Source organism: Pseudomonas sp. Pmew2 (assembly GCF_058129885.1).
Genome location: NZ_CM176702.1, coordinates 5414692 through 5472362, shown reverse-complemented (window position 1 = coordinate 5472362; position 57671 = coordinate 5414692). Strand labels below are relative to the sequence as shown.

Genomic DNA, 57671 nt, shown 5'->3' with positions numbered 1-57671 from the left:
TGCATTGGATTCGAAGGTCGCCACGGTACGATCGTATTCATGGTTAGGCAGGAACTGCGCAAGAAAGTGAGCGCGGATCAACTCATAGACCCTGCGCTCCTTCTCAGACATTGCTGAAAGGTTCGCGGGTTCCAGGGTCGGGATGATTCCATGGTGGGGCCCCGTGATTTTTTTGTCATTCCACGCCCGTGAGCGCTGCTCCGGGTCGATCAGCAGGAGTGCCTTTCCAATAGTGGGATCAGTTCGGTTGATGGCATCAAGAACCATGGGGACTTCATCCAGCATGCTCTCTGGCAGATAACCGCAGTCAGTCCTGGGATAGGTTGTCGCTTTGTGGGTCTCATAAAGCGCCTGGGCGACGTCCAGCGTCTCTTGAACCCCCAGCCCGAATTTCGCCGAGCAGACCTCTTGCAGCGTACTCAGATCGAACGGCAGCGGAGCACTATCACGGGCACGCTCAGTCTCCACAGAGATGGCTGTAGCCATCTGGCTATTTTGCAGCGCATTGAGCGCGGCAGTTGCTGCGCTCTGATCAAGGCAGCGGCCTTCGTCATCGGTGACTGATTCATCGGCGACCCATTTAGCCAGGAACGAGTGCCCGGCAGTGCAGAGCTGAACGTCGAGGTTCCAGAACGGTTTGGGGATGAAGTTTGCAATTTCCCGGTCCCGGTCGACCACCAGGCGAAGGGTCGGTGTTTGAACACGGCCGACGGACAGCACGCCGGTGTACCCGGCCTGTCGTCCGAGCAGGGTAAACAGCCGTGAAAAGTTCATGCCGATCAGCCAGTCCGCCCTGGAGCGTGCGAGCGCTGATAGGTATAGCGGATAGGTTTCCGCACCCTGTTTGACGCTGCTGAGTGCCTGACGGATGGATGCTTCGTTCAGCGCGGACAACCACAATCTCTGAATGGGGCCGCGATACCCACAATACTCGATCAGCTCGCGCGCGATCATCTCACCTTCGCGGTCGGCATCGGTCGCGATCACCAGTTCTGTTGCTTCTTTGAGCAACTGCTTCACGACCTTGAACTGGCTGGCGGTCTTCGGTTTGACGATGACTTTCCACTGTGCAGGTAGAATGGGAAGCGTATCCAGGCTCCAGTTTTTCAGGTGATCGCCATAGGCACCCGGCGGGGCTGTTTCCAGCAAGTGGCCAATTCCCCAGGTGACGACCACCCCCGGCCCTCTGAGGCAGCCGTCGCCCCGGGTTTTTGCTCCGAGCACGGCGGCAATGTCCTTACCCTGGCTGGGCTTTTCGCACAGATACAAACGCATAAAGACTCCAATGAGATTTCTCCCGCCCTCAGATCCTGCTGTCTGGGGTAGGAGTGAGAAGGTAGCCGGGGGATGCAGTGCCGATGGCCAATGCCCAACGGCCACGGCTGATAAGGTGCTGTTTACCGGGTTTTTTCAGTGTTGGACGGTGGGTCAGTTTGAACCGGTGCTGTGGGCTTTGGTGTATCCGGAAGTTGGTAACCAGGCCGCAGTACGAAACAGACATCGCGCGTAACCTCATTGACTTTGACCTGCCATGCGGGACCTGCGAGCACCTGCAGGGTGTTGCGCAGGCTCATGGGGCCGAGCTTGTATTGCGTGGAAGGAAGGGGGCGCGTGAACAGGATGTTTAGGTGATCCGTGGTCGGTGGGCACAAGGCATAGCCCGAGCGGCTGATAACATATTGCATCGCATCCTGGACGGACGGGTGCATGTTGGGAGGAATGCTGACATCGATGATCTGGGCCATCAGGTCGCGTTGTTCGGCTTCTGGAGCGGTATTGACCAGGGCGTATCGACCGTAACGAACCGTGGGCTCCTGACCGGGCTTCGCGCCATTTGAATACAGGTCTGGCGAGAGCAGCTCAGGATTCTGGCTGGTGTCGAAAGCTGGTCCAACCGGTTTGTCTGCTACAGACGTGCATCCGGCGAATATCGCGAGTATGGAAAGTGTGGAAAGCTGCCTGATCATGTGTGCCTTGACCCCATTTCTTGATGGTGGCCAAGGTGCCAGCGCTTCAATTACAAAGCACTGCTAAACCCTAAACGGATCAATTCAGGTTATTCGAGGTGGCATGGCGACGCAGGGGGGCCGGGAGGGCTATCCCTCCGATGGATTAGCCGATCTGTCACCGCCGCTGACAAAATGCATTGAGGTAAAACGAAAAAACCCGCCGTTAGGCGGGTTTTTTCTAGGCGTTAAACGCACTAGGTGCAGCAAAGGGCTCAAAGGCCAGTGATGAAATAATAATAGCGACGCAGTGATTATGTCAATAGACCAGCTGCTGCAATCGTCTTGATGACGGCCTTTTGAATCAGTGTCACTTTGTCCCTTGGGAGGAAGGTCGGAATCGGTACCCCTTTCTCTTTGATCTGGTTCAAGCGATCTTTAGACACATGCGTGATGCATTCGGCTAGCGCCCATCGATCTCGTCTGTCGTAAAAACCAGTGATAGAGAACAAGGGCGGCTCCAAATATACATGTATGCCCCTGTGGACAGCATTTGGGTTGCCGCTAGAAGATATCGGCACAACCATCACGCAGCCGTTGGGAAGACGACCATTCAACACAACTACCATCCTGCGTTTGCGTATCTCCGGGAGCATGAGTCCGTTGTAGCGTGGTGTCGGAGGTGGCCGCATGAAGTCGCCGAACTCGCATTCCACTACCTCGCCGACCTTCGGTGTATACGTCAACGCCATGCAGATTGTCCTTGGAAGTTCTCGTTAATGGTCTGACCCCTATCTTGGCTTCGATCTTAATGGGACAGCCCAAAAATGCGGCCGGTCGTGAAACGGGTTGGCAACTGGACCGACACGATTACTGGCTGCAAGCCCGCAGCAATCATAACTTCTTTGGCACCGCTCGTGCTGGGACTTCGGCCCTTTTAGACCGTTATGCAACAGTGCACAAACATCCCTTCAGCCACAACCGATCAAAGGATCTCAGCAAGCGCTTTCTTGCTTGACTCCTCCGCTTCCGGATCGATCAGATCACTTGCCAAAGCGCGCTTATCCATGAGCATCTGCCACAGCTGCTGATCTATGGTGTCTTCAGCTAGAGGAATTTTGACGACGACCAAGCGCAGTTGCCCATTGCGATACGCTCGATCCTCCGCTTGGTCCTGCAGCCCCGGTGTCCATGGCAGCCCCAGGAAAAAGACATAGTTGGCCGCAGTGAGGTTGTACCCTGTGCCGGCGGCCGACCGGGTCCCGATGAATACCCTGCAGTCCTGATCCTGCTGGAAAGCATCAATCGCCTTCTGCCGCTTCTTGGGCGAGTCGCTGCCCACCAACGTCACGCACCCGACGCCCCTTGCAAGACAGTGCTCACGCAAACTGGCCACCGATTCCTGATACTCGCAGAAGAGGATCACCTTGTCGTCGACGTCCAGCTCGGCCATCAGGTCCGCCACGATCCGGACCTTCACGCGCTCGAGCAGTTGACGCAGTGCGCCCAGTCGCGCAAAACGATGCGTATCGCTGCGCATGATCTGATTGTACTCGTCACGCTCAACCTGGCTCAGGATCACGGGTACCGTCTGCCGCTGTTTGCCTTTCAGGTTGGGCAGCACGTCCTTACGGCGGCGAAGCATCCAGTCAGCAATCTCGGCACGAAGCGTCTTGCGAAACTCAGGACTGCCGGCGAATCGCTCGCAGAATTCATTGAGGGGCAGTTGACCGATTGGGTGGCCCGAAAGCCTGAGCAGTGTGTGCAGCTCGGCTTCGCGATTGAGCACAGGCGTGCCCGTCAACAGGTAGCGGTTTTGTACCTGCGCGGCTATATCGAAACCGTGGCGTGTCCATGCAGCAGTGGGTTCCTTGAGCCGGTGAGCCTCATCGATGACCATCACTGCAAACGAGCTTGCGTGTTTGACGAAGTCGCCCAGACGTTCGTAGTTGACGATGATCCAGCCTGCCTGCGCATCGAATGTTTGCAGGGCAATCTGAGCCTCTGGAAACACCATCAGGATTTCGCGCTGCCAGTTGATGATCAGGCTGTTGAGCACAATCACCAGAACCGGTTTGCCTTGAGCACGGATACCGGCGGCAATCACCGCCTGGCGAGTTTTCCCCAGCCCCATGTCATCGGCCAGCAGTGCGCTGGTGCGCTGTAGCAAATGACGAATACCACCAGGCTGGTGATCCATGAGAGAAAAAGACTCGAGCGCCTTGTCGATCTCTGCATTCGTGAGTTCGGTGTTTTTGATCGAGGGCACCGACGCCAAATAGATACCTGAATCTGAAACCTCCTCCTCGGACTTCGTCGGCTCAGGGGAGTACCCCCCCAAACTGATGCTGGTGACTTCACGCACCGGAGAAACAGACCCGTCGGCAAGCAGTTCTTGCAAGGTATCCAGAATCTCGAACTGATCCTCAGCCAGGCCCAGCTCCAGGATAAGGTTGCTTCGGACCAACTCCGCGGTGCCTTGGACCCGCCAGGCTTTGCCCGCCGAGAGGTATACTCCGCGCATGCGCTTGGCGATGGCGACAGCACCCGGATGAAAATCCCCTGACAGGATCACGCCACCTTCCGCCAACGGCGCGAGCCGAAGCTTCATCCCCCAAGTGAATGCGTCACGGTGCAGGTCGGACTGGGCAGAGGTGATCCTGTCCCGGAAGGCTTGCCAGCTTTCGATGTGTTTCCCATTCGCGAGCTCCGCCAGTTCCCGATACAGCACATCGAGGTCATCGAGCAGCTTGACCTTGGGCACTCGCCAGAACTGATTTAGCGGGTGATCAGACCGGCGTATGAAAAAACCACCCCGGCGCAACAACAGCTTGTTGGCACCTTCGAGATAACTCAGGGATAGTCCGAAGTCATAGCCGTCGTAAATGGCTTTGCGCAGCAGCACTGGACGCTTGTTCATCAATCGCGGCGCGGCCATGATCAGAGTCCCCTGTCCATGAAGCGCTCAGCCCACCCGATAACCTCTTCTGCGAAACGGATGTTGTAGATTGAGGTCTTGTCGGCATAGCGATCCATTTTCGCTACCAGGTTGGGCCAGTCCAGGTTCACCGGAAGACGACCGTTCCTGACTTCTGCGATGAACCTCTCGAACGCTTTCATCACCGGCGAGCCAGTGTCCGGGGTTTCGTTGTGGCGGTCTCTGATTTGAACGACGTGCAGATGCCTGGGAGTCCATTTACCCGATTGCCCCGTCTTGTGTTCATGACCATGGGCTCTGAGTGCGAGCTCGACCGACGCCAGCGGGATTGCTCCAGAGCGGATCGACAGGAGTCGGCAGTTACCTAAAAATGCGTGATAGTCGTAGGTGTCGATGCAGTGACCCAGAGCACGGTGCTCCCGGTCCAGGTCGTCAGCGCAGCGTAATTCGACGATGTGTAGGCCTGTTTCACAGCAGGTGATGGTGTCGGTGTTGAGCATCAGCCCCGGCCAGCGAGTGAAGGCATCTGATGGCTCAGGGGGGATAGCCTTCTCCAGCCTGGCCCTGATCGCTTCGAGTTCGCCGTGGAACGCATCGGTCAGATTTGATATCTGACGAAAGCTCAAGCCGCCCACAAACGCGTTCAGACGGTTCTTGGTGTTTAACGCCGCGCGACTGCCAGCCCTGTCGAGGCTGGAGAACAGCTCTCTGAGATCGACCAGCTTGGTCGTGATGTTCGACCAGGCAGGGTCCGCCCAGTCGGTTGGGCAACCCGCCAAAAGAGCGTTCATGTCAGGCAATGCTCGAAGCAATGACCACGGGATTGCCGACCTAAATGTATAGAACGAGCGCCATTGAGCTTTGGTGCTCGGGCGACGGTTACCTAAACGGGCACCTGCAATCAAATCGCCCCATCCGGCTTCGAGCCCCTCAGCATTCAAGCGGCTCAACGCACTGCCGGTGTCGTACACCCGCTGCTGACCCAGATAGCGGATCGCGGAGATGGGGGTGGAAAACAGCCACGCCAGCACCTTGTTCAAAGGCAGGCCGGTATCGGCTGCGTGCCCCACCAAGCCTGCTCCATCTCTGGTGCAATCATCATCCCAAGAGCCGCAGTACTCCTGCAGGTCTTTCCATGGGCACTGTTCAAGAATGCCGCTGTCTGCAAGGTGTGGCCAAGGAAGTGCATGGCCAATGACCAGCACTGGAATGAGGACGGGTTGCGCTTTCAAGGCCTGGAGCCGACGCGTACGATCCCCCCGAGCCAGCCAGTTATACAGTTGAGCAGACGGGCACTGTACCGAACGTACGGCGTGTAAAAGCTCTTGATCCAGGCTCTGACAAAACCTCTTCAGCGTGGCACCGATGCAGGTAAGGTAAAATCGGTTACGTGGACCGTAAAAGCGCTTGTTTCGGCCTTCTTCGCTGGCCGCCAAGAAATCCAGTTTCATGAGCGGTTTGATACTGAGCTGCGACTCGTGCAGTGCCAGGTCCCGTGCGTGTTTGCTGAACGACGTCAGAAGTGCTTGCGCACCCCCATGAATAATCAACTGATGAGCCAGCTTCAAAGCTCGACTGGCTGTGGGTGCGTGGACTGGGACTTTTCGCTTTTCATCAAAGCGCACAGCGGAAATCAGCTGGCCATCGAAGTATTGGAGCTGTCTGCCGAATCGCGCCACAGTTGGCCGTGCGACCTGGTCGTCGTTATGGAGTGAAACGCACCAGCACCGTGTCGACGAAGTGTGAGTCAGGTAGTGCAGCATGAACTCGTCATGTCGCTCCGGCGGTACGCCGAAATGATCAGCCCACGTGTTGGCAACAGCACGATGACGCTCTGGGAATTTCGCAATATCGAGAAGAGTCTGGACGAAAGTTGTTTCGCAAGTAGGCTCGGCAGTCATGACTCAATGAGCTCAAAGTGACTTGAGCCAGCACTGTCCTCGACCTGGACGGCACTCACCACGTTAAAACGTAAACGCGGTAGGAGTGGTTTAATCGCTCAGAGTCAGAAATCCAAGCGTTGCTGTTGCTCCTGGGCAAAACCCTTTAGCCACGATGCGCGCATGGCGGGATGCCGGTAGGGGCATGCGTGGAGAGGGATGCCGCTGCGCGCCGCGTCAGCACCGGCGCGCATCACGGCATGGTGAGGGTTGTTGAAACGACGCCGATCCGAAGTCTCATGCGTCGCTGTAGGGGCTGTTCTCAGAACTGAGGATTCCCGTGGTGGAGATCGAAGACATCCAGGACTTCACGAACGAGGCGATTTTTCGGGTATCCGGATTTAGCTGTGGGCAACCGCAGAAGCGCAAATCGGGTGCCGTTCCAAAATGGGGGCAATCTGCATCAAAACTTTCTTGGCGTCGGAAAGTGCTTTCTCCCAACGCTCCAGATCGTGCACCGTCACAGCAGTAGACCCGCTACATAGCTTGCGGCTAATGCTATCCCGCCGTGCCTGCGCTCCCTCGCAATCGAAAAGCGCGGCCCTGACGTCAGGCGCTTGTAGGGCAACCTCGTACTGCAGTTCGACGATGCTTGGCAACGTTTCAGTTTTCACGATTTCATTTGTCATTGTTCATTTATCCAGAAAACGGATTTAGTTTGTGGGCATCATTCAATTTGGCAGTCAGAGCGGTTCTTGATGCGGTGTTGTCTGGCATGCGGATGACATAGGTTACAAAGTGTCTGAGACTCATGAGATTCGACCCGTAAGAGATTCATCGTGGCGTGGGTTCGCCGATGTGCAGATTTCTTTCACCAGCTGATCCACGTAAAGGGCGTTTTTTTGCTCTGGCGAATAAATAGTTCAGAAAGAGCTGCCTGCTGGTGAAGAACGACGCTGAGCAGCTTCATTTCCACCAGCAGCCTCACGCAGAAGGCGCGGTTTTTCACTCCGGTCATCTACACGGGAATATCGTCGTCGAAATCCGGAGCTGCATTGTTTTGAGTTGAACTCTGATCGGTATGCTGTTGATCGCTCTGCGGCTGGTTGTATGACTGGGAAGGTGCCAATTGCACTGCTTCAACCCGGTGAGGAAGGATTGCGACCCGCGATGCCTGCACTTTCAACGCAGAGAACTCCTTCCCGTCCTTGGTCCAGTTATCAATGATCGCTCGCCCTTGGATCAACACCCTCATGCCTTTCTGATAAAGGTTGGCATAGTGCTCTGCGTCTTTATGCCAAAACTCGACATTGGCCCAGAACCCTCCACGGTCCTCAAAGCCTGTGCCATCGCTTTTAGGGATTGAGTTGTCGAAGTAGACGTTCAGCCGTAGCAAGCGGCGCGGATCCTTGTTGCCATTGGCAAACTCCTTGATGTATAGGAATTTCAATAATTCCTATACATGGTAATCCGCCAAAAAAGGTCCCCTCGGCGTGATGCCAACGTGGCGTCGATGGCGGCAAAAAGCTTTTTTTACCCATCACCCACGCCGAAAAATGGATTGAAAGCGACTTTTCTTTACCTTTTCCAGATTTTGGACGCACCTCTCCCGTATCAGGCCGGCACGTACCTCAATTGCGCGATGCTGTGGGCATTGTTGACCAGGCCCTGCACGGTCAGGCCGGCGATGGCTGCGGTGTACACCATCCGCGCTCCGCACAGCACGCAGCTGAACGGATCCCGATGCAAGAACGCTTTACTCATCTGCGCAAAATACAGTTTTGGCGCTTTGCCACGCCTTTCCATGCGTAGCGCCTCATACACCCGGGGTAGCTGTCGGCCACAGACGCGGTTGGCCAGAAATCCAAAATACCGGATCATCCGAAAGTGCTTCTCCGGGATGTGCTGCACCACCCGGCGCAGCATGTCGGTCTGGCTCAGCGTTTCCTGCTGATAGGTCTTGGTGCGGTGATCCAGGTAGGTAAAACTCAAGGTCGCGCTGTTGGTGTAATGGGCCAATCGGCTGCCCGAGATGGGCGGTTTTTTCAGGTAGCGGCCCAGGTAATTGACGGTCTTTCGGCCGTTTTTCGTCTTCTTCGACAAGTGGATGTGCCAGTGCTGGCCACCAGCGGTCAGTATCAGACGGCGCCAGTCGCTTTCACAGTGGATGTGGGCCAGCTGCGGCGGCATCGTCAATTGCGAAAGCGGCTGTCCCAGCAGGTAATCGCGCACCAGCCACATCCAGCGCCGCCGCAGGGCCTCTTTGTGGAACGACAGATTTTTCCAGACGCCCTGCTCATCCAGGCCGCCCGCGGTCACCGACAGGTGGACGTGGGGATGCCAGTTGAGCCGCCGGCCATAGGTGTGCAGCGCACCGAAAATCCCGACGCGCAAACCGCGCCGCTTGGCGGTGTAGATCAGGTTATCGGCCGCCAGACGAAACAGCGCATCGAGCAGCCAGCGGTTGTAGAAGAACAGGGACCACAGCGTGTCGGGCAGCGTGAACACCAGATGCTGCCAGGGGCAGTCGGGCAGACGGTTGTTTTGCACGGCGATCCACTGGTCGGTGGCCTTTTTGCCGCAGGAAGGACAGGCCCGGCAATGGCAGGTGTTGCACAGGTATTTGACGTGCGGGCAATGCTCATTGGCACAGGTGTAGTGTTTGACGCCCAGTATCGAGGTGCCGCAGGCGAGCATTTTGCTGATCGACTCCACTTCGATTTGGCGCAGACCGCCGGCTTCCAGCAAATCTGCCCAGCAGCCGTTGGCCGTGAAGAGGTTTTTGAGCGGTCGAGGTTTGTAAGCAGGCGGTGCAGAGGCCACGTCAGCAGGGCGGCTCCTCATCGTGGTGAATGACGGCGGTGATGGCGAATCCGCCTGGCCCTTCTCTCATCTAAACGCTTACGCAAGAAGCGTCGGGAAACATGTCGTTCAGATACGTTGTCTGGCAGCAACTACAAAGATCGACATCACCGAAAGGATCGATATCGAAGGAAAAGTCGGTATCGGGCACGAAGGTAGTATGCCCGGCGCGTTGGAGACGGGTCTGCTTTGCCTTGGCTTTTGCCCGGCTCGCCCGTTTACGTTTTTTGGTCTCTGACGCCATGTGTAAGCCTGTGCTGAGGAGGGATCGACTCGATTTCGGCTATGATAACCGATTTCAAAATCCCACAATTTGCAGCCGCAGGCTGCCCAGTTCCACTACAGCCAAGATCCGTCGTGCAACATACCTTCGACCTGGTCAATTCAAAAACCTCATAAGAGTGGCTTCGATGACAGGCCGCATGCCGGAGCGGACGTGCTGCTGCTTTGGCTCACTCACACAGCTGGCCTGCGCGTCACAGAGCTGGCCCAGCTTGAAACGTCGCCTTTACCGCCAAGCGGGTAGACGCAATCAATCCCGGTCGAAAAACGCGATGGTCGCAGGTCGAGGCCATTTCGATTGCAGGCCGTTACAGCTAACCTGGGCCGGGCGACCAACGTTGCTGCAGATCGCGACGTATGACTTCGATCACCCATATCCATAGCAAGTGTCCAAAGGTTTCAGATGCCCATTCCGCTGGAGGAAGCTCCCAGAGCGGAGGAGCCCAGTGAAACATCGGTAAAAGTACCCCGTGAAAAGCCAGGGTGACAAGCATGCCAAAGCCAAAACCTTGCCATACGGCAACACGCGGATACCTAAGCGCAGTCATGCAATAGAAGATGGCGAAAAAAATGGAAAAGCTTTGGTGAATCAAGGCACTGCCATAATTCACCATGTGCTCGGAGTACACGTAGGTAAGCTGATTAGCGTTGATACCGAGCGACTCAAGCATCTCTAAAGGCGGGATTGGACGATCTGGTGTGCGAGGCGGAAATGGGATTTCCGTCCCCCACTTGACAAAGCTAGAAACGTTACCTCCAATTAGGCCGGCCGCTGCCGAGACATAATATTCACGAGTTTTCAAGTCAACATCCTTTCCTTCGATAGACCAAGCTTGAGAGATCCAGATCCACGCCCAGAGCGTTTCCTCAAAATAGAAGTACCAGACGGCTATTCGTATATCTATGGTTTTAATAGGTAAATTATAAATATCGAAGCGATTTTATTCTGAGACTGCACACGATCATACAAATTTTTCCGCTTTCTTTATGGGGGGTGTAACCCGGATTAACCCCCCCCCAGAAAATATAGCGAGCTAAACCTATGAAGTGAGTACACCTATCGGCGCAGGCGCTCCAGTAGTACAGTGCTGGCGTAACCGTCGGGTGGCAAATGCTGATCTTTCTGGTAAGCCCGGATGGCCGCCCGGGTCATCGCCCCTATCACACCGTCAGCAGCACCCAGGGAGTAGCCCTTAGCAGTCAGCAGTTTCTGCAAATCGGTTACCTGCGCAATGCTGCCCAAGGGAGGATTATCAGTCGGCCACGGGTGAGACACGCCGGTCCCGCCAGCATAACTGTCGGCTAGTAGCCCGATCGTTAGCGCATAGGCAGTGGAGTTGTTATAGCGCAGGATGCTACGGAAATTACTTAGGACCATAAATGCTGGCCCGCGATAACCTGCGGGCAGCAGGACCGATGCTTGCTCCTGTGCGAGCTCGCCCGGAATCGCTTGCTTCGTTCCCATCACCCCGAGCCGTTGCCATTCGGCAACGGGCTTCTTGATCGAAATGTCAGCCTGAGCGTAATCGAAATTCTCGGGCAACTGCACCTCCTGTCCCCAAGAGACGCGCGAGTTCCAAGCGCTGCGTTGTAAATAAGAGGCAGTGGAGGCCAGCGCATCGGCCCGGGAACTCCAAACGTCGCGCCGATTGTCGTGGTTAAAATCAACTGCATAGTCGAGATAGGTCGTCGGGATGAATTGCGTCTGCCCCATCGCGCCAGCCCACGAGCCAATCAATTGCGCACGGGCGATGTCTTTGTTTTGCACGATATGAAGGGCGGCCATCAACTGTGTAGCCCCGTAATCCATCCGCCGGCCCTTGTAAGCAAGCGTGGCCAAGGAACGAATCACATCGCGACTACCAATATCCTTACCGTAGCCGCTTTCAATACACCAGATAGCCGCGATAATCTTCGCATCCACACCGTAGTGACGCTCTACCTCGTTCAGAACTGGCTCTTTTTGCAGAAGCTCCTGCCCTTGCTGGATATTCTTCGGAGTCAGACGTTCAGACAAATAATCCCAGATGGCCGTCGTGAACTCTGGTTGCGCCATGTCCAACTGGTGCACAGTAGGGTCAAGCGTGATGTTTTGGAAAGCAAGATCGAGTGTGGCTGTGTCGATGCCCTTAGTAGTTGCATTGCTGCGGAAAGTAGCCAGCCATTGCTGAAAATCCGCCTCCGACGTGCTCTCGTTCGACACGCTGGGAGTCATGTCTGCGGAGAAGCAAGCTGGAGCGGCTGATGCACATGAGAGCATAATGACTACCAGCGATGTAGTTATAACCCTGGAACGCATAGCTTTTGCTCTCCTGTAAAAATTCCAATACGGCGCTCGTTCAGTGAAAGTGGATTATGTGGTGCTTCTAACTTGGGCGAGGTATTAGAGGTATTCTGCTCCAGCCTTATCACTGAAGAGAGGTAGGTGTTCCTGATTTGCATAATCTACATACCCTATGCGCTGAGCCATGTGTTCATATAACAGAACTATACGTGGTCATCACCAAGCGCTGAATTCCATTGAAAATTTCTATCAGAAATGTAGGCACTGCACTATCACGCTATGTCGACAACGGGGAGCCCGCCGCATTCGGGGACAAACCGTACGGCCAGCACTTCCTTTAGGAAACAGGCCCTCTTACTGCTCTTATTTCGCTGCACCTCCACTGCTTGGTAGTCACTCCGTCATGTCTGTCGACTGAGCCGGTGACGGAGCATCTGCTTTTTCTGGCTGCCGTCTCAATCTCGATGTGCAGGATTTTAGTTTCCTACACACGAACCTTTGCCGTCTTATCCTCCTTGCCGTTTGGTAAGTTCAAATCCCTGCGCATAAACAAGGTTGAACGTGTCTACCACATGCATTATTTCTTCGTCAGGCAGGCTGGCGGGAACTGTCAGTACCGGTTCGCCACCCGCACCTCGCACTGTAGCAGTATGTGGACTCGACTCCCGATCAATCCGAATATCATTGGGGGTTACGAGGTAAAGAAATTTAGTCATGTGCTTCTTCCATGATTGCTGATAGAGTTTGAAAATCGAACGGTGACGCTGCGGAAAAGATGATTTCTATACAAATTCCGCACCGAATATCCAGAAGCGTTTAAGCATAAGTCTGTTTGTTTCAGTTTTCGCGAACTGTTATCTCTGGCGTTTCCGAACGCACGTGCTGTGGGTGGGGCCCGTATTCCTGTTTGCAGCAAGATCTCGGCCAAGGCGTTCCTCTTGTGTAATAAAGTAGCGATGGTTGTGATGCTCCGGTGGCGCCATGTTTTCATGTCTGAACTGGGAAAGTCGTAACAAAGTGAGGAAGCACCGCAGTAAAGTTTTGCGTTTCTTGGAGTATCCTGTAGGCATCCAGATTGCCGTTCCAATTATTAGCCCTTTTAATTGATCTTCTCCTTAAATAAAAAGTGTTAGTGATCCGCTAAGGTTAAGTCATTGCATTCCATTGAGGATCACAAAGCACTGTAACTGGATTACGGTCTTCTGTAAACCCACCATCTACAAATCGTCTCTTTTTCGCAATTTTTCCGTAACACAGGCCTTGGTTAGCGTAGCCAGCGATTTGGTTCCATCAGCAATAGGTCCAGAGGGTCTTTATTGATCTGGATCAAAAAAAACATGAAATTTGAGGCTCGAGGGTACCAATGACATTGCTTATCAGCGATAACGACCGAACGTAAAGTCGCACTGTTGCTGCATCGTGTTTTGCTGCGTGCTTTAATCGGAATGCTACATCCACCGCTGTTGAGGGCGATGACCCGTTCATGCATTTTGGTATTAGGTTTACGCCCAGCGTATCGACCGGCACCCTTTGTCAGGTCGGTGCCTTGGTACAGCTGCCATGATTTTGTTCGTCAGTTGGGCGAGGTCTATCGTCTGACTTGAACATCCTGGCAGCGGTGGTGGCTGTCCTTTGGTTGCTCGATACAGCGTTGGTGTATGCCAGAGGCAGAGCGCTGATCCAGTTTTCTAGGTAAAGAGGAAAATCGTATGCTCCTTCTGACTCGCCGCGAAGGTGAAAATATTATAATTGGCGATGGAATTCAGATCCAAGTCCTAAGCGTTTCAGAGGATAGTGGGGATGTACGTATCCAGATTGAAGCCCCAGATGTCGTCGAGGCGCAGCGCAGAACCGTTGGGAACGAAGTGACCGATCACAAGCCTGGCCCTGTTATTACTCATAAGCGGCGGTGGCGTTCGTTGGTCACTCAGTAGGAAGTTTGGATGACCAACCAGACCAGGAGCACAAGATGGCATTGATGAGTGTCGAGCAACTGCTGAATCAAGCAGAGGACGAGTACATGAGCGTAGACCAGCTGGTCTTTTTCAAAGATAGGTTGGAGGTCAAAGCCGCAGAGCTTCGTGATCGCTTGCTCAGCGGTCAGGCCAGTTGCGAAATCGAGCGTCACCCGGACGAAGCCGACTTCGCTTCCGATGAGGAAAACAGAGCGGTGGCAGCAAGCATGATAGAAAGGGACAGACAGACGTTGAGCCATGTGCTTAAGGCCCTGGAAATTCTCGCTCTGGGTGACTACGGTTTTTGCCAGGAAACTGGCGAGGCCATAGGCATAAAACGCCTGCTACTGGTCCCCGAGTCGTTGTACTCGGTCGAATCGATGCGGGCGCTGGAGGCCAAGGGGATGCACCAGCGCCAAGTGGCCCAGTAAAGTCGCCGCAGCGAAGTGATCCGGGAAAATTGCGATGACTACAAAAAGTGTCGAGCGCGATGTGGCTATCTCAGAGCTTGCCGACCATTTGGAGAGCGATCTGATGCCTTGTCCAGCAGGACGTACCGCACTGTTGACGTGGATAGAAAAAAATCTTGAAATAGCGCTCAATCCTGTAACCACAGCAGCTGATGCAACGTGGTTGATCGAAAGTGCTTATATCCAATGGGCCGCTGCACAGCCAAAGTGCTAAGGGACATTCTATGAACGCGATTTCTACCCCTGTCATGGGGTTCATAGCGTTTACCGTGCCGCTTAAGGCCAAAGGCGATGGGTATGACTATCCTATCCTGGTTCGGATCGAATTCAGCGACAGTCAGATGATTCAGTCCAATTGTTTCCCGTGGAGGGCACACAGGAACCCTTGATCACAAATGCTAGAAGGGTGAACATCTCAAACAACGAGCCGGACAACCGCCCGTATGGCCCCCTTGATGGCATCGTCCTGAGCCGGTGGGCTTTTTCAAAAGCGGGCTGGGTGCTTCGCGACGATGAGTAGGTCAGTGTCTATTGGCCTTAACCGACTATTGCTCCCCAACCCCGAACACGCATCCTGCGGCGGTTCGATGGAAAGCGCTGTGCAAACAGTCCTGCGTTGTTGGGCAACATGGTTTGCAGAGTTGTTTAGTGTAGGTTCAGCGGTTGACATCGGTAGAGTTCAAAGCGGAATACCGTCGCCGGCGCCGGGTCAGTAGAAAAACACCTCTTTTGCACCGAAAAGGCACTGGGAACGTCGTATGAAATTAGCATTGGCTCAAATATTTGCGGTTTTAATTTCAATAGGTCTTGAGGCGGCAGGGCAGTGCACAGCAGATCTGGCGTACACCGAGGCCGGTATGTTTGCTCTTCTATTTGGAGTGGTTCTGATGATGCCAATCTTTGGACTCGAGATATTTGAATGGCTACGTGAAAAGACTCTGACCTGATAGGCAGAGATGCCTATTTAGCGTGTCTGGGCCGTTCTTGACTGTGTAGAATGCAACATCAGAGCATCTTCAGAGCTGAGTAGGTCGAGGTCTTGCCACCATAGTTGATTGATGTCGCCATGGTGGAGACATGTGAAAAGACTGAGTACCGCTTGGCGCATCTGTTTGACGACACTGAGGCGCACTGATTAGTCTGCGACATGCGCGCCTTGCGCATCGAGCAATGGTCTGACTTCACCCTGGTGGTGAAGTCGTAGCAATAGGAGTGAGTCATCATGAAAAACGAAAGTAAGCCGCCGATGTTCGGTCCCTCGGGAATCTTCGATACCACGACCTACAGGCCGCGCTCATTCAAAACCTTCTGGATGCCTTTGAAAGACGGGATATTTAAGATGAAAGCTGGCCAAGCTGAAATAGCTTGTGCCTAAGTAGAAATTTCGCTGTACCGCCCAAGCTCTGCCATGTGCTATTAGGCTCATTAGGCTCATTAGGCTCATTAGGCTCGAACGGTAGTGAACCTTCAAATACTGCGAAATGTGGATACTTAAAATGATTAAAGTTCAAATTTTAGACAAGTTTTTAACTTTTATTGTCTCTCTGCTTGTTACTTATCCAATCATCTGCTTGGTACTCGCCGCAACGATTTACAGCTTTGTGCCGGATAACAACCATGGCATCAAAACTATCCCCCTTGCGGTGTATGGCTGGATTGAAGGGCAGAAGCACAAAGACTCAGCAGATGGATATTTGAGCTTCAAAAAATGCCTTGACGCGCCAGATTTCCAAGGTACGAGCCCTAAAGAAATTAAGGACTGTCAAAGTTGGGGCAGCGACCAGGTATCAGTTGATGATGCTGCTAACATGGTAGTTAATGTCGTCTTCCTCTTTTACGTTGCGTTCGTGGGGTGTGGCGCCTTTCTGATGTTTGCGGTGAAGGTTTCGACTGATGGTCTGAAGAGCATGCTCCTGCCAACGTATAATCTCTTTAAAGAGCTTTTTGTTACGCTTTATGGACTGATCAGAAAGAAACGTTATTAATGCCAACGAAGTTCCTGGACCTTGCCGACTTCAAGGTTCAGCAGGTTAAGGATTCTCGGCCAGCCAGTCGATTGCGGAAAGCAGCACGTTACCGTCAGGTGCTCCCTGCAGTTTGATCGAGCGCCCGGAGTGCTTGTCCTTGATGACCAACGTCGGTGTGGCGGTGATGCCGCCTAGGCTGGCCTTGTGTGCCTGGCTAACAACAGCCTGTCGGGCAGTCGGGTTGCTCGACGCGCAGTTATCGATGAAGTGCTGGCGATCCTCAAGCCCCGGGATCTGCGGGTTGCCATCAGTTCCAGCACCGTTTGACCGAGTACGTTGATAAATGAGCTCGACGGCGAGCCAGAACACGTCATTGCCTCGCTCGATCCCTGCGCACTCAGCCCAGCGAGCTTCATAGCTGGCTGCAGGCTCATGCATCGGCAGGGGCAAATGGTGCCACTGAAGATTCACGTCTGGATGCTGATCAACCCATGCTTTGAGCTGTGGGAAGTAATCCTTGCAGTACGGGCATTCCAGATCTGCATATTCGACAATGGTGAAACGGGCACCACGGCTGCCGTAAATCCATCCGCCACTTGGCCTCTGTTGACTCTCTGCTGACGCCTGGGTGCCACCTGTGACTCCAAGCGTGTTCTGCCTCAGTTCTGTCAGCAGAAAAGCCAGGATTGCCAAGGCGACCGCACCGATGCCGTACAGCATCTGGCGATGTGTGGGGCGCTTCATGCGGAGGCCTCTTTATCGAGAAATTGTTTGGCCAGCAACTCCTGATCCAGCAACGTCAGAAGAGCCTTCTGCGCGCTTTCAGGCTGTGGGTGATGCTCAAGCCACTGGTCCAGCGCTTTGTGCAGTTGGGACTGGATCTCTCGACGATCAACCGCTACATGTTTCACGACTTCCAGGTGTTCGATCAGGACCGGTGCGCAAATTTTCAAGGCCAGCAGAGCATCTTCCTGTGGGTTTTTGAGCAGTTGAGTCAGGCTGTCGATCAGATTTTGAGTCAGGGCATCCATGGCTCTCATGCCAGGTTCTCCAAGGGTGAAGAGGGGAATGTAATGGTTGTCGGTTCAATCCCGCGAATGCGGTCGAGGTCGTGTGCGATCGCCATTGCGGCTCCCAGCTCGTCTACCCCTAACGACTGCATTAGATCGTACCGCTGTTTTTTTTCCTCCGGCTCAGTCATGGCCAATGCCAGGAGCAGGCTTGGGGGCACGGCTCGAAACAAAACCTCCATAGATTTGGAAAGCACAACCCCTTCAGTATATTTTCCGCTTTCTTTACGGGCTGACAGCATCAGTGACTTTTGCGCGGGCGTCAGCTTACGGAACGTGGTGATTTTCTCCACTTCATCCGGTGGCATGTTCAGGCAGATCCACCACTCGATCATGTTAAGCATCGGTGCTGCTGCTGACGGAAGGTCGTCGATGTTCTGAGTGGCAAGCCAGAACCAGGCACCGAGTTTTCGCCACATCTTGGTGATCTTGATGACGTAGGGCGAGAGAAGGGGGTTTTTCGTAATGATGTGACCCTCGTCAGTGAAGTTGACGATCGGACGCCCCTTGAATTGGTCCCGTTCTGCAATGTTGTTCACGGTGTTGATCAGCGAGATGTAGGCGACCGACAGTTGGGCGTTATACCCCTCGCGGGCGTAGGTGGCCAAGTCCAGGATTGTGATGTCGGCTTCAGGCCAAGGCGTACCCTCCCGGTTGAACATCTCACCGTCAGCCCCCATGCAGAACATGTCCATGGCTTCAGCCATCTCGAACATGCGTTCTCGGCGCTTTTCCGGAAGGGTGGTGTCCTTGCCAGCGTCACTCAGCGCATCACGCACATCCTCCGTCTTGACTGCTCGTTCAGCGTCAAAGCATGTTCTGGCTGCCGTCAGAATGCAGTGCCTAATGGCGCTGCGGTCTGCGCGAGTGAGTCGAGCCTCTTCTCTCTCTTCGCCGCCGGTGATCATGAGCCTGGCCACGATCTCCATTTCGCCCAAAACATCACGCTCCTCTTCGCCCTGTTCAGGCATTGTTTGCAGATGCTCATCGGATCCTTCAATGTCATCGGCATCCAAGATCGTGACTTTGTCAGGTGTTGACACCAGGCGAATGGCATCAGTGAAGGGGGCCAGACTCACGCCCGACCCTGGCGCCAACTTGAGCCGGTTGACCGTCAGCCCAAGCTTTTGGGCAAAATCTCCCAGTAGGCCGAAACTATTACCGGCTTCAATGATGAACAGGCGCGGCCTGTAAATGGCGATTAACTGCATCAGCAAATTGTTGGCCGTGGCTGACTTACCTGAACCTGTCGGTGTTGGCGCTGATTGAAAACTGACCCACCCTGCCGATTGAAAATTGACCCAGGACGGATTGCTGATTTTTGCCCCAGCAATTGTGGATAAGCTTAGCAGCAGTGTTCCGATTGAAGACGCATCAAGCCCCACCGCATGCAGCAGGGCATTTATGGTGCGGATCAAAATGGCTCATCGTCCTCGATATCATTTCCGTCCTTTCGCTTTCGTTCGCGTGTTTTGATCTTTGTCTGGGCAGCCAATGTGCTGTGTTGTAGGCGGTAGGACTCGTTGCCCGTTTCGACGATGTGGCAGTGGTGTGTCAGCCGATCCAGCAACGCGGTGGTCATCTTGGCGTCGCCAAACACACTCGACCATTCCGAGAAGCTCAGGTTGGTGGTGATGACCACGCTGGTGTGTTCGTACAGTTTGGACAGCAGGTGAAATAACAGGGCGCCACCGCTTTGGCTGAAGGGCAAATATCCGAGTTCATCCAGTATCACCAGGTCTGTGCGCAGCAGTGCCTGGGCGATTCGCCCTGCCTTGCCATCGTACTTCTCACGCTCCAGCAGATTCACCAGATCCACCGTGGAAAAGAAGCGCACGCGTTTGTTGTAGGCCGTGATTCCGGATACAGCCAAGGCACTGGCCAGGTGTGTTTTCCCGGTGCCAGGGCCGCCGATGAACACGACATTCTGCGCGGTTTCAGTGAACGCCAAGCTGGATAGATCGCTGACCAGCCGGGCATCAGCGCTGGAAGCGCTGAAGTCAAAGCCAGCTAAGTCACGGTGCATGGGGAGTTTTGCCATGTTCATCTGATGATTCACCGAGCGCACCGCGCGATCCGCATGTTCCTGCTGAAGCAGATGTTCCAGCAGCCATTTCGATGAAGCCGTCGACGCTGTTCCTTGAGAGACCAGTTCTTCCCAAGCACTGGCCATGCCGTGCAGGCGCAGTTCTTTGAGTTCAGTCATTAGGTCACGCATTGCGATTCTCCTCATCGGTCGTACGGAGCCGGTCGTAGCGTGCTGTATTGGCAACCGGCGCCACTTTGAGTTGCAGGCTGGTTTCTACACAGGGAGGTGGTGCGGTGGAGGTCAGGCGGGCAACGACATTGAGGATGTGATCGGCGCTCAGACTTCCCGATTCAAGTACCAGCTCCACCGCCACCAGCACTGGTTCGAGACCGGCGATGGGCACAGCAGCCAGTGCCTGCATCATGATTCGATCACCGTTGGTGTGACGCCTCAGTCCGCGTTTAAGAAGCTGTAACGGTTTTGGCAGATCAGCAAATGGAGCGCCATTGCGCAGTGCACCAGGCTTGCGTTCGATGAGTGGGATGTAGTGCTGCCAGTCAAAACCGATCTGATCTCGATCAAAGAGGCGCTCGTGACTGGCGATCACCGTTTCGTCGGCAATGACCACGATTCGCGAAGGGTACAAACGGCTGCTGACCCATTGACCCACACGCTCGCAAGGCACCGAATAACGATTGCGCGCCACGCTGATCAGGCAGGTGCTAGAGACACGGACGGTGCGTTCCACGTAGCCATCAAAGGCCGTCGGCATTGGCATCATTTCAGCCTGCTCCAGCTCCAGGACTTCTGCCACCGTCAAACCGTTGTACTGCGGATGTACAAGTTCAGCCCAGAGCGTACGACAGCGTTGGCCGAGCCAGACGTTCAGCTCCTCGAAGGTATGGAACATGCAATTTTGAGCATCGAGCCAGATTCGCCTCCGGCTGTCTTGCACGTTCTTTTCGACGATGCCTTTCTCCCAGCCAGAGGCCACGTTGCAGAAGTCCGGATCGAACAGATAGTGCGCGCACATCACGGAAAACCGGGCATTGACCGTGCGGCCTTTGCCTTTGTTAACCTTGTCGACAGCCGTTTTCATGTTGTCGTAGATGCCGCGACGTGGCACGCCACCCAACGCTCCAAACGAACGTGTATGGGCATCAAACAGCATCTCGTGGCCTTGACTGGGGTACGCAACCAACCAGAACGCGCGACTTGCGCACAGCTTCATATGGGAGACCTGGATACGTCGAAACAGGCCACCGATCAGCAGGCCTTCTTCGCTCCAGTCAAACTGAAAGGCCTCACCGAGGGCAAAAGTCAGCGGTACAAAAGCGCGTACAGACTTGCCTTGCTCGCACCGCCAAGAGCGGACAAACGCCGTGAGCTGGCTGTAACCGCCGTCATAACCCTCGGCCTTGATCTGCTCAAAAAGTGCCTTGGCGCTCCTACGGTTGTGTTTTGGCCGGAACGAATCAGCCTTGAGCGCCTGCTCTAAGGTCTCGTGAAAAGGGTTGAGCTTATTGAAGGATGCGCACCGTTGGTACGCTGGTTGATTGGCTTCGGGCGCTCTGACCCATTTTCGGATGGTGTTTCTCGACAGCCCGGTACGCTTGGCTATCTGATGCAGCGAGAGCTTGTCGCGGAAGTACATCCGCCGGATTTTTCCCAACATTTCCATGCTGATCACCCTGTGTTCTCCTGCTCAAAAAGTGAGCAGAAGCAGTTGAGCACCTGGGTCAGTTTTCAGTCGGCAGAACAGCCTCTACTGGGTCAGTTTTCGGTCAGCGGCAACAGGCGAAGCAACTGTCGTATCCTACTGATCCACTTTGCCCATCAGAAAGCTTCAGTCGCGCGCGATGAGTACCAAACGCCATCATTATTGACGGGAATAGCGCCTTTGCATTGGGCTCATTCCGGCGCTAACAACTCCACCATGGCCTGTATTTTTCGAGATATGGGGGAATAACGGAACCCATCAGCACAAGCGCACCACGAACGTAACACTTAAAGCGCCCAGATCACCGCTCCCTTTATTGCGCATTAAGAAATTACCCGGTGGAAACGTATTTTATGGCTTTATCGAACCGTCCGGAAATCATCGATACCGCTGATGGCCATTCCCTTTCCAACTCAGACAACAGCGATCTTGAGAGCAATTGGCAGGTGCGTTTCTGGATGATTTTCACCGGTCAGACTCTTTCCCTGATCGGCTCCGGGCTGACCCAGTTCGTTCTCCTTTGGTGGATTACAGACACAACGGGTAGCCTGGCAGCGCTGGCAACCGCTGGGGTCGTAGCGCTCTTGCCACAGGCGCTGATCAGCCCTCTGGGAGGCATATTTGCTGACCGCTACAGTCGCCGCGTGTTGATGATTGCCACTGATATGATCAGCGCGCTGTGCATGTCGATATTGATTGTACTGTTTCTTACCGAGCGTGTTGAACTGTGGCACGTTTACTGGATGATGTTCGTACGCAGCGCGATGCAAGCGTTCCAGACGCCGGCCGCATCGGCCAGCGTGGCTATGCTTGTGCCACGCAGTTTTTTACCCCGTGCAGCGGGCCTGAGTCAGGCCATGCAGGGGATAACTCTGGTTGCTGCCGCACCGCTAGGCGCGCTCGCTATCAGCATGATCCCGCTGGGATGGGCACTGTCCATCGATGTGGTTACAGCACTATTGGGCTGCTTGCCGTTGTTGCGCTACCGTATTCCCCAGGCATTCAATAGCAACCACACGGGTCTATCAACGCTAAGGAGTGAGTTTCGCGATGGCTTGCATTTGATCTGGAGTCACCCTGGCTTGCGCCACCTCTATGCGTTGATGGGGGGCGTGGTACTGATGATTACGCCTTCGTTCACATTGGTGCCATTGTTGGTCAAAGAGCACTTCGGCGGTGGTGCGCCGCACGTTGCGTTTATCGATGCAATGGCAGGCGCTGGCATGCTGATAGGGGCCGTAGTTGTGGCGCTATTTGCGACTCGCCAGCAAGTCACATGGATCCTCTGGGGCTTCGCTACCTCATGTTTCGCGCTAGCATTAACAGGTCTGATGCCTGCCGACCGCTTCAACATCGCCGCAGTGTGTTGGCTGATTAGTGGCATGTCCTTCATTCTAGGGGATGCCCCAATGACTGCATTGCTTCAAGGCACCATCCCCAATCACCTGCAAGGGCGTGGGCTTTCGTTGCTGAATATGGTCATGGGGCTAGCCGCTCCACTAGGTTTGGCGCTGACAACTCCACTAGGTGAGCTTATCGGCGTGCGATGGCTTTTTGTCTTTACCGGCGTGTTAGGCGGACTGATTTGCCTGATGGGATTTTTTTCATCCGCCGTGCGCCGTCTTGAAGACGGCACGCACTACTGATGGCCACTCACAAATAACGTTGATGACATGGAACCGATAACGACTTTTTGACCACTTATCTGATTTAAGGACATTTCGATGCATAAGCTCTAGGTTTGGCAGAGTGTTTGATCTCAACCGCAGGGACACCCGATGGAGCAGATGACCTTCGCTGACGCCGAGTACGCTGGTAAATGTAGGCAAGCCTATAAAGAGCGTTTTCTGACAAAGCCTTATTATCCAAAATGCGAAGGGGTTCGTCCGGCTCTTCCGTAGATGGCCGTTCTGCGCATAAAACATGTTTAAGCAGGCGGGATCAGCGGTAATGTGGGTTGCACCGGCGTGGACAAGCATCAGAATTGTCAGATTATCTGGTCGATTGTTGTACGTCCGAGCAGCTGCAAAAAGCTTGATGAGACTAGTTGGATCGTTCGAGTGCATTGCAAAATCGAGTACGCGAAAGCCCAGTGCGCGCAAAAGGTCGAACATCCGTTCCGCGTGATCAAGCGCCATTTTGGATATACGAAAGTGCGGTTTCGCCGGCGCTCTAAAAACACCGGGCAACAGGCCGCGCTCTTTACCCTGGCGAATAGTTGGGGGGCGGGCGAAAGCGCCTGCCGGGGATAGGAAAGTTGCACCTAAGTGTGGAACACGTCTTGGGACTGTGCTAATCGACAAAACTTAATGAATTAAACGCGGGAAAAGTCTGATGGTCTGATAGGACGGGATTTTTTGAAACTCAGGCTAAAAAGTTATCAAAAGTTGATACCTGCTTCAGACCTTCCTCAAGGCGTTTAATGAAACAACCTGGAGGTGTTATGGTGTAATTATATACCTGCTGACGCTATGAGTGCCTGGATAACGCGAATCTCAGGATGCAGCGCTTGGCTGTGAAAATCATACGTTTAAATGCGCCCCTTCAGTCAATATGGCGGCGTTTAAATCGATAGAAAAATAAGGTCAACCATGTCATATCAAAAAGCAGAACCCGCTTACTTCACAACGACCCAAAGTCCAGTTGAAGTTTATACAGAATGGGACCCGTTGGAGGAGGTTATCGTTGGAATCATGGATGATATTCGTGTCCCGGATTGGGACCTCGGCCTAAAAGCAATTATCCCGAAAGAATCCAGTGATTTTTTTATGACATACTCCGGGCGTCGCTTCCCAGAGGAGTTGCTTGTTAAAGCCAGGCAAGAAGTCAACACATTGGCGCGAATATTGGAAACTGAAGGCGTTCGCGTAAAAAGGCCCAATGAGTCAAATCACCACCAACCCATAATGACGCCGCACTTTACAACGGGCGGAACCTTTTACTCCGCCATGCCCAGAGATTGTCTTTTCGCGATCGGCAAAAAAATCATTGAGGTACCCATGGCTTGGCGAAGCCGTTACTTCGAGACCTTCGCGTTCCGCGACCTGTTGAACGACTATTTCAGTCAGGGCGCCGAGTGGATCGCGGCCCCCAAGCCCATGCTGAAGGACGATGTCTGGCAACCGAATTATGATTTCGAACAAGAACTTCCGTTTCGTTCTATTATCACGGAGGCGGAGCCGCTGTTTGACGCCGCCGATTTTATGAAAATGGGCCGGGATATCATCGGGCAGCGCAGCCATGTGACGAATAATAAAGGCATTGAATGGTTGCGTAGAACCTTGGGTCCGGACTACCGCGTGCACATCTATGAGTTTGAAGAGCCGGGCCCCATGCACATTGATACAACGATATTGCCGTTAGCACCGGGCCGCGTACTCATCAATAAAGATTGGGTGCCACAGATTCCTGATATTTTCAAGGACTGGGAAATTCTCAATCCGCCCCCCTCCAACCTCCCGGATGACCATCCTTTGTTCATTACGTCGAAGTGGATTCACACGAATGTCCTGATGCTTGACGAGCGGACTGTCGTGGTCGAGAAAGATGAAGAGGCGCTCATCTCCGCTTTCCGCAAATGGGGCTTTGAAACCATTCTTTGCCCTTTCAAGCACTTCCAATCCTTCGGCGGCTCGTTCCATTGTGCCACTTTGGATGTTAAGCGACGGGGAGGACTGCACCGTTATATTTGAGGGCCTTGCCTAAGCGTGTGCAGGGCCTGAAGGCCCTGCCACTGACAAAGACATTTTCAATCGGACACAGACGATAGGAACTCGACATGCGCCCTACAAAAAAAATACTGGTGGTTTCTTCCGAACTGGATGCCGCGAAAACGGTACGCGACGTCAAAACCATGTACCCGTCTGCCACGTGGGATTTTATCTTCCTGTTGGAGGATTTTCTGGGAGTGGCCAACGATGAGCTGAAGTGCCCTGAACACTTTATCGTGCGCGACTTCGCCGACACAGCCGGGGTGATGGCGGTGCTGGAAGTGATTGCCCAGCAGCACGTTATCTCTCAGGTTGTCCCCAGCGATGAATTTTCTGTTTACATTGCTGCATTGGCCAATGACCGCTGGGATCTTCCCGGTATAACCCGTGAAAAAGCCAAATCTTTTCGTGACAAAAAAGCAATGAAGGAAATCGCTCAACACGCCGGTATCAGGACTGCGCGGGAAATCACCTTGTCCGATATCGAGGGCGGGCATGTTGAATTTCCTGTGGTCGTTAAACCGCGCTCTCTGGCAGGTTCAATGGGCGTCAGAATCATTACTGAAGCAAAACAACTGACGGAAATGGATGTCGACTGGGGAGCGGCTTACCGAGATATGGATGAGCGACAGTACATGATTGAACAGTACAACCCTAATACGATTTATCATATTGACTGCATTGTTCTTAAGGGCCATCTATCTTTTATTTCAGTCGGTCAGTACTTGGGTAAGCCTATTGACTTTTTGCAAGAAAAGCCGGTCGGAGTATTGTCTGTACCTGATCAGGCCGTCGCAGATACGTGGCGACCCTTTGCTGAATCCGTGATTAAAGCTTTTGAAGCCCCTGAGGGGGTTTATCACATTGAAGCCTTTGCCGATGCCGGCTTCGGCTTAGAGTTATTGGAAATTGCTTATCGTCCTGGCGGAGCAGCGATTGTAGAAATGATTGAGATGGTGCATGGGCTGAATTTGAAGTGCATTCACTTAGCGGCGCAACTTGGGCTCGTCGATTATGTCGATTCGCAACGTCAGGAAGAGGCATTTGGCTATATGACTTTTCCAAAAAAGCATCTTTCTACTGAAGCGCTTTACGTCACTCAGATTTCCTTGCCCCCCCTCGAAAGCATGCCGACCTTGAGAACCCACGTAGTGCCGGCTCTAGGTGACATCGCATCAGGTGAATTCTACTGTTACAAGGATTCTCTGGGATCCTTCGTATTTTGTGGAGACCGTGACCTTGTCTCACGGGATGTGTACTACCTGAGCGAACATTACTCGGTACAGGTCGCCGCGAAAAAAAAACAGCCCTCCGTTTGAGGAGTGACATTCCCCTTTGCACAATTAATGACAAATACATTTAAAAGAGCTGTCAGGTCATGGACAAAAATAAGCCAAACACTATTCTGATCGTATCTTCCGAACTGGATGTAAGCGAGGTGGTCTCCCGAATCAGGAGTATCTATCCGATCGCTGCCTGGACGTTCATCTACCTTCTGGAGGATCTTCTGGGGCAGGCGGGAGAAGAGCTGAATCGCGATGGACACTTTGTGATCCGAGACTTTGCCGTGCACACCGAGGTCGAAAAGGTATTCGGTCAGATTGCAACGAAATATTCCGTCACCGCCGTCATTCCGAATGACGAGTTTGCGGTATACATTGCTGCATGGGCCAACGACTGTTGGCAGCTGCCTGGATTGACGTTTGACGTGGCGACACGGTTCCGTGACAAAAAGCGAATGAAACACATTGCCCAAACGTTCAATATCCCGACAGCAAAAGAACTGTCGCTTGATGACATTACGCATGGAGCGGTGACGTTTCCGGTTATTTTGAAGCCTCGGTCTCTGGCGGGCGCTGTAGGGGTCAGAATCATTACTGAGGTCCAGCAACTTTCTGAGGCATATGCCACCGAAAGTGATGACTATCAGGATATGAACGAGCACCAGTATCTTATTGAAACTTACAACTCACAACCCCTTTATCAAATTGATGCGGTGGTTCTAAAAGGGCAGCTGGCGTTCCTGTGTGCAGGTGAGTACCTAGGTAAACCCATCGATTATCTGGCCGAATGTCCACTGGGATATTTTTCACTTGCTGACGACGATCTACACACTCTCTGGCGTCCATTCATCGAGCGAGTATTGTTCGCTTTTGAGGGGGCTGATGGTGTTTACCATATTGAAGCGTTTGGTGATGCGGGCGACGGATTTGAATTACTTGAGATTGCCTATCGGCCCGGTGGGGCTTCCACTGTCGATATGATAAAAATCGCTTATGGGATAGACCTGCGTTTCATTCATCTTGCCGTCCAGTTAGGGCTTGTCGATGCCTTGCACGTTGACCGTAAGGGCGAGGCGTTTGGCTATATGACGTTCCCTAAAAAACACCTCGCCAAAGAAATGCTTTACGTCACTCGGGTTTCACTGCCGAGTATGGAAACCCTGCAAACACTGAAGATGAAGAAAATTGCGCAGGTAGGCGATATCGCTTCAGGTGAATTTTTCTGTCACAAGGATTGTCTGGGGGCCTTTGTATTCTGTGGCGATCGAGGCAGCGTCGCTCATGACTTGAAATATGTTGAGGAGCATTATCAAGTGCATGTAGAAGTTGTGCATGGTTGATAGACAGTATCCTTCCGGGGATCCCGTCTTGAATTAAACCGGTCGCCAGTTATGTGGCAGCCACTGATCTGTCTCGCATCGCCTGATGCGTCGGCTGGCGCGTGAGAACCTTCCTTAAGGTACGCATATTGGTCATGGCAAGGGGCAGCTGATCAAGGTCTTGAGCGCTGCAGCATGTCCTTAAAGCGCTGCATGATGTCGATCACCAGCGAGTTCACGGCCAGAATCTTCATGGCTCGTGTGACAGCTACGTACAGAAGGTTTGTATCTGGCTGGATCTTAGGGAGTGACGCCACAAGCGTCACCCAAATAGAAAACGCCTCCTCGGAGGTGTTTTTTAGCATCATCGGGGTATAGCGCAGTCCGGTAGCGCGCCTGCTTTGGGAGCAGGATGTCAGGAGTTCGAATCCCCTTACCCCGACCATTTTCGCCCAGCTGTATCAGGGTTGAAGATCAGAGCTCAAAAACAGTTGTTTTGAGCTCAACAGAAAAGGCGTCCTTCGGGACGCTGAACCGCCCCGGGTTTCTCGGAGACTCCAACCTTTGAGAGGATGGAGCGATGAAAAAACTACCGAAGTATTCCCCAGAGGTCCGTGAGCGGGCCATCAGGATGGTTTTCGAACACCTTCCTGAGTACGAGTCGCAGTGGGCCACCATCAGTGCCATTGCCCCCAAGATCGGCTGCACGCCCGAGACATTACGGCTGTGGGTTCGCCAATCTGAGCGCAACAGCGGCCAGCGTGATGGGCTGAGCACAGTCGAACGTGAGCGAGTCAAGCTCTTGGAGCGTGAGAACCGTCAGTTGCGTCAAGCTAACGAGATCTTGCGTAAGGCCTCAGCCTATTTTGCCCAGGCGGAGCTCGACCGCCCATTCAAACGATGAAGACGTTTATTGATGAAAACCGCCAGTCTTACGGGGTCGAGCCGATTTGCAAGGTGTTGCCAATCGCCCCGTCGACGTACTACCGGTACGCTGCTCAGCAGGCTGACCCCAGCCAGCAGTCAGCGCGTGCGCAGCGTGACCAGGAACTGGGTGAGCACATCCAGCGAGTCTGGGATGAGCACTTCCAGGTATATGGCGTGCGCAAGGTCTGGCGACAATTGCTGCGTGACGGACTGCAAGTCGCCCGCTGTACGGTGCAACGTCTGATGGGAGAGCTGGGCCTGCAAGGCGTGGTACGCGGCAAGCCCGTCAAGACGACGGTCAGCGACCAAGCCAGGCCGTGCCCGCAGGATCATGTCAACCGTCAGTTTGTGGCTGAGTGCCCGAACGCCCTATGGGTATCGGACTTTACCTACGTCAGTACCTGGCAGGGTTTTGTTTACGTGGCCTTCATCATTGATGTCTTTGCCCGATTCATCGTCGGTTGGAAGGTGTCCAGTTCAGCGCGTACCGATTTTGTACTCGATGCACTGGAGCAAGCCCTTTACGCCCGTCGCCCAGTCAAGCAGGGTGGACTCATTCACCACAGTGACCGTGGCGTGCAGTACGTGTCCATTCGCTATACCGAGCGTCTTGTCGAAGCCGGTATTGAGCCATCGGTCGGGAGTGTCGGTGACTCTTACGACAATGCTTTGGCTGAGACCATCAATGGTCTTTACAAGGCTGAAGTGATTCATCGACGCTCTTGGCCCACACGGGGGGCGGTGGAGCTGGAAACCCTGAAATGGGTGGACTGGTTCAATCACCGCCGCCTGCTGGAGCCAATCGGTCATATTCCACCGGTCGAAGCAGAAGCAATCTATTATCAGCAACTCACCGAGTCTGCCCAGGTGGCATGACTCAAACAAAAGGGTCTCCGAGAAACCCGGGGCGGTTCAACGCCTTTTTTGTTTGGGGTTTATAGCTACAACACTCATTAAGCGATCAGTACTTCGTACGTCTGCCCCCACCTGTAAGACTGTTTATAAGCTGTCTGGCTACGCACAAACGTCTCAAGGAGACCCCCGGCTTCCCACGATCCCGCAGTAGTTATGCCTGGTTTACACCATGTCTGTTGATTGGGTGGCCGCGCTAGCCACACCCACCAGCGACACTTCCGCGGCTGGCGCAAAGATCATATCGTTGTTGCCCAGATCCTGGGTCCAGTCGCCGGTGAGGGCAATCTCAAACCGATGGCCCTCAGCGTCAGGTTCCACATCCTTGAGGTAGGTGCGGTCCAGATCCACGTTATAGGCCATCTTCAGCGTAGTGCCGGTACCGTCGCCGAACCCTGTGTAACCCAGCGCCGACACATCGATCTTGTCATTGTTGTCTGCGAACCGGGCAATAAGGTCCACGAAGCTCTGGCTGTCCGTGCGGTAGCTGTCAGTGGCTGCCGTGTAGCGGAACACGTCAGCGTCATTGATGCCATTACGGCCATAGACCGAAAGGTTCGGGTCGTCGCCGCCGATCAGCAAGTCGGCGCCCGCGCCTCCGATGATCACATCCGAGCCTCTGCCGCCGTCGATACGGTCGTTGCCGGCCAGGCCATAAATGACTTCCGACATTGCGCTCCCCGTGATTACGTCCTTGCCAGCCGTTCCTTCGACGGTGGGGGCCGTGAACACCAGGTTGGTGCTGTTCAACTGCCCCGTCAGGTTGCCTTCGAACGCCAGTTCGAAGCGCTGTCCGTTGGCGTCGGCATCGAAGCTTTTCAGGTATGTGCGAGTACCCTCGGCGTTGGCCTGGACGGCGAGCGTGCCATTCTGGCCATCGCCTATGCCGGTAAAGCCCAACGCAATCAGATCGACACGGTCCTGAGAGGCGTCGAAGTCCAGAATCCGGTCGCTGCCTGTTTCGGTAGCGGTACGGTAGCTGTCGCTGATCTGGGTGAAGCGGAAAATATCTGCGCCCATCCCGCCTGCCAGCACGTCACGGCCACCCGCGCCTTGCAGCACATCGTCTCCGCCCAGGCCACGGATAATCTCGGCCGTGTCGTTGCCAATCAGGTGGTTGGCCTGGCTGGATCCGTCCACGTGGTATTGGCCGTCCTGGCTGCCGAAGGTGGTGTCCAGGCTGCCATCGGCGTTCAGACGGGTGATCACGTCGCCGGCGATAAGGATTTTGCCATCGGGCTGAACGATTGCCGAGTGGGCATAGTTCGACGCGCCTTGGGGTACCTGGATCGTCAGCTTGCCATCGTCACTAAAGGAGGTGTCGAACGAGCCATCCGCATTTAGCCGCAGTACGTTGAAGGCGTTATTGTCGTTACTCTCGCCGGCCACAATGATCTTGCCATCGGCTTGCACGGTTATCGCAGCGCGGTAGTCCAGCCCCAGCGCGGTATCGAAATACACCACGCCGTCCACGCCAAACGCGGTATCCAGGTTGCCGTCGGCTGCAAGTCGCTGAACGGCATAAACCGGATCGCCCGGGTCGTGGGGGCCGTCGGCACCCACGTACAGCCAACTGCCGAGCAATACGCTGCCGTCGGGCTGCACGACCGTGGCGATATTGCCGGTGCCGTATTGCCCGGTCGGGTTGAGGAGAAGTGCGCCGTTGGCACCGAAATCCTCGACCGGCGCCCCGGTGCTGTCCAGCTTGAATACGATCGCTTGGGACGTGCCTCGAAGGCTGACGTACACCGAGCCATCTGCTGTGGCGTAAATAGCCATTCCATCAGCGCCGATCGGTACATCAAGGCCCGCGGCACCGCCATTGCCGAATGTGGTGTCCAGAGTGCCATCCACGTTGAAACGTTCTACCTTCAAACCGCCAAGCCCTGGCTGTGCTGATAGCACTTTACCGTCGGCCTGCACCGCCATTACGTAGTAAGCATAATCTTCCGGGTCCAGGTTGCCGGGCACGAGGGCAATTCCCTCTTGGCCGAAGCTGTTGTCCAGGCTGCCGTCAGCGTTGAGGCGCACCGCCGTGTAGCTGCCGCGCGTACCATAGCTTTCATCGCCCGGCGAGCCAGGATAGCCAATGGCAGTCTGGAAGCTTTCGCCACCGACAAGGATTTTGCCGTCAGGCTGAAGGATGATGCTCCAGTTTGAATCGCTACCCGTGGAAGGGTCGACCTGCACTGTCCCCGGGCCTGTTCGCACGGTGTAGTTGATGGTGGCCTTGCTATCGATTGACGCCATGACATTGTCCTTTAGGCATGGAACCCGAACGGATTGGGAAGGGGCTTGCACGGATCCTCTGGATCTGACCTTGGCAGGATGGATAAATGCGAACGTTTTGTGTTCCGCCGACAGCACACCGGGTCAACTGGCCCTCGCGTTAGTACTCCGGTATTGAACAAACGGCCAAAAGCGTTAGTTGACCGGGGTCGGTCGTCCTTGCCTCCATTCATCAGAGATGAGCGTGAGTGGTCGCGTGCTCGCCGGTCGAAATACACTGAACGCCTCCGCCCAGTCTGACTCCAAATCTTGCCCCGGCGCTCAAAGCCAACGTATCACGTCGATGGGTGCTTGAATCCTCTGCCCAATCAAGGAATTCCCATGACCGACCCACGTAACGTCGCCCACGACAAAAAAGTTCAGCAAGAGAAAAAGAACCACGGCGAAGAAATCGCGCCCAACGCTGAACACGCGCCTCAGCCAGGCATGAAGCCAGCACTCAAGCACGACGACGATGACAAACAAGACGAGCAAGCTTGAGCCAGGTATCAGCCCGACTTGAAGATTGAGCTCAACAGAAAAGGCGTCCCCAGGGACGCTTTTTTTGTTCAAGGATAAATTTTCAGTCGAGACCGCTTTGAACATAGGGCACCTCGCTGAAGACGTCGTCGCTGGTAGCTTCGCCGAAATGCGCTCGCTTGGCGGCCAGAAATCCGCCGATCCGTTTCCGGCTGGCATAGTCGGAGTAGCCGCCGAACAGGCAGAGATCCGTCGATGACAGGTCGCTGATGGGCGCCAGTTCGCTGAGGATTGCCTGCGTCAGCTCGAAGGCGCCGGGGTAGTTGTCACTGGTGATCGATGGCGCGAGGGTACCCGGCAGGTCGAGATTGAGATGCCGCACGCCGGCACGCGCGCAGGCGCTGTGGATGCTGTCCGGATCGGTAGCGTCGACGATGAGTAGCTCGTCGATGGAGTAGGCCAGCAGCGACTCCACGGTACTAAGCTCCAACTGCGGATCGCGGCAGCATCAGCCCGACCAGGCCGGAACGAGACTGTCGCAGGCCACGGGCCTGCAGATTGGTGCTGTAGCCGTGTTCGTCAGAGAGAGACTGGATGAGCTACGCCGTCGCCTCCTTGATCCGTCGTTTTCGCCAGGAGCCGTTGAGCACCGCACTGATCGACGCCCATGCGGGCTGGGGCGGCTCCCTCGGCAGCGCGGCGCGGCGCGGCGCTGAGCCTGGCCGACGGTCTGCACGTGGTGCCCGAATTTCCGTTGCTGCTGAAGCGGGTCTGCGTCTGCTTGATGTCATGGAACGCATGGCGAGCCTGGACCGCGTATTTACACCGGTACAGGGAGCGCTCGCAGACCAGCATCGCAGGCGCTACGCTGCGTTCAAGGTTCTTCAGGCAGCTGAACGAGAAGTGCGATCTATCTTCATTCGAGAGTGAGTTCGACCCTGAAGTCCGTGATGAGCCTGCTCAACAAAAAAGGGTCCAGACGCCCCGTTTTCGGTGCTGTACTGGACCCTTGGCGATCAAGCTTGCTCCCACGGCCTGCGGCCAGAATCGAGAACAGACTTGTGTATAGCGCCGAGCGCTACAACTACGGTCAGAAACGAACCGTCACGCCTGCATTAACCGAATGGAAGCGCGTGTCGGTGCCGAACTGCCCCTGGTAGGACAGGTCCAGATCGGTCTGCCTGTTCAAGCGCAGTTTCGCGCCCACTTCAGTCAAGGCGGTGTCGCGCGTTTGAGCGACGCCCTGCACTTCGAAGTTTGGCCCGCCAGCGAAAGACTGGACGTTGCGCGGGTCCAGGTCACCGTAGGCACGTCGCCAGCCGACTGAGCCGTAAACCTGCGTATTGACGTTCGCCACATTGATGCTCGACGACGCGCGCAGACCCAGTGTCGAGAAGAAGGTGTCCTGTTTATCGCTGGACACGTCCAGTGCGGCTGGTCCGCCTTTTTCGTGCAGGTCTTTGGCGTCGTAGCGCACGTAGGAAAGACCGGCGAAAGGCTCCAGAGCCATGCTGCCGACCGGTATGCGGTAGGCCGCTTCACCACTTGCCTGCAGCGACTGGGCATTGCGTTTGCCGGTCAAGTGATCACTGAATCCGGCAAACGCCACGTTCCGCTCACTTTCCAGCTTGTGCCAGGTGTAACCGACGTCAGCACTGAGGCGCAGGGCATCGATCTGACCACCGGTGTAGAGGCCCAGATGATAGTTGTCGCTGTGACCGTCAGCATCGCTGTCATCGGCGTCGAACTTCGAACGGCTGTAGCCAGCGTAGACGCCACCGCGCCAATCCGGTGTGAAGCTACCATCGGCCCCGAACAGCAGGCCGCCAGTGCTTTGGTGCAGACCACCGGCACCGTTATTGCCGCTTGTCTTGGTCCAGTTGCCGAATGGCTGCACCCAGGCACCGTTTTGCGTGGTCGGTGTGCTTGGCATCAGATTGAGTGCCATGGCTGGCATGCGCAATGTTCCCGTATCCAGAAGATTACGCATACGAGTGCCCAGCACTCCCGATACCACCTGACTATTGGCGATCAGGGCCGTCGAGGTACTGCCGAGGTAGTCGCCAGACAGTTGATCGGCTGCGTTGCGAGCGCTTTCGGCATCCAGAACCAGCAGGTTGTTGTAGAGGCGCAGCGGCTCACCGCTTTGCTCGAGTACGCTCAGCGCGCCAGCGGTATTGAACTGGTTTTGAGTCAGCATGACCGTCTGAAAGATGCCTGGTGTTGGTGCGGGTTCTGGAGTGGGCGTAGGTGTAGGCTCTGGTGTTGGTGTTGGTGTCGGCTCAGGAGTTGGAGTTGGCTCCGGTGTTGGAGTTGGAGTCGGGGTTGGCGTAGGTGTCGGCTCTACGCTTTTTTGCTCGATGGTGAGGTTCAGATCATTGGCGGTACGCTGCAGTCCGACATTCAGGAACGCCGAGTTGGTCAGCGCCTGGGCATAGGCGGTGCCTGCGGCGGCACCGTCGACCACACCGCCCTGAGCAGAGAGCAGGGTGTAAGTCCTGCCGCTCTGATAGCTCTGCGCAGGATCCAGCGCAGTCACGTTGACCTGCGTACCGCGCAGTGTGGCTGTGCCGCTTACGTTGATCTTGTCTGCTCTACCGTCGCCTGCGATGTCCGCGGCGTAACGTGAGCCTGCGGCCATGTCGAGGTCGCCTTGTATGGCCAGCGCACCTATGGCGTTTTCTCCGGGCGACAGAGTACCGCCGGAAGCTACCTGCGTCGTACCCACCTGACCGACGCCGGCCAGAACGCCGCCGTCCAGTACCTGTGCGCTGTTGGTATACGTCCCGAACTCGGTGCGCCCGGCAATACCGTTGACCACCAGGGTGCCGTTGCCTACGTTAAACCGCGAAAGGCTTTGGGTGGTGGCTGTATTGCCGCGCTGATTGACCTGGTCGACGTTCCCCGACAGCACCAGTCGCCCGCCGCGCACAACGACGCTGCCAGCCAGCCCGGTAAGGTCGCCGCTCAATGTGGTATTGCCGTTGAACGCATACACTCGGCCCGTTCCGTTCAGCGTGTTGGCAACCTGCAGATCAGTATCGGTATGGTTGAACGCCAAATGCCCCCCGTTGCCGGTGCCGAAATTAATGGCGGTTTGCGGGTCCAGTCGGCCGGCCGCCTGAGCTGTTCCGGCAGTCGTCGAATCGATATCGGTACGGTTGGGGTCGGTCACGACCGGACCGCCCACAGCAAGCGTGCCGCGTGTCGGATTGTTGATGCTGCTGATGGTGCTGATGAGAATACCGTTGGTAGAACTCAGCTCGGCACCGTCGGACAGCGTCAGGTAAGTGCGAGAGTCACTGGTGCCGAGCGTCATGCTTTGCGCTGCCAGGCGGGTGCCTTGTCCGGAAATACTCACCTGATTGCTGCGGCCGATGATGGCCGAACCCAGTAAGAGCGAGTCGGTGGTCAGTACTGCGCCGTTATCGAGAGTAAGGTTGTTTCTGTTTCTGAACGCGCCACTGTTGTCCCAGCGGGTTCCGGCGCCGGAAAGATTGACGACGGAGTCGATGTCTACCTGCTGGCTGTTGATCTTGCCGCCATCATTGGCCGTTATGCTCGACCTGTAGACAAACACCCCACCGGCTTCGATATTGACCGCGTCGACCAGGGAGTTCTGGCCACTGACCAGCAACTGCGCGTTTGAAAATTCGTTGGAGCGATAGCCGTTGACTTCACCCAGATCCAGATCCCGCACCGACACCTGACCCCCGTTGCGCACGTTCAGGTCGCCTTGACCGACCCCACCGACAACGATCGTGTTACCCAGTACAAATGAGGTACGCGGTACTACCCAGCGCGAACCGGCCCCTTCGACTATGACGCTGGCCTGGGCCGGGTTGACGCCCGTACTGCTGGCTTGGCCAACAATGTTGCCGCCTTCGCTGGTCACGGTTGCGCCACTGTTGATGGTGAGGCTGGAAGAGTTGCCGTCAGTTGACCGCACCTCGATCGAGCCATCAATGACGCGGTCGCTGTTAAAGGTTTCCTGACCATTGGTAAGAACATAATCCGCTGCCTGAGCATCTGGAAGCAGTGCAAGAGTAACCGCAAAAGCAAGCGGGGATAGTTTGAATAAGGGGTTCATAGCGACTCCAGATACTCCATAAAGACCACAAGGGGTGGCTGCCAGCCCTGAGGGCTTAGGCGTTTCCGTTCGGCGGGGTGCCAACAACGGGAGTATTGAGAGGCGAAGGTTGAATGGAAATAGCACGCATGTACTAGTGGCACGTACGCGTATGTACTAGTGGCACATATTAATGCCTGGGTTAATCAGTTAGTCAGGGATGACGTAGTGCATCTGTGCTATTGATATTCTGTTACGCCGTGACTACGGTTGCGTGCGAAGTTATTCGACGTTAATTATTTAAATAATGAGTGGCAGCGTTAGGTGCCTGGTGTGCCAGTCAGTGGAGTGTATGAATGAAAAGTGTAGCCTTGTTTCCGTTGATTCTGGCATTGTCGGGGTGTGCGGGTCTTGATCATGCCATGTCAATGACCAATGGCGTTCTTGATCAAACGGGTGATGTACTGAGCGGGGATTTCAGAGGGCTGGCTGAGGCCAGAGAAACAACCTTGACAGAAATATGGCGCGATTGGCAGACCAATGAGGTTACCGCGAAAGAAAAATGGGACGCTCAAACACTGATCATTCCTGGCGTCGTACAGCGCATTACTAAAACAGGGACGGCGGTCGGTCAGAATCAGATTGCGGTCATCTTCAGCGATCCGTCCAATCCCAAATGCACGGGCCAGGGCTTGACCCGCGATGACCTGTTGGTCAACAAGAAAAAAATAAGCAGCTTCAAGAAGGGCGACAGGGTTCTTGTGAAAGGTGTGTTGGGCACCAGTGAATCAAAGTGGACCGACAATGATGCTTGCTGGCTGTCTTTTGACAAAGCCGAATTCACACTTCAGAAATAGAAGCCGTCAGCATAAAACCCGGAAAATGTCCGGGTTCTGTAAGTTGCGCATTGATAACGCTGTCAGTTCTGCCAGGTTGTGTAATAAACCGGAATACCCCGCGAGTTGGTGATGGATGCATAATTGAAACCTGGCGCAAACGACTCTCCGCCTGCGAAGGTGTAACCAAATGCGCTGAATTCAATACCACCGCCGACCTGGCTCAACTCGGTCTCGTTCAGCACTCGAAGTGCTGGTCCGGCAGGAAGCGCATTATGTGCCTGTAGTGGGTTCACTGCTTGAGTCATGGCGTTGTTTCCTCTGAAAGTGTCATTGATAAATCAGGGCTTCCGTACCGTTGAACGACGGAAGACAACACCATTAAAGTCACCGCTTACAAACACCTCAATAGCACAAATGAGCTACTTGCTAGTGTGTCTTTTGGCTATTAGTTCATGTGTGCTATTGAGGTTAATTGTCGTCAGGACTGTAATGCGTGGTCCGTTTGCGGTGCCTGTTTTATGGAACATTCCTGATGATTGAAGCGATGGTCATTCATGCTCTTTCGACCTGAAGCGCTTGATGCGCAAAAGCGCAGTACGTTGGGGACGGTTTTGCTGGTCAGTCCATTGTCGATGAGGCTGGCCGCTGCGATGGCGTTGCTGTTTTGCATCAGCATGGGCCTGTTCCTGACCTTCGCCACCTACACCAAACGTACAGCCGCAAGCGGCGTACTGCTGCCTGAAACCGGCCTGATCAGGATCTACTCACCACAAGCTGGCGTGATCACCCGGCTCGACATCGTCGAGGGGCAACACGTTACATACGGCGCCGTGCTGATGGCCTTGTCCAGCGACACACAAAGCGGTGAGGCGGGTGGCGCGCAACGGGCGATCAGCCTGTCGATCAAACGTCGTCAGGAAAGCCTCTCTCAGGAAATCGACGAGACGCTCGCTCTGCATCTTCAGGAGCTGGAGGGCAAGAAACGTCAGGTCGCGGCGCTTGAAACCGAGCAGCAGAAAATACTCGCGCAAATCGACCTGACGCGTCAGCGGCTGGCTTTGACCAAGGGCCTTGCCGAGCGCTACGCCAACCTGCAACGTCAGGACTACGTGTCCCGTGACCAGCTTCAGGAAAAGCAGGATGCAGTTCTGGACATGCGCTTGCGGGGCGAAGAGCTGAATCGCTCGCTGCTCACGGTGCGTGCCGAAAGCGCCAGGCTGCGGGCGGAACTGGTCGAGCTGCCGTTCAACCAGAGCAAGCAGCTTGCCGATCTGCGACGCAGGCTGGCCGAGAATCAGGACCGCTTGATCGAAAGTGAAACCAAACGAGAGATTTTCATCACCGCACCGACGCTGGGTGAGGCCACGGCGATCGCGGTCTCCAATGGATCACGAGTCGACAGTACGCGACCGTTACTGAGCATTGTGCCTGCCGACGCAAAACTGCACGCCGAACTGTATCTGCCCAGCCGCTCCGTGGGGTTCGTGCGCACTGGTGACACGGTGATGTTGCGTTACCAGGCCTATCCCTATCAACGCTTCGGATTGCAGCCGGGCACCGTGTCATCGATCTCGCGTACCGCGTTGCCGGCCGATGAAGTCATGACCCTGGGCAACGTCTCTGAGCCGATGCGTGAGCAGGGACCTTTCTACCGGGTCACGGTTGCCCTGGCGTCTCAAACCATCGATGGCCAGGGCATGCACGAGCGCTTGCGTTCCGGCATGCAACTGGACGCCGACATCATGCAGGAAAGGCTGCCGCTCTATGAATGGATGCTGGAGCCTTTGCGCGGAATAGGAAAGCGGCTTTGAACCTGAGAAATACCTTCGCTTTTGGTGTGGGGAGAAAGCTGCCGGTTGTGCTCCAGGCCGAAGCCACTGAATGTGGCCTGGCGTGCATGGCCATGATCACCAGTTATCACGGCCAGCACAGTGACCTCTTGTCGTTGCGGCAACGTCTCTCGCCCTCAATGAAAGGGGTCAACCTCAAGCAACTGACCCACATGGCTGCGCGGCTCGGGTTGGGCAGCCGTGCGTTGCGGGTCGAGCTGAATGCGCTCGGTCAGTTGCAGTTGCCCTGCGTGCTGCACTGGAACTTCAACCATTTCGTAGTGCTCAAGGAGGTCAACGCACGCGGTGTGGTGGTGCATGATCCGGGGCGTGGCGTGTGCAAGCTGACGCTTGACGAGGTGTCGGCAGCATTTACCGGCGTGGCACTGGAGTTGTGGCCGGAAAGTGATTTTCAGCCCGCCGCTGCACAGCCGCCGATCCCGCTGCGCAAACTGCTGGGGCGAGTACAGGGCTTTGGCCGGGTGCTGACGCAGGTGCTGCTTCTGGCCCTGGCGCTGGAGCTGTGTACCATCCTCAGTCCGTTTTTCATGCAGACCGTTATCGACAAGGTGCTGGTCAGCGCAGACCTGGACCTGCTGACGGTGCTGGCGGTCGGCTTTGGCCTACTGCTGATCATTCAGCACACCGTCGCGCTGGCCCGTGCATGGGCGCTGATGTACCTGGGCACGATGCTCGGGTCACAGTGGCAGATCAATGTCTTTACCCATCTGCTGCGCCTGCCGGTGGCATTTTTCGAGCGTCGTCATCTGGGCGATATCGTCTCGCGCTTCGGTTCTCTGAAGGCCATCCAGCAGACCGTTACCACATCGTTCATTGAGGCCCTGCTGGATGGGCTGATGACGGTCGTCACGCTGGGGCTGATGATTGCCTATAGCCCGAAGCTGGCGCTTGTTGCAGTGGTGGCGATGATTATCTACGGCCTGGCGCGCTGGATCTGGTTCGGGCCGTTGCGGCGTGCCAGCGAGAACCAGCTGGTCCATGCTGCTCGTCAGCAGTCGCACTTTCTGGAAAGCGCGCGCGGCGTGCGCACCATCAAGCTGTTCAATCGGCATGAGCAGCGTTGCAGTGCCTGGAGCGCTTTACTGGTCGAGGAAATCAATGCCGGTCTGCACCCGCAAAAACTGCAACTGGCCTATCGGGCCTTCAACGGCGTGCTGTTCGGGCTGGTCACGATCATTGTTATCTGGATGGGTGCCAGACTGGTTCTGGAAGGGCAATTCAGCGCCGGTATGCTGATTGCGTTCAACGCGTACAAGGAGCAGTTCAACGGTCGGGTGGCTGGTCTGATCGACAAGATTGTCGACGTGATCATGTTGCGCCTGCACGGTGAGCGGCTCGCCGACATCGTGCTGCACGATGCCGAGCCGATTGCCGGTCCGGATACGTTCGATGACGCGTGCAACGACAGGGTGCCCAGCCTTGAAGTACGGCAATTGCGCTTTCGCTATTCCGAGCATGAACCGTATGTGCTGGACGACGTGTCGATTCATATCCGCGCAGGCGAATCGGTAGCCATCGTCGGTCCCTCGGGTGGCGGTAAAAGTACCTTGCTCAATGTCATGCTGGGCATTCTGGCGCCCTGCGCAGGCAGTGTCCTGCTGGATGGCTTGCCGGTCGGGCCGGAAAACATCGGCAGGCTGCGCCGTATCACCGGTACGGTGCTTCAGGACGATGTGCTGTTCGCCGGTTCCATCGGCGACAACATCAGTTTTTTCGAGACCGGTGCCGATCAGAAATGGATCGAGCAATGCGCGCATCTCGCTGCAGTCCACGATGATATAGCGCAGATGCCGATGGGCTATAACACGCTGGTGGGCGACATGGGCACGGTACTGTCCGGTGGGCAGAAGCAAAGGGTGCTACTGGCCCGCGCCCTCTACAAGCGCCCTCAACTCCTGTTTCTCGATGAAGCGACCAGCCACCTGGACATCAACAGGGAAGCCGCAGTCAATCAGGCGCTGCAAACGTTGAACATCACCCGCATCATCGTTGCCCACCGCCCGGAAACCATCCGCACGGCGGATCGGGTCGTGGCACTTGCGCAAGGCCGGGTTGCCTACGATGGCCCGGTGCTCAATGAGGCTCCTTCAGCGTGAGGCGGCGGGGCATGATTCGTTGCGCTGGCTGGCGGTGCCTGTTGAGCGCGTTCGGCCTGTTAATGGCGTCGTTGTGCCTGGCCGATGCTCGTGTGGACGCGTGCCCCGGCTCCAGTCGTCTGCCAGACGCATTGAGTCTGGCAACGGCCGTGTCTGTTGCGCTGTGTGCCGACCCGAAATTGCGTGAGGTTTGGCTGACCGAGCTGGCACGGCAGGCTGACCTGGATGCCGAGCATTCGGCTTACTATCCGACCGTGCAGGGGCAGTTTCAAAAGGGGCGGGCTGGCAAGACCACGCGCTACCCGGGTTTTCCCGAAGCTGACTCCAGGCTGAACTCCAACACCAGCGTCTACGGCCTCAACCTGAGCTGGGTATTGTTCGACTTTGGCCTGCGCGCCGCCAAAGTAGAAAGCGCCCGGCAGTTATTGAATGTCGCCAGTAGCAGCCGGATCGAAGAGGTGCAGAAGTCGATGCTTGCCACCGCCCGGGTGTTCTATCAAGTACAGGCGAACATGGCGTTGTTACACGCCAGAATCAGCGCCGAGCGTCTGGCGGCCAACAGTCTGAAAGCCGCTGACGCAAAGTATCGCGAGGGTGCCGGCGAGCAGACGGATCGTCTCCAGGCTCAATCCAGTTATGCCGAAGCACAATTGAACAGGGTCATGGCGGAGGGCGATCTGGCGGCGGTACAAGGCGAGTTGGCCAGCCAACTGGGGCTGTCGCCATCAGCACCGCTCAAGCTGGTTGAACTGGATGAACCCGGGGCTGATGAAGGGGTGTTTCTGGGCAACGTCAATAGTTTGATGGAGCAGGCCAGAGCGTCCCATCCGGCTATCGAAAAGGCCCGCGCCGACTGGGCGGCAAGCCAGGCCAAGGCCGATGCGGCAAAAGCCCAGGGGCTGCCGACGGTGTCGCTGTTCAGCAATTACAGCCGTCAGGACACGCCTATCGAGCAGGTTTCAACCCGTCAGGAGGTGAACACCTGGACTATCGGTGTGCAAATCACCGTGCCGATTTTCGATGGCTTTCTCAATCGGCGCAGAGCGCGGGCCGCCCGTTACGAAAGCGCCGCCCGCGAACAGGCCCTGCACGAGGTTGAAAACAGTATTGCGCTCAGTGTCTGGAAGAGTCGACAGACCCTGGAGTCCAGAACAAGGGCGCTGGCAATCAGTCGTCTTTTTGTCGAGAGTGCCAGCAAGTCTTACGAAATTGCCCAGGGTCGTTACAAAGCAGGCGTTGGCAGTATTCTTGAGCTTCTGCGCTCGCAAAATGATCTGAGCGCGGCGACCCAGAAACGCGTGGAGTCTCTGGTCAACTGGCATAACGCCAAGCTGCAATTGGCATCTGACCTTGGCAGCCTGAACATCGGCGACTGATGCCGTCACAGGCCCCGGGTGATCGACTGCATGGACACAAGAATGTACTGCGCTCGCTGCACAACGAGGTGCATCCATGAAAGACCGAAAGAAAAACGCTGAACTGGATCAGGCTACCTTGCGGTTGATCGTGGCGACGTTCGCCATCAGCTATGTATCGTTGATTGGCCTTCTGCCGGGGCTCAAGGTTGCCACCTATCAGCCCATCATTTTCTATTATGCGGGCTTTCTGGTGGTTTCTCTGGTCTTGCGCCAGCACATCATCAGCTATCCAGGTGTATTTGCGTTGCGCCGTGTATTCGGGATGGTGCATGACTACACTGCCATTTCCGTCGGACTGATCGTTGGCGGGGAGGCAACACTGCCGGTTTTCAGCGTGATGGTCTGGGTCACTCTAGGGTCTGTTCCCGTTTCGACGTAACCCATTGATCTCTATGAGAACAGGCCCGTATTGTTGGAGTTCTCACACAACACCAATACGAGCCTGCAATGCCCCGATTAATGCTCAGTGATGAGCACTGGCCGAAGCTTCGAGAAATTTTGCTGCACGAATCGATCTACAACAAGCGAGATTTGCGCACCACGGTTGAAGGCATGCTGTACCGCATGCGTGTGGGTTGCCCTTGGCGAGACCTGCCGAAAGCGTTTGGAAACTGGAGCAAGGTCTACAAGCGGTTCAATGCCTGGTCTGCTTCAGGCAAGTGGGTCAAGGTGCTTGAGGTGCTGATGACCGATCCTGACATGGAGTGGGTTTTCATTGATGGCAGCTATGTAAAGGCTCATCAGCACAGTGCAGGTGCTGCCAGCACGCAGGACCAGGCCATCGGAAAAAGCCGAGCCGGTAACACCAGCAAGATTCACCTGGCTGTAGACGCTTGTGGGCTGCCCATTGCATTTGACGTGACCGGAGGCCAGACCAATGATTGTTCGCAGGCGGCCTCGTTGATTGCCAAGATGCCCAATGCAGAAGTGATCATTGCGGACAAGGGCTACGACACTGAAGCGATACGCGCTCAGGTCGAGCAGCAAGGCAGCAAAGTGGTGATTCCACGAAAGCGCAATTCTCTGAAAGGGAACGCAGATCTGGACAAAGGGTTATATCGCAATCGACATCTCGTAGAAAACGCCTTTGCCCGGTTGAAGCATTTCCGGGCGGCGGCTTCTCGGTTCGACAAACTCAAGAGAAACTATGAAAGCGTCATAGCAATGGCCTGCGCTTTTCTGTGGCTGCCAATGTGAAACGGGAACAGACCCTAGGCAACGGCATGCGCTTTGGTTCGCGATATCTTGCAATTGCGGCGTCCCTGGCCTTGTTGGCGATACTGGTCATCTATCAATTGACGCCGTACTGGCAGGCGCAGCCATTTATGGTCCTGATGCTCGTCGCCGTCACTATTCTGGTGCCTGGCTATGCGCACATTCTGTTGGTGAGGGCTCGCGAGGCGTCAGAGCAGGCGACCGTGGCCAATCGCGAGAAAGAGCGGTTTCTGGCTCAGGCCAGCCATGACCTGCGCCAGCCCATCCACTCCATCGGCATGTTTACCGCTTGCCTGCGGTCCAGCCCGCTGGGCGATTATGAGCGTCAACTGGTCGATAATATCGATCGCTCCCTGCACAACGTGTCGCAGCTGTTTCGCTCGATTCTGGATATTTACACGCTGGACAGCGGCAAGGTTTCAGCCAAGTCGGATGTGGTCAATCTGAGTGACATGCTCAATGAAGTCGCTCATCAGAACACTGCCGCTGCTCGCTGGGCCGGTGTAGAGCTTCGGGTGCGACCTTGTCGACGCTGGGTCAGGGTCGATGCCACGTTGCTCGCCACGATGGTGCAGAACATCATTTCCAATGCGCCCAAATATGCCCCTGATCACCCGGTGCTGATCGGTGTGCGCAGCCATGCGGGGCGTCTGTCGATCAGTGTGTATGACCGGGGCCGGGGTATTGCTGCCGAACATCTGCCCAGGGTCTGTGACGAGTTCTACCGCATCCGCCATGTGCGCGACAAAGACGTGGAGGGCGTCGGGTTGGGGTTGTCAATCGTCAAAAGGCTCAGCCAGATTCTCAATGTGCAAATCGCGATTGCCTCGCGAATAGACCGCGGGACTACGGTCACCATTCATGGGCTTGAAGAGGTGAGCGCGCCTGTTCGGGTGGTACCCAAGAAGGCATTGGGCGAGAGCCTGCTCAAAGGGGTCAGGGTGTGTCTGGTGGAGGACGACCAGAACGTTCTGATGGCCACCGCAGCGCTGCTTGAAAGGTGGGGATGCGAAGTGCAGACCGCCCGATCGGCGGAGGGGCTCACCACTCATTGCGACATTATCGTCGCTGATTACGATCTGGGCACAGTGGCCAATGGTCTGGACTGCATCGAGAGTATACGAGCTGCCCGTGGCTGGGATGTGCCTGCGCTGATTGTTACCGGGAGGGAAGTGGAAGTCGTGCTTGAGTCAATGCAGGGCGCGGAAGTGTCAGTGTTGTCCAAGCCGTTGCGGCCTTCGGAACTGCGTCTGAACCTGCTCTCGATTCGCGAGCGGCGGATGAGTACTCCCTGACCTGCGTGCACACGGGCCAGGGAATAACGGGGCATCAGGCAGTAATGAATGGCCCGCGAATATCCGACGGCGGGGGCACGTCAGGGAATGGATACACGCAGATCGGGTCCGGTTTGATCACACCAATGCCAGGCACCGGCATGATGGTGAAATCGGCACCACCGGAGACGCTGTACATCTCGGCGTCGGTCAGTACATGAGCATGAACCGAATAATTGTCGACGGTGGTTCCAGTGGTTTTCTGATTGCGGATAATCATGTCAAACCTCGTGGTCGTTATTGAAAAATACTATAAACCAAGTGGGCGGTCGGGTGGCTTGATCCTCGTGTGCAATCAGTTGTATCCAGGCGTTGGCGTCCTGTGAGTTTTGCAGCCGGATCAACCGTTGCAAGAGGTTAGATGATCAAGTCATTCATCATGAGTCTGGGCTGGTCAGGTTTCCTGCCGACGCCGAGCGGTGGCGGCCAGCGCTGTAAACATGCCGGCAAGGCCAATGTAATGCCATTGAAAATCAAGACTGGCGGCAATAAGAAATGCGAGCGCTGCCAGCCAGAACAGTCTCGACGAATTGACGGTTTTCCCAAAGAGCTTATGACGATCGGGCATCATAATGTTCTCCTGTTTTCCCGGTAGGTGCCTGCACTGCGCTGCCCACCCGAAATGGCAAGGCGTGTTACTGCGCCATCTGGTAGGTCTGAAAGGCGTCAATCGCGCTGGCACCTGCCACGCCGGCCAATATGACACCAGCACCGACCGCAGTCACCGGAGCCACCGCCACAGCAGCGGCTACTACACCGATGGCTGTCAAGCCTTCTGTTACTGTCATACCGCCACCGATCTGTGCCAGTTCTTCATTGTCGAGTTCGCGCATCATTAATTCCTTATTCATCTGAAATCACCTGTTTGTCGTGTTATTTCAAAGTTTCTGGTCAGTAAGCCATTAGCGCATTACAGGCATTTCAGTCATTGCCTGATAAGTGTTAGTGGCCGTTACAATACTTAACCAGTGCGCAGGCTAAAGAAATAGTACAGGTGTGCTAAGACAGTGGCTTAATATTAAAAGGCTATTATTGTGAGGGGTTAGTGTGTTGCGCTGCTGCAGTGGATTGAATGTTTGCCCAGTCTTCGATCAAACCGGCATACAGCTCGACGCACTGTTGAAGTTTGCTGACCTCACAATACTCATCCACCTTGTGGGCCATGCTCGGCTCTCCCGGGCCGAGAATAAGAGTGGGCGGGTGACCGACGGCGGGTAGCAGCACAGCGGCATCGGTAAAGTAGGGCACTGTCTGTGCCTGCAAAGGGGCGTCATGCAAAGCCTGGCAGCGGGCAAAAACCTGTCGGACCCAAGGCTCGTCGGGATCGGCGCAAACACCAGGCAAATCAATCAGGGTACTCAACTCTGCACCGTTGCCCAGATGCGCCGCTAATCGCGTGCGGATCTCATCATGGTCCAGATTCGGCGCTGTACGCAGGTCGAGGGTGAACTCTGCGTAGTCCGGGACCGAGTTGATGTTCAGGCCTCCACTGATGGTGCCGACGTTCAGGGTGGGCTTGCGCATAAGGTGATGGGCCGGGCCCACCTCAAAGGTCTGTGCGCGGTCGATATGTCGGGCGGCCAGATAGATGGCATTCACGCCTTCTTCCGGCATTGCTCCATGCGCCGTAAGACCGTGGCTGGCGCAGCGTAGCCACAATGCGCCCTTGTGCCCGAGTATCGGATAGTTGGCAGTCGGTTCGCCGACCAGCAGTGCGCCGAGTTCGCCAAGCAAATGGGGAGCGTCCGTGCACAGTGCGCGGGCGCCATCACAGCCGGTTTCTTCTCCGCCGGTGAGCAACAAGCGAACGCCCGGGCCGCGCTGAATGGCGGCACGGCTGCGCTGGCAGGCCACGATGAAGGCAGCAATGCCCGCTTTCATGTCGCTGGATCCTCGCCCGTACAGCCGGCCGTCGGCAATCTCACCGGCAAACGGCGAGTGACTCCAGGTGGCATTGCCGAGCGGTACGGTATCCAGGTGGCCGGTGAACCCCAGCGGTTTGCCGGGGCCGTCGCCCTCAAGCCAGGCGACCAGATTGAAACGGCGCTCACCGAAACGCTGCAGCTCGCAGCGATATCCGTGGCGGATCAGCTGTTCAGCGAGAAAGGCAGCACAGGCCTCTTCATCGCCCGGTGGGTTGAGGGTCTGGAACGCCAGCAGGGCGCGGGTCAGGGCTATCGGGTCATCGAGCATCGGAGCCTCCGGTCAGGTACGGCGGGTCAGCCAGTCGAGGCTGTTGATCCAGAAGCGGCGATAGCCTTCCCAGTCGAGAAAAGCTTCCGGCAGCCAGTGTTCGGAAAGGTCGCTGGTCCAGGCCAGCGTGCGACCTGCACCGACTTCACGCGCGGCAAGCAGCGGGTGCCGAGAGCCTTCGACGGTGGCCAGCAATTGAGCTTCGGGATGCAACTCAACTTCGTTGTAGCCAAGCAGGTACGGCCATTCGCCGCCCAGGCCTTGCAGTATCGGGTGATCGCTGTTGATCTGCGGCAGAAAGCCTTCCGGCACTTCGACACGATCGTCGTAAGGCAGGCAGCGCACAGGCAAGACTTCCTCGACAGGCGTTCCGCGGTAGCGCGCGCCGCCATTGATGCCTTGAAAGCTGAAGTAGCCGCCGACCATCATCAATGCACCGCCCTGCAAGACGTATTCGCGAAGGGCTTTGAGGCGGTTGGGCGTACGCTTGCCACGCAGCCAGGTGTCCGGGTGCAGCAGCAGGGTATTGGCTCCGATGTCGGAGAGGATCACCGCTTGATACTGGCTCAGGGCTTCGACCGTAGCCGGAAAGTCGGTCTGGGCCTGATCGGCGCACATCTGAGTGATCTGGTAATCGCTGTCGGTCATGGCCGCGAGCAGGCGTCGGGCACCGTTGTGCGCCGTGACGCTGTCGAACTGATCAAAGCCTTTGATATGGGTTGACGTGCTGACCCATGATTCGCCAGCCAGCAATACGGACTGTTTCATGACGTTGCTTTCCTCTGCAGTGAAGAAGGGACTTTAAAACCACGCTGAAAGACCCGGCGTGGGTTGTCGATCAAAAGGGTTTCAAGTTGTTCACCGGTGACACCATGACGGCGCAGGCGCGGGACGAAATGCTTCAACAGATAGCCGTAACCATGCCCGCCGTAACCGGTCAGCATGGTTTTCAGAAAGACGTCCTGAGACAACAGCACTTGCGAGCCGAAACCGTGCTCGATCAGGGCGACGATGGCCCGCGCGTTTTCTTCATCGCTGGGCGACTGTGCGTGCTCGTCGGCGAAGTAGTAACCCATGCCGATCATGTCGTATTCCAGAAACGCGCCGCGTGCCGCCAGCGCATGCTGATACGCAGGGTCGCTGTGGCTAGGGTTCATGTGGCACAGCACCGTATGGCGCAGGTCGGCGCCTTCAGCCTCAACGATGTCCAGTACCCGGTGGCCGAGGCGCTCCCAGCCAGGCAGGTGCACCGAGAGCGGCACGCCGGTCGCGGCGCTTGCACGGGCTGCGGCGCGCAGGGATTTCTCTTCGTCAGCCGTGAACGCGGCAGAAACACCAATCTCGCCGATCAGGCCGGCAATCACCTCGGGCTTCTCTTCACCGCCGCCCACGTCATGAATGATCTGCTCCGCCAGTTGTTCAACCGAGCGTTCGTGCACGTAATGCGGGTGCGAGGGTTCCAGATAGAAACCGGCACCCATGATGATATTCAGGCCGGTCAGACGGGAAATCCGCTGCAAGGCCTGCGGGTCGCGGCCGATGCCCAGATTGGTCGGATCGACCACCGTTTCCCCGCCCAGCGCCCGGTACTTCAGCAGTTCTTCGCACGCGAGGTCGACATCGAACAATTGGCAGTTGTCACGGCTGACCAATGGGTTCATGTACAGCTCGCCCAGCAGTTCCATGCTGACCGGACGCTCGGCCAGATGGCGTTCGCCGCAGCAGCTGGGTGGTACCCATTTGCCTGAGGCATCGAGCAGGATATGTTCGTGCATCAAGGTCACGCCCAGACGCTCGACGGGCACAGGCCCCAGCACACTCATGGCATGACCGCTGTCGACGCCGATGGGCAGGGGCGAGGGATGACGGAACAGGCTCATGCTCCAGCCCTCCCGAGTGGACGACCGGTGCGCAGAATGCGTGTGTTAAGCCAGATTGCCAGCAGCACGATCAGCCCGGTGGCAATTTGCGTGTAGAACGGTGAAATGTGGGCCAGAATCAGCCCGTTCTTGATCGCGGCCATGGTCAGGACTCCCAGCAGCGTGCCGACGATCGTGCCGAAACCACCAAACAGACTGGTGCTGCCAAGCACCACGGCGGCGATCACTTCCAGTTCGAAACCTTCACCCTGATTCGAAGAGCCGCTGCCTAAACGCGCCGTGACAATCATGCCCGCCAGCGCCGCTGCCATGCCGCTGAGCATGTACACCCGCAGCAGTACGCCCCTGTGGTTTACCCCCGCCCGGCGTACACTTTCGGCGTTGGCACCAATGCCGGTGAGGTAGCGTCCGAAACGCATTTTGCCGAGCATCAACGCCCCGCCGAGCGCCGTCAGGAGGGCCAGCCAGGCGGCCAGCGGCACACCTAGAAACCATCCGCGCCCGAGGTCCAGAAACACGGTCTCTTCGCGTGGTACGGGAATTGAGTAGCCTTGTGTCAGCAACATTGCCAGGCCGCGAATGATGGTCAGGGTAGCGAGGGTGACGATAAACGCCGGGATGCCCGCATAGGCAATGAAATAGCCGTTCAACGCGCCGATCATAGCCCCCACACCAAGCCCGCCGACAAGTACCAGCGGCCATGGCAGGTGCCAGGCATTGAGCGCCATGGCGGCCAGCGCCCCAACCAGGGCCAGCGTCGAGCCCACGGACAGGTCAATGCCGCCGGTGGTGACTACAAGCGTCATTGCCACGGCGACGATCAGTAACGGGGCGTTCTGGCGAATGACATTAAGCAGGTTTGCACTGCTCAGGAAGTTGTCGGTCACCAGTGTGAACAGCACCAGGCACAGGGCGAAAAACAGGCCGATGCTGACCACGCCGGGGAAATCGTGCAGCACGCGCTTGAGCCGGGACTGAGGCAGGATACGTTGGCGTGTCAGGTCGAGAGTGTTCATGAAGTCGTGTCCTCTCAGGCACAAGCGGAGCGGGCAGTGAATTTGTGCCCGACGATAAGTTCGACGACCTCGTTGAGGTCGGTGTCGGCGATCCTTCGCTCGGCCAGATTGGCGCCGTCATACATCACCATGAGGCGGTCACAGACCAGAAACAGGTCCTGCAACCTGTGGGTGATCAGAATCACGCTGACGCCTTTGCGGCTGATGGTGCGAATCAGCTCCAGCACCGCCTCGACTTCGGCTACCGCAAGCGCTGCGGTGGGTTCGTCCATGATCAGAACCTTGGGGCCGAAGGCAGCCGCGCGGGCAATCGCAACGGCCTGGCGCTGGCCACCGGAAAGGTGTCGTACCTGCGCGCGGGTATCCGGAATGGTGATCCCAATGCTTCAAGAATCTGCCGTGCTTCGCGGTGCATGCGCGTCTCATCGAGCAACGGCACGCCGAGCACGCGGCGCATCGGTTCGCGGCCCATGAAGAGGTTTCCGGCCACATCGACGGTGTCACACAGCGACAGGTCCTGATACACCATCTGGATATGGCAGCGCTGTGCATCTGCCGGACCGCTGAAACTGACTTCCTCGCCATCGATGGCGATTCGTCCGCTGGTGGGTAACTCCGCACCTGACAGAATCTTGGTCAGGGTGGATTTGCCTGCGCCGTTGTCGCCCACCAGCCCCAGCACTTCACCGGGCTGCAGCAGCAGGTCCACACCGCGCAACGACGCTATCGAGCCATAGTGTTTGGTGATCGCGCTCATCTGTACCCGAGGCACTTCGCCAGGCGTTTGCATACTGAGCCCTCTTATTTGAACTCGGCGCGATAAGCGGCCAGGTTGGCTTTGGTCACCAGCGTGACGGGAATACTCTGTTCGCGAGCCACGGTTTTTCCGGACAACAGCGCCAGTGCCGACTCCACCGCCGTCTTGCCCATGGCTTGAGTGTTCTGTTGCACCACCACGGCAACCGAGCCGTCATCGAGCCCTTGCACCGCTTGAGACGACAGGTCCCAACCGAAAATCTTCACCCGTTCGCCCGCACCCTGCGACATGCTGGCTGCTACCGAGCCAATCAAGGCGGGTTCGCCAGTGGCATAAATGATCTGTAATTCAGGGTTGGCGGTCAGCAGGTTCTCCGCGGCAGCCTGGGCGGTGTCCTGTACGTTGTTGCCGTCTACGGTGTTGACGATCTTCGCCTGGCTGGCGGTCTTTGCCAGGCCTTCGCGGAAACCGTCCAGACGCAGATTCTGTACATAAGAGCCGAGGGCTCCGACCACGCCGATACTGGCCTTGCCCGCCAGTTCGCGGTTGATGTATTCGCCGGTGTACTGGCCGATCTGTCGGGCTGCCTCGCGGTTATCCACGCCGACCTGTACGGCATTGTCGCCATTAATCACAGCGTCGATTGCCACCACCGGGATTCCCGCCTGCGCAGCTGCGGTGACCGCAGGTTTGATACCGTTGACGTCGATGGCGCAGACCAGAATGGCGTCGACCTTGTCCTGAATATAGGCCTCGATGGCGTCGTTCTGGGCTGACGGATTGTCGTTGGCGTTGAACACCACCAGCTCTGCTCCGGCAGCTTTCGCCGCAGCCTGTGCGCCCTGGGTAATCTGGGTGAAATACAGCGCCTGCTGGTTGACCTGTACCAGAGCCAGACGTTTGCCGGTCTGGGCCTGAATGATGGGTGACAACGCCAAGGCCAGAACAGCGCCGAGGGTCAGGGTGAAACGCTTGCTAAAACGCAGCATTGCCATCCTCCTAGTCTGTTTGCCGGTGCGGCAAATCAGATCGGTAAACCGGTTTACCAATCGTTTCAAAAAAAAGACAAATGAGCTTTGTCTTCAGGTTTGAGAACTGGAGAAAGCAGATTGTGTGCCATTTTTTTCACGATGTCGGCCAGTCACCGTACGTCCTTGATGCGCCAAAGTTTTCCGCAATCATCGGCTTTTCAGGATGCCGATGGCAGTGCACCGATTTAAGGCCGGGTGTTACTGGTTGCCCCGCAATCAGTCACTGCGAGTTGCTACCGTGCCCCGGCAGACCAACTCTACGGGTACGCGCACGACGTCCTGTGTACAGTCGCCGCCCGCCATGCGCTGCAGCAATTGCGCTACGCCGAGACGGCCAAGCTCCCTGGAGGACTGGCGGATGGTACACAGCGGTGGGGTCAGCAGACTGGCATACACGGCGTCGTCGAACCCCACCAGCGACATGGCGCCGGGCACGCTGATATTGCGCTCACGCAGGACATCGAGCACGCCCAGAGCGATGAAGTCACTGGCGGCGAAAATCGCCTCCGGAGGGTGGGGCAGGGTGAGCAACTGAGCGGTTGCGATACGCCCGAACTCACGGCTGTAATCTCCAAAGCACAGGCATTCCGGCACCTCTGCGATGCCCGCCAGCGTCAGCGCTTCCCGGTAGCCGGCATAGCGCTCGCGGGCACTCATCAAGGCCGACGGCCCGGACACATGAGCGATGCGTCGATGGCCATGGCGGATCAGATACTCAGTCGCCAGGCGACCACCCTGATGGTTGTCGGCGAACACTTTGGGCTGCGACGTGCCGGGAACGTCTTCGTCGAGCAGAATGATATTGCGGTAGCTCACCAACTGACTGGCCAGCGTGCCGTCGTCCGGACGGTTGCTGACCAGTAGCAAGCCATCGACGTTACGTGAATCCAGCCAGCGCACAAAGGTGCTTTCACGTTCAAGCAGGTTGCGGGTGACACACAGCACCAGGTTATACCCGTTGGCGGACGCCTCTTCCTCGGCCGCGTCTGCCAGCTCGGCAAAAAACGGGTTGGCAATGTCCGGCAGCACCAGACCGATGGTTTCACTGCCGCCTTTGCTCAGGCGTCGGGCCAGACTGTTGCCCCGGTAGTCCAGCGCCTTGATCGCCGTGTCGATACGTTTCGCGGTTTCCGGCGGCAGGCTGATGCTCTGGTTCAGATAGCGCGACACCGCAGCCTTGGAAAGGCCTGCATGGTTGGCGACGTCCTGAAGCGTTACGGGTCTGGTCATGGCGATCGGATTTGTGGCCTGAAAAACGAAGTAGTGAATGGGCAGGCAGGTATCTTCTCACGCGTGCTTGAACAGCCCGGCGATTTTTTCCGGTAGGGGGGTCGACGAAATCAAGACCAGGCGCTGACCTGCGCGGGTCATGGCCATGTAGAGCTTTCGCGCATTCTGCTCAATCTCGTCTTCGGTGATGCTGCCGCTTTGAACGGTACGCCCCAGCAGCTTTTCCAGACCGACCAGAAACACGACGTTGGCTTCAAGCCCGGTAGCACTCTCCACAGTGGCAATGCGCAGGCTTTCATCATGGGTGGGCATTGAGTTCTTGTCGTTCATGTCCCAGATCCGGTCTGTGCCAAAACGCGCCTTCAGCGTTTTTATCAATAATGTTTTGTCAGCTCCCTTGCCGTACAAGAGCAACATTCCCGACAGCGCCAATTCGAAGCGTTGCTGATGATCCGCAATCTCATTGCTGGCCTGTGCAACCGCATCCTGGGATGAAGGTGACAAGACAAAAAGCGGAGGTGTGCCTGCGTCCATGCCTTCGAAATCGGGCTGTAGATAATCGTCCGGATCGGTCTGGGTAATGCCAGCCAGCATCTGATTGGCTGCGCTCAGAATGGCCTGAGTCGTACGATAGGACTTGCGCAGCTTTTTGGTCTTGCCTGCCACATCAAGACCGACCCGTTTCCAGCTAAGACGACTCTTCAGAAAACCCTGATTAGGGTCGGCACACAGAAACAGTGTGCCCTCGGTTTTTTCCAGTGTGAGTTTGATCAACTGAAACCACGACGGCGCGAAGAACTGAGCCTCGTCCACCAGAATGTGCTGATAAGGGGCGAGCTTGTCTGGACGATTGGCCAGGCACAAATCACGGGGCAGAGCGCTCCATAACCGCAGGCCTGACTGTTTCAGCAACGCAGCGGTTACACGCTCGTACAGCGCCCAGACCTGTTGCCGTTCCTCTTTGCGCAACGCAAAGCCCTGACCTGCGCGTTCGACCTTCAGGTAATCAGCCTCATCGGCTACCACAGAGTCATTGATGAAGTTGAACTCATCGAGCAATAACGCGTTATCCGGCTTCAGGTCGGGGTGTTCAAGGGCTCTAAAATACTGGATGAGGCCTGTGACTTCCTTGTTGTAATCAGGCATTTTCGGGTTCGTTTTGAACAGTGTGCGCCACTGCTTTGAGATCCAGCCCAGTGCGGTGATGATGGTGAGATTCGCCGGGATCTCACCATGTACGCGTTGCAGGCGATGCTTGAGATCTTTGACCACGGGCACGTTATGAATAAGCATGAGCACGTGTTGATCGGGGTATTTTCTTGCGAGGATAAAAGCTCGGTTTGCAGCGATAAGTGTTTTGCCACTGCCCGCTACGCCATTTATCAGCCGCACAGAAAAATCACCTGCCAGTTCTGTCTGCTCGTCAGGAAGCTCCAGATCAAGCTTGCTCGCCCATTCCTGCTGAGTGTCCAGAAAATAGCGTGAGGTCCGGGCGCTATTGTCGCGGACGAACTGCCGGCGCGTGGTGCGGATCCCGGCTACTTCGGCCTCGGGAAAGTAATAGCCCATAATGGCTTGTCTGTCGTTCTGGGAAAGGGCTTTGAGCAGCTTCGGCAACTGCTCTGCACCGGACTCGATGAAGGTCTTCTTCGACATCAGCCATATTCCACGGCCTTCGCAATGCCGTGTCCACAAGGCTTTGCTCTGATCCGAATCGCACCCCCACATTACGACCAGCTTACGGAGGGCAGGGATATTCGCCCGAGCCTCAAACGCTGACAGTTTTTCCAGCATCTGACTGAAAACTGTCTGCTCTGCAGTCACAAATAGCTGGCCTGGATCCAGTGTGTCGAACGGGAGCTCGCAGATCATCAATGCCAGCCATTCCAGCTCGCCGCGTTGCAGGAAGAAGTCCGGGGACCAAGTGTCTTGTGCGATACATTTGCGAACGACGTAATCACCGTCGAGTTTCTTGAGCACCCGTTTGCACTGAAGCTGCGAGCCGCTGCTGCGTTGCCATTCAGGTATGAACAGGGTCATTGCGCAAACTCGACCTTGTGGCATTGGCTGATCAGCTGTCGGTATTGTTCGGCCCACACCTGCGCAGCTTCGCTTGCGCAGACAATTCCGTGCTTCAGCTGCGGGCCGATAATGATCAGCTTGGTCATGGCGCGAGTAATAGAAACGTTCAGCCGCTGGGGCTGGAAAAAGAACTCTCCAATGGCACTGATAAATGTCTCGTCGCCGCTGGCCAGGGACAGGATGACCAGCTCGCGCTCCTGGCCCTGCATGCGCTCGACGGTGTCAGCAACTATTGTGTCCGCGGCTGGACGACCGAACTGCTTTGCGAGCGCCTGGCGAATCGTCCGCCCCTGAGCGCGGTAAGGCGTCACGATGCCGATTTCGTGCAGCGGCAGACCCAGCCTGTGCGCTTCAATGCACAGTTGAACGACGCACTGTGCGTCTGCCGGGTTGCGGTTTCGAGCCTTTGAGTCCTGCGTTGCGATAAAAACAGCGCAGGCTTGCGGATCAAGCGCTTCGCTGACCGCCCCATCAGGACTGGCCCGCAATCGACGGTCTGTATTTCGACCTGCGGCCCGTAATTGCCCGTCGTAGTACATCTGGCTGGGCCATTCGGTCAGCCAGCGATTCATCCGGTAAGTTTCTTCCAGCATCACCGTATGATCAGTGTCTTGAGCTGTCAGACGTGCGAACACCGACATGGATTCCTTGGACAGAATCGAGCGTGAAAGCAGTACAGGAGGCAGCTGTTTCTGGTCGCCGATAAAAATGAATCGTTTGCCCTTGCGCATTGCCATCAGGGCGAGAGGCACGGTGATCTGACTGGCCTCATCGAAGATGACCGTATCGAAACTGTACCTGGACAACGAGCTGCATGTGGCGAAAGGCGTGGCACCTATCACATAACCCTGACCCGATTCAGGAAAGCCCTCCCAGTTGGCGGGGTCGGTTTTCAGGTCTACATGCTCGTCGAGGTCTTCACGGCGGCCGCCCACCTTGAGCGTCGGCACATTGCGCGCAGCTATCTTGCTCAAGGCATTGTTGATCGCCATATGAGTATGCGAAGTGACGAACACCCGTTCGCCCCTGGCAACCAGCAACTGAGCGATCAATGCCAGCGCTCGGGTCTTGCCGGTACCCGGTGGCCCTTGAATACAGGCAATCTGCTCCGCGCCCAAGGCAAGGCCAACGGCTTCAGCCTGTTTATCGTTGCAGCCTTCCTGGCGTGCGATCTGTTCGCCGTACTCGACGTCCGGGTCGTTGAAACCGATATCGGGCGCATCGCCGAGCAAAGGCAATATTGTATTGTGTCCCTGTGCGTCGATCTCGATGTCTTGCAAGGCCTGAATGTATTTCGGAGTCAGGTCCATACCATCAGGGTCTGCGTAACAGACACCTTCCTGATAGCTCTCCCAGATGAGCATCGCCCTGTCCGAGCTGAGCAGCCAGCGGTCGTCCTCTTCCTTCTCAAACTTCATGCCCTGACACAACAGCGGACCCTGAGCATTACCCAGATGCACGCGCAGCAAGTCCCCAGCACGAAAGCGTGACTCGTTTTCGCCCAGGTAGGCCCATATTTGCCCGGGTTTTTCGCTGCGCTCCAGCCGGGCGAAGCCCTGTGTCCAGCCTTGCAGCAGTTTCTCTGGCAGCGGGCGCTCCCATACCTCGTTCAGTTTCTGCAGGTTGGCAGCCTGCTCTGCATAAACGAACTCATACAGTTTTTGAATCAGCGGATGCTGTCCAGGCATGGCGGTGAAAATCCTTATCGACCGGGGCGTGGGCAGGCAGTGTTACATAATATGTGTGGCGGATGGGAGTCAGGCGCTGCACATCCCTTGCCGGTATCGAACCGCCTGGCAGAGGCGCCGGCGAAGCGCGGCCTGTCTTCACGATGATGCGGGCGAACCTGACCTTGATATGTTCCCAAGCCAGGGCGCTCCTCCAATCTCATCGGTGCAATATCGCCTGATGAATTTCCTGCAGCGGCATGATCCTCTGCGCAGCATTCAGTTTGATGGCTTCCTTGGGCATGCCGAATACGACGCAACTGGCTTCATCCTGAGCCACTGTCGAGCTTCCGGCATCAAGCATCTCCTTTAAACCGCGTGCGCCGTCGTCGCCCATGCCGGTCATGATGATGCCGGTGGCGTTCTTGCCGGCGAATTTGGCCACCGAACGAAACAGCACGTCCACCGAAGGACGATGGCGGTTGACCAGCGGGCCGTCGATGACCTGGACGTGGTAGTAGGCGCCGCTGCGCGTGACCATCATGTGTTTGCCGCCGGGGGCGATCAACGCGAGGCCGGGCAGGATGCGGTCGTTGTTTCTGGCCTCGCGCACCTCGATCTGACTCAGACTGTTCAGGCGTTCGGCGAACGATGCGGTGAATTTTTCCGGCATGTGCTGGACGATGACCATG

52 protein-coding genes, 1 tRNA gene, 6 pseudogenes and 1 other annotated feature (2 of these 60 only partly in view) are annotated in these 57671 nt (G+C 56.1%); of the genes and pseudogenes, 22 read left to right on the top strand and 37 right to left on the bottom strand.

What is annotated here, in order from left to right:
* The 14 genes and pseudogenes from AC4ANK_RS25280 to AC4ANK_RS25215 form a co-directional block, all read right to left on the bottom strand.
* Positions 1-1275 carry the 5' portion of a DNA topoisomerase III gene (locus tag AC4ANK_RS25280; RefSeq protein ID WP_460383610.1) on the bottom strand. Its footprint begins 747 nt before the window's first position, so only the first 1275 of its 2022 coding nucleotides appear in the window; it begins with the start codon at positions 1273-1275; the stop codon falls past the left edge of the window.
* 128 nt (positions 1276-1403) lie between these two features.
* Positions 1404-1967 (bottom strand): annotated as a pseudogene (gene pilL2 / locus AC4ANK_RS25275) (PFGI-1 class ICE element type IV pilus protein PilL2); the annotation flags it as partial.
* A 293-nt stretch (positions 1968-2260) separates the two neighbouring features.
* Entirely contained in the window at positions 2261-2698 is a 438-nt protein-coding gene (locus AC4ANK_RS25270; RefSeq protein ID WP_007247765.1) for a type II toxin-antitoxin system PemK/MazF family toxin, read from the bottom strand.
* A 233-nt stretch (positions 2699-2931) separates the two neighbouring features.
* Positions 2932-4884 (bottom strand): DEAD/DEAH box helicase, encoded by a 1953-nt coding sequence (locus AC4ANK_RS25265; RefSeq protein ID WP_002554696.1) that lies wholly within the window; start codon positions 4882-4884, stop codon positions 2932-2934.
* 2 nt (positions 4885-4886) lie between these two features.
* Entirely contained in the window at positions 4887-6785 is a 1899-nt protein-coding gene (locus AC4ANK_RS25260) for a hypothetical protein (RefSeq protein WP_460383607.1), read from the bottom strand.
* A gap of 104 nt (positions 6786-6889) precedes the next feature.
* Positions 6890-7090, bottom strand: coding sequence for a CrpP family ICE-associated protein (locus tag AC4ANK_RS25255; RefSeq protein ID WP_460385225.1), 201 nt, complete (start codon positions 7088-7090; stop codon positions 6890-6892).
* 75 nt (positions 7091-7165) lie between these two features.
* Positions 7166-7453: a hypothetical protein gene (locus AC4ANK_RS25250; RefSeq protein WP_460383605.1), complete on the bottom strand. Its 288-nt coding sequence runs from the start codon at positions 7451-7453 to the stop codon at positions 7166-7168.
* Between the two features lie 182 nt (positions 7454-7635).
* A complete protein-coding gene (locus AC4ANK_RS25245) occupies positions 7636-7782 on the bottom strand; it encodes a hypothetical protein (protein ID WP_164490369.1) in 147 nt (48 codons plus the stop codon).
* Positions 7783-8214 (bottom strand): single-stranded DNA-binding protein, encoded by a 432-nt coding sequence (locus AC4ANK_RS25240; protein WP_460383602.1) that lies wholly within the window; start codon positions 8212-8214, stop codon positions 7783-7785.
* 164 nt (positions 8215-8378) lie between these two features.
* A complete protein-coding gene (locus AC4ANK_RS25235; RefSeq protein ID WP_082301315.1) occupies positions 8379-9608 on the bottom strand; it encodes an IS91 family transposase in 1230 nt (409 codons plus the stop codon).
* A gap of 49 nt (positions 9609-9657) precedes the next feature.
* Positions 9658-9870, bottom strand: coding sequence for a hypothetical protein (locus tag AC4ANK_RS25230; RefSeq protein ID WP_460382897.1), 213 nt, complete (start codon positions 9868-9870; stop codon positions 9658-9660).
* A gap of 352 nt (positions 9871-10222) precedes the next feature.
* Positions 10223-10711 (bottom strand): YagU family protein, encoded by a 489-nt coding sequence (locus AC4ANK_RS25225; RefSeq protein ID WP_002552010.1) that lies wholly within the window; start codon positions 10709-10711, stop codon positions 10223-10225.
* Between the two features lie 254 nt (positions 10712-10965).
* Positions 10966-12111, bottom strand: coding sequence for a lytic murein transglycosylase (locus tag AC4ANK_RS25220; RefSeq protein ID WP_223227181.1), 1146 nt, complete (start codon positions 12109-12111; stop codon positions 10966-10968).
* A gap of 587 nt (positions 12112-12698) precedes the next feature.
* The gene (locus AC4ANK_RS25215; RefSeq protein WP_054997046.1) at positions 12699-12908 is read right to left on the bottom strand and encodes a hypothetical protein; all 210 of its coding nucleotides are present in this window, start codon (positions 12906-12908) and stop codon (positions 12699-12701) included.
* 993 nt (positions 12909-13901) lie between these two features.
* Here AC4ANK_RS25215 and AC4ANK_RS25210 point away from each other — a divergent pair.
* From AC4ANK_RS25210 to AC4ANK_RS25185, 6 genes are all read left to right on the top strand, one after another.
* Positions 13902-14126, top strand: a complete 225-nt coding sequence (locus AC4ANK_RS25210; RefSeq protein ID WP_031598088.1) for a carbon storage regulator — start codon at positions 13902-13904, stop codon at positions 14124-14126.
* A gap of 35 nt (positions 14127-14161) precedes the next feature.
* Positions 14162-14578 carry a TraR/DksA family transcriptional regulator gene (locus AC4ANK_RS25205; RefSeq protein WP_002552012.1) on the top strand — a complete coding sequence of 139 codons (417 nt, stop codon included), beginning with the start codon at positions 14162-14164 and terminating at the stop codon, positions 14576-14578.
* Between the two features lie 34 nt (positions 14579-14612).
* The gene (locus AC4ANK_RS25200; RefSeq protein WP_460383598.1) at positions 14613-14831 is read left to right on the top strand and encodes a hypothetical protein; all 219 of its coding nucleotides are present in this window, start codon (positions 14613-14615) and stop codon (positions 14829-14831) included.
* Positions 14832-15375: 544 nt separating this feature from the next.
* On the top strand, positions 15376-15564 hold the full coding sequence (locus AC4ANK_RS25195) for a hypothetical protein (RefSeq protein WP_031598090.1): 189 nt from the start codon (positions 15376-15378) through the stop codon (positions 15562-15564).
* Between the two features lie 104 nt (positions 15565-15668).
* Positions 15669-15752 carry a DUF5397 family protein gene (locus AC4ANK_RS25190; RefSeq protein WP_369008454.1) on the top strand — a complete coding sequence of 28 codons (84 nt, stop codon included), beginning with the start codon at positions 15669-15671 and terminating at the stop codon, positions 15750-15752.
* A 361-nt stretch (positions 15753-16113) separates the two neighbouring features.
* Positions 16114-16602, top strand: a complete 489-nt coding sequence (locus tag AC4ANK_RS25185) for a hypothetical protein (RefSeq protein ID WP_057446518.1) — start codon at positions 16114-16116, stop codon at positions 16600-16602.
* A 45-nt stretch (positions 16603-16647) separates the two neighbouring features.
* Here AC4ANK_RS25185 and AC4ANK_RS25180 read toward each other — a convergent pair whose 3' ends face one another.
* The 5 genes and pseudogenes from AC4ANK_RS25180 to istA all read right to left on the bottom strand — a co-directional run bounded on the left by AC4ANK_RS25180 (position 16648) and on the right by istA (position 21364).
* A complete protein-coding gene (locus AC4ANK_RS25180; protein ID WP_002552014.1) occupies positions 16648-17328 on the bottom strand; it encodes a DsbA family protein in 681 nt (226 codons plus the stop codon).
* Positions 17325-17624 carry a hypothetical protein gene (locus AC4ANK_RS25175; protein ID WP_002552015.1) on the bottom strand — a complete coding sequence of 100 codons (300 nt, stop codon included), beginning with the start codon at positions 17622-17624 and terminating at the stop codon, positions 17325-17327. The genes AC4ANK_RS25180 and AC4ANK_RS25175 overlap by 4 nt, the downstream gene beginning before the upstream one ends.
* Positions 17621-18907: pseudogene (locus AC4ANK_RS25170) on the bottom strand (conjugative transfer ATPase); the annotation flags it as partial. The pseudogene AC4ANK_RS25170 and the gene AC4ANK_RS25175, both read right to left, overlap by 4 nt.
* A 161-nt stretch (positions 18908-19068) precedes the next feature.
* Positions 19069-19872, bottom strand: coding sequence for an IS21-like element ISPsy20 family helper ATPase IstB (gene istB / locus AC4ANK_RS25165; protein ID WP_031598096.1), 804 nt, complete (start codon positions 19870-19872; stop codon positions 19069-19071).
* Positions 19865-21364, bottom strand: a complete 1500-nt coding sequence (istA, locus tag AC4ANK_RS25160) for an IS21-like element ISPsy20 family transposase (protein ID WP_460383596.1) — start codon at positions 21362-21364, stop codon at positions 19865-19867. Before istA ends, istB begins: the two co-directional genes overlap by 8 nt.
* A 392-nt stretch (positions 21365-21756) precedes the next feature.
* Between istA and AC4ANK_RS25155 the strand changes: the two genes are divergently transcribed.
* From AC4ANK_RS25155 to AC4ANK_RS25135, 5 genes and pseudogenes are all read left to right on the top strand, one after another.
* Positions 21757-23049, top strand: coding sequence for an MFS transporter (locus AC4ANK_RS25155; protein ID WP_057446706.1), 1293 nt, complete (start codon positions 21757-21759; stop codon positions 23047-23049).
* Positions 23050-23181: 132 nt separating this feature from the next.
* Positions 23182-23655, top strand: a pseudogene (locus tag AC4ANK_RS25150) (hypothetical protein).
* Between the two features lie 339 nt (positions 23656-23994).
* Positions 23995-25095: an amidinotransferase gene (locus AC4ANK_RS25145; RefSeq protein ID WP_002553184.1), complete on the top strand. Its 1101-nt coding sequence runs from the start codon at positions 23995-23997 to the stop codon at positions 25093-25095.
* An 86-nt stretch (positions 25096-25181) separates the two neighbouring features.
* Complete coding sequence (locus AC4ANK_RS25140; RefSeq protein ID WP_032074522.1) at positions 25182-26432, top strand: ATP-grasp domain-containing protein; 1251 nt, start codon at positions 25182-25184, stop codon at positions 26430-26432.
* Between the two features lie 59 nt (positions 26433-26491).
* Positions 26492-27736: an ATP-grasp domain-containing protein gene (locus tag AC4ANK_RS25135; RefSeq protein ID WP_002553186.1), complete on the top strand. Its 1245-nt coding sequence runs from the start codon at positions 26492-26494 to the stop codon at positions 27734-27736.
* 152 nt (positions 27737-27888) lie between these two features.
* Here AC4ANK_RS25135 and AC4ANK_RS25130 read toward each other — a convergent pair whose 3' ends face one another.
* Positions 27889-28083: a hypothetical protein gene (locus tag AC4ANK_RS25130; RefSeq protein ID WP_032712858.1), complete on the bottom strand. Its 195-nt coding sequence runs from the start codon at positions 28081-28083 to the stop codon at positions 27889-27891.
* Between AC4ANK_RS25130 and AC4ANK_RS25125 the strand changes: the two genes are divergently transcribed.
* Positions 28084-28160: transfer RNA gene (locus AC4ANK_RS25125), tRNA-Pro, on the top strand.
* 135 nt (positions 28161-28295) lie between these two features.
* A protein-coding gene (locus AC4ANK_RS25120; protein ID WP_095178853.1) for an IS3-like element IS51 family transposase occupies positions 28296-29518 on the top strand; the annotation gives its coding sequence in 2 pieces (ribosomal slippage) (positions 28296-28581 and positions 28581-29518; 1224 coding nt in all).
* Positions 28574-28690, top strand: a sequence feature (AL1L pseudoknot). It overlaps the preceding gene by 117 nt.
* Positions 29519-29719: 201 nt before the next feature.
* Here the strand turns inward: AC4ANK_RS25120 and AC4ANK_RS25115 are convergent.
* Positions 29720-31804, bottom strand: coding sequence for a calcium-binding protein (locus AC4ANK_RS25115; protein ID WP_031596265.1), 2085 nt, complete (start codon positions 31802-31804; stop codon positions 29720-29722).
* Between the two features lie 360 nt (positions 31805-32164).
* On the opposite strand from AC4ANK_RS25115, the gene AC4ANK_RS25110 reads away from it, so the two are divergent.
* A complete protein-coding gene (locus AC4ANK_RS25110) occupies positions 32165-32323 on the top strand; it encodes a hypothetical protein (RefSeq protein WP_005732296.1) in 159 nt (52 codons plus the stop codon).
* A gap of 82 nt (positions 32324-32405) precedes the next feature.
* Here AC4ANK_RS25110 and AC4ANK_RS25105 read toward each other — a convergent pair whose 3' ends face one another.
* Positions 32406-32777, bottom strand: a complete 372-nt coding sequence (locus tag AC4ANK_RS25105; protein WP_005732297.1) for a type 1 periplasmic-binding domain-containing protein — start codon at positions 32775-32777, stop codon at positions 32406-32408.
* A 119-nt stretch (positions 32778-32896) separates the two neighbouring features.
* Between AC4ANK_RS25105 and AC4ANK_RS25100 the strand changes: the two genes are divergently transcribed.
* A complete protein-coding gene (locus AC4ANK_RS25100; RefSeq protein WP_057425097.1) occupies positions 32897-33232 on the top strand; it encodes a hypothetical protein in 336 nt (111 codons plus the stop codon).
* Between the two features lie 160 nt (positions 33233-33392).
* Here AC4ANK_RS25100 and AC4ANK_RS25095 read toward each other — a convergent pair whose 3' ends face one another.
* The gene (locus AC4ANK_RS25095; RefSeq protein WP_080900733.1) at positions 33393-36392 is read right to left on the bottom strand and encodes an autotransporter family protein; all 3000 of its coding nucleotides are present in this window, start codon (positions 36390-36392) and stop codon (positions 33393-33395) included.
* A gap of 335 nt (positions 36393-36727) precedes the next feature.
* On the opposite strand from AC4ANK_RS25095, the gene AC4ANK_RS25090 reads away from it, so the two are divergent.
* A complete protein-coding gene (locus AC4ANK_RS25090; protein WP_010216932.1) occupies positions 36728-37228 on the top strand; it encodes a hypothetical protein in 501 nt (166 codons plus the stop codon).
* A gap of 62 nt (positions 37229-37290) precedes the next feature.
* Here the strand turns inward: AC4ANK_RS25090 and AC4ANK_RS25085 are convergent, their stop codons facing one another.
* On the bottom strand, positions 37291-37515 hold the full coding sequence (locus AC4ANK_RS25085) for a hypothetical protein (protein ID WP_031596269.1): 225 nt from the start codon (positions 37513-37515) through the stop codon (positions 37291-37293).
* A 249-nt stretch (positions 37516-37764) separates the two neighbouring features.
* On the opposite strand from AC4ANK_RS25085, the gene AC4ANK_RS25080 reads away from it, so the two are divergent.
* From AC4ANK_RS25080 to AC4ANK_RS25055, 6 genes and pseudogenes are all read left to right on the top strand, one after another.
* Positions 37765-39021, top strand: a complete 1257-nt coding sequence (locus tag AC4ANK_RS25080; protein ID WP_031596271.1) for an HlyD family secretion protein — start codon at positions 37765-37767, stop codon at positions 39019-39021.
* On the top strand, positions 39018-41156 hold the full coding sequence (locus tag AC4ANK_RS25075) for a peptidase domain-containing ABC transporter (RefSeq protein ID WP_031596273.1): 2139 nt from the start codon (positions 39018-39020) through the stop codon (positions 41154-41156). The genes AC4ANK_RS25080 and AC4ANK_RS25075 overlap by 4 nt, the downstream gene beginning before the upstream one ends.
* An 11-nt stretch (positions 41157-41167) precedes the next feature.
* Positions 41168-42532 carry a TolC family protein gene (locus AC4ANK_RS25070; RefSeq protein WP_031596274.1) on the top strand — a complete coding sequence of 455 codons (1365 nt, stop codon included), beginning with the start codon at positions 41168-41170 and terminating at the stop codon, positions 42530-42532.
* 76 nt (positions 42533-42608) lie between these two features.
* Positions 42609-42935, top strand: a pseudogene (locus tag AC4ANK_RS25065) (hybrid sensor histidine kinase/response regulator); the annotation flags it as partial.
* Positions 42936-43021: 86 nt separating this feature from the next.
* Positions 43022-43771 (top strand): IS5 family transposase, encoded by a 750-nt coding sequence (locus AC4ANK_RS25060; RefSeq protein ID WP_460382697.1) that lies wholly within the window; start codon positions 43022-43024, stop codon positions 43769-43771.
* Between the two features lie 11 nt (positions 43772-43782).
* Positions 43783-45084 (top strand): annotated as a pseudogene (locus AC4ANK_RS25055) (ATP-binding response regulator); the annotation flags it as partial.
* Between the two features lie 34 nt (positions 45085-45118).
* On the opposite strand, the gene AC4ANK_RS25050 reads toward AC4ANK_RS25055, so the two are convergent.
* The 13 genes and pseudogenes from AC4ANK_RS25050 to AC4ANK_RS24990 form a co-directional block, all read right to left on the bottom strand.
* Positions 45119-45343 (bottom strand): hypothetical protein, encoded by a 225-nt coding sequence (locus AC4ANK_RS25050; RefSeq protein ID WP_002553187.1) that lies wholly within the window; start codon positions 45341-45343, stop codon positions 45119-45121.
* Positions 45344-45517: 174 nt separating this feature from the next.
* Complete coding sequence (locus tag AC4ANK_RS25045; protein ID WP_005732307.1) at positions 45518-45694, bottom strand: hypothetical protein; 177 nt, start codon at positions 45692-45694, stop codon at positions 45518-45520.
* Between the two features lie 64 nt (positions 45695-45758).
* The gene (locus AC4ANK_RS25040) at positions 45759-45974 is read right to left on the bottom strand and encodes a hypothetical protein (RefSeq protein WP_002553189.1); all 216 of its coding nucleotides are present in this window, start codon (positions 45972-45974) and stop codon (positions 45759-45761) included.
* 178 nt (positions 45975-46152) lie between these two features.
* On the bottom strand, positions 46153-47316 hold the full coding sequence (locus tag AC4ANK_RS25035; RefSeq protein WP_002553190.1) for a M20 family metallopeptidase: 1164 nt from the start codon (positions 47314-47316) through the stop codon (positions 46153-46155).
* A gap of 12 nt (positions 47317-47328) precedes the next feature.
* Positions 47329-48084, bottom strand: coding sequence for a glutamine amidotransferase (locus AC4ANK_RS25030; protein ID WP_031596279.1), 756 nt, complete (start codon positions 48082-48084; stop codon positions 47329-47331).
* Positions 48081-49196 (bottom strand): phosphotriesterase family protein, encoded by a 1116-nt coding sequence (locus AC4ANK_RS25025; RefSeq protein WP_002553192.1) that lies wholly within the window; start codon positions 49194-49196, stop codon positions 48081-48083. The genes AC4ANK_RS25030 and AC4ANK_RS25025 overlap by 4 nt, the downstream gene beginning before the upstream one ends.
* Complete coding sequence (locus AC4ANK_RS25020; protein WP_031596281.1) at positions 49193-50212, bottom strand: ABC transporter permease; 1020 nt, start codon at positions 50210-50212, stop codon at positions 49193-49195. Before AC4ANK_RS25020 ends, AC4ANK_RS25025 begins: the two co-directional genes overlap by 4 nt.
* A 14-nt stretch (positions 50213-50226) precedes the next feature.
* Positions 50227-51002, bottom strand: a pseudogene (locus AC4ANK_RS25015) (ATP-binding cassette domain-containing protein).
* 11 nt (positions 51003-51013) lie between these two features.
* Positions 51014-51958, bottom strand: coding sequence for a substrate-binding domain-containing protein (locus AC4ANK_RS25010; protein WP_002553195.1), 945 nt, complete (start codon positions 51956-51958; stop codon positions 51014-51016).
* Between the two features lie 258 nt (positions 51959-52216).
* On the bottom strand, positions 52217-53230 hold the full coding sequence (locus AC4ANK_RS25005; protein WP_460383587.1) for a LacI family DNA-binding transcriptional regulator: 1014 nt from the start codon (positions 53228-53230) through the stop codon (positions 52217-52219).
* A 57-nt stretch (positions 53231-53287) separates the two neighbouring features.
* A complete protein-coding gene (locus AC4ANK_RS25000) occupies positions 53288-55270 on the bottom strand; it encodes a 3'-5' exonuclease (protein ID WP_002553197.1) in 1983 nt (660 codons plus the stop codon).
* Positions 55267-57000 (bottom strand): DEAD/DEAH box helicase, encoded by a 1734-nt coding sequence (locus AC4ANK_RS24995; RefSeq protein ID WP_002553198.1) that lies wholly within the window; start codon positions 56998-57000, stop codon positions 55267-55269. The genes AC4ANK_RS25000 and AC4ANK_RS24995 overlap by 4 nt, the downstream gene beginning before the upstream one ends.
* 199 nt (positions 57001-57199) lie before the next feature.
* On the bottom strand, positions 57200-57671 hold the end of the coding sequence (locus AC4ANK_RS24990) for a protein-glutamate methylesterase/protein-glutamine glutaminase (protein WP_005732319.1). 605 nt of this gene lie beyond the right edge of the window; the window shows 472 of its 1077 coding nt (coding positions 606-1077); the start codon falls outside the window, past its right edge; its stop codon occupies positions 57200-57202.

Coding starts and splice junctions, on each gene's coding strand:
- AC4ANK_RS25270 (WP_007247765.1), bottom strand. CDS start 2,698: ATGGCGTTGACGTATACACCGAAGGTCGGCGAGGTAGTGGAATGCGAG.
- AC4ANK_RS25265 (WP_002554696.1), bottom strand. CDS start 4,884: ATGGCCGCGCCGCGATTGATGAACAAGCGTCCAGTGCTGCTGCGCAAA.
- AC4ANK_RS25260 (WP_460383607.1), bottom strand. CDS start 6,785: ATGACTGCCGAGCCTACTTGCGAAACAACTTTCGTCCAGACTCTTCTC.
- AC4ANK_RS25250 (WP_460383605.1), bottom strand. CDS start 7,453: ATGACAAATGAAATCGTGAAAACTGAAACGTTGCCAAGCATCGTCGAA.
- AC4ANK_RS25245 (WP_164490369.1), bottom strand. CDS start 7,782: ATGACCGGAGTGAAAAACCGCGCCTTCTGCGTGAGGCTGCTGGTGGAA.
- AC4ANK_RS25235 (WP_082301315.1), bottom strand. CDS start 9,608: ATGAGGAGCCGCCCTGCTGACGTGGCCTCTGCACCGCCTGCTTACAAA.
- AC4ANK_RS25230 (WP_460382897.1), bottom strand. CDS start 9,870: ATGGCGTCAGAGACCAAAAAACGTAAACGGGCGAGCCGGGCAAAAGCC.
- AC4ANK_RS25215 (WP_054997046.1), bottom strand. CDS start 12,908: ATGACTAAATTTCTTTACCTCGTAACCCCCAATGATATTCGGATTGAT.
- AC4ANK_RS25210 (WP_031598088.1), top strand. CDS start 13,902: ATGCTCCTTCTGACTCGCCGCGAAGGTGAAAATATTATAATTGGCGAT.
- AC4ANK_RS25205 (WP_002552012.1), top strand. CDS start 14,162: ATGGCATTGATGAGTGTCGAGCAACTGCTGAATCAAGCAGAGGACGAG.
- AC4ANK_RS25200 (WP_460383598.1), top strand. CDS start 14,613: ATGACTACAAAAAGTGTCGAGCGCGATGTGGCTATCTCAGAGCTTGCC.
- AC4ANK_RS25195 (WP_031598090.1), top strand. CDS start 15,376: ATGAAATTAGCATTGGCTCAAATATTTGCGGTTTTAATTTCAATAGGT.
- AC4ANK_RS25185 (WP_057446518.1), top strand. CDS start 16,114: ATGATTAAAGTTCAAATTTTAGACAAGTTTTTAACTTTTATTGTCTCT.
- AC4ANK_RS25180 (WP_002552014.1), bottom strand. CDS start 17,328: ATGAAGCGCCCCACACATCGCCAGATGCTGTACGGCATCGGTGCGGTC.
- AC4ANK_RS25175 (WP_002552015.1), bottom strand. CDS start 17,624: ATGAGAGCCATGGATGCCCTGACTCAAAATCTGATCGACAGCCTGACT.
- istB (WP_031598096.1), bottom strand. CDS start 19,872: ATGCGTGACCTAATGACTGAACTCAAAGAACTGCGCCTGCACGGCATG.
- istA (WP_460383596.1), bottom strand. CDS start 21,364: ATGGAAATGTTGGGAAAAATCCGGCGGATGTACTTCCGCGACAAGCTC.
- AC4ANK_RS25155 (WP_057446706.1), top strand. CDS start 21,757: ATGGCTTTATCGAACCGTCCGGAAATCATCGATACCGCTGATGGCCAT.
- AC4ANK_RS25145 (WP_002553184.1), top strand. CDS start 23,995: ATGTCATATCAAAAAGCAGAACCCGCTTACTTCACAACGACCCAAAGT.
- AC4ANK_RS25140 (WP_032074522.1), top strand. CDS start 25,182: ATGCGCCCTACAAAAAAAATACTGGTGGTTTCTTCCGAACTGGATGCC.
- AC4ANK_RS25135 (WP_002553186.1), top strand. CDS start 26,492: ATGGACAAAAATAAGCCAAACACTATTCTGATCGTATCTTCCGAACTG.
- AC4ANK_RS25130 (WP_032712858.1), bottom strand. CDS start 28,083: ATGATGCTAAAAAACACCTCCGAGGAGGCGTTTTCTATTTGGGTGACG.
- AC4ANK_RS25115 (WP_031596265.1), bottom strand. CDS start 31,804: ATGGCGTCAATCGATAGCAAGGCCACCATCAACTACACCGTGCGAACA.
- AC4ANK_RS25110 (WP_005732296.1), top strand. CDS start 32,165: ATGACCGACCCACGTAACGTCGCCCACGACAAAAAAGTTCAGCAAGAG.
- AC4ANK_RS25100 (WP_057425097.1), top strand. CDS start 32,897: ATGAGCTACGCCGTCGCCTCCTTGATCCGTCGTTTTCGCCAGGAGCCG.
- AC4ANK_RS25095 (WP_080900733.1), bottom strand. CDS start 36,392: ATGAACCCCTTATTCAAACTATCCCCGCTTGCTTTTGCGGTTACTCTT.
- AC4ANK_RS25090 (WP_010216932.1), top strand. CDS start 36,728: ATGAAAAGTGTAGCCTTGTTTCCGTTGATTCTGGCATTGTCGGGGTGT.
- AC4ANK_RS25085 (WP_031596269.1), bottom strand. CDS start 37,515: ATGACTCAAGCAGTGAACCCACTACAGGCACATAATGCGCTTCCTGCC.
- AC4ANK_RS25080 (WP_031596271.1), top strand. CDS start 37,765: ATGCTCTTTCGACCTGAAGCGCTTGATGCGCAAAAGCGCAGTACGTTG.
- AC4ANK_RS25070 (WP_031596274.1), top strand. CDS start 41,168: ATGATTCGTTGCGCTGGCTGGCGGTGCCTGTTGAGCGCGTTCGGCCTG.
- AC4ANK_RS25060 (WP_460382697.1), top strand. CDS start 43,022: ATGCCCCGATTAATGCTCAGTGATGAGCACTGGCCGAAGCTTCGAGAA.
- AC4ANK_RS25050 (WP_002553187.1), bottom strand. CDS start 45,343: ATGATTATCCGCAATCAGAAAACCACTGGAACCACCGTCGACAATTAT.
- AC4ANK_RS25045 (WP_005732307.1), bottom strand. CDS start 45,694: ATGATGCCCGATCGTCATAAGCTCTTTGGGAAAACCGTCAATTCGTCG.
- AC4ANK_RS25040 (WP_002553189.1), bottom strand. CDS start 45,974: ATGAATAAGGAATTAATGATGCGCGAACTCGACAATGAAGAACTGGCA.
- AC4ANK_RS25035 (WP_002553190.1), bottom strand. CDS start 47,316: ATGCTCGATGACCCGATAGCCCTGACCCGCGCCCTGCTGGCGTTCCAG.
- AC4ANK_RS25030 (WP_031596279.1), bottom strand. CDS start 48,084: ATGAAACAGTCCGTATTGCTGGCTGGCGAATCATGGGTCAGCACGTCA.
- AC4ANK_RS25025 (WP_002553192.1), bottom strand. CDS start 49,196: ATGAGCCTGTTCCGTCATCCCTCGCCCCTGCCCATCGGCGTCGACAGC.
- AC4ANK_RS25020 (WP_031596281.1), bottom strand. CDS start 50,212: ATGAACACTCTCGACCTGACACGCCAACGTATCCTGCCTCAGTCCCGG.
- AC4ANK_RS25010 (WP_002553195.1), bottom strand. CDS start 51,958: ATGCTGCGTTTTAGCAAGCGTTTCACCCTGACCCTCGGCGCTGTTCTG.
- AC4ANK_RS25005 (WP_460383587.1), bottom strand. CDS start 53,230: ATGACCAGACCCGTAACGCTTCAGGACGTCGCCAACCATGCAGGCCTT.
- AC4ANK_RS25000 (WP_002553197.1), bottom strand. CDS start 55,270: ATGACCCTGTTCATACCTGAATGGCAACGCAGCAGCGGCTCGCAGCTT.
- AC4ANK_RS24995 (WP_002553198.1), bottom strand. CDS start 57,000: ATGCCTGGACAGCATCCGCTGATTCAAAAACTGTATGAGTTCGTTTAT.